The sequence below is a fragment of the Kribbella sindirgiensis genome, assembly GCF_004331435.1.
In the GTDB taxonomy this organism is placed as follows: Bacteria; Actinomycetota; Actinomycetes; order Propionibacteriales; family Kribbellaceae; genus Kribbella; species Kribbella sindirgiensis.
Genome location: NZ_SJKA01000008.1, coordinates 280,124 through 335,959, shown reverse-complemented (window position 1 = coordinate 335,959; position 55,836 = coordinate 280,124). Strand labels below are relative to the sequence as shown.

The window sequence follows — 55,836 nt, the reverse complement described above, 5'->3', positions numbered from 1 at the left end:
TCACGCCGGTCAAGCAGCTCAAGGCCCTGTTCGAGGACGCGGCCGGCACCGAGACCCCGAAGGTCGACGCGTCCGGTCCGGAGGGTGTCGTCTTCGAGACCGTCGCCGCGGATTCGCTCAAGGTCGGCAAGCCCCAGGACCGGTCCGCCGCCATCGCCTGGACGCACGCCGGCGAGGCGCTCGCGGTGCGGATCCCGGTCGAGGCCGAGCTGACCGAGCCGGTGCACGTGAACGTGGCAAGCCTCGGCGGCCGCGGCTTCAGCCACCTGATCGTCGAGGCCGGCCGGCACAGCCGCGCGATCGTGATCATCGATCACACCGGCGCGGGGGAGCTGAGCAGCAACGTCGAGGTCGTCGTCGGCGACGGCGCCGAACTCCGCGTGGTCAGCATCCAGCAGGCCGACCACGAGTCGATCCACCTGGCCCAGCACGACGCGCTGGTCGGGCGGGACGCGAAGCTCCACCATGTGGTCGTCACCCTGGGTGGCAAGATCGTCCGGATCGGCACCAACGTCCGGTACGCCGGGCCCGGCGGCGACGCGGAACTCCTCGGGGTCTACTTCGCCGAAGGCGGGCAGCACCACGAGAACCGGCTCTTCGTCGACCACGAGGCCACCAACTGCAAGAGCAACGTGCTCTACAAGGGTGCGCTCGCCGGTGACCACGCCCGCTCGGTGTGGATCGGCGACGTGCTGATCCGGGCCGCGGCCGAGGGCACCAACACGTTCGAGCTGAACCGCAACCTGGTGCTCACTGACGGCGCCCGCGCCGACTCGGTGCCGAACCTGGAGATCGAGACCGGCGAGATCGAGGGCGCCGGCCACGCGTCCGCGACCGGCCGCTTCGACGACGAGCAGCTGTTCTACCTGCAGGCCCGCGGCATCCCCGAGGACGCGGCCCGGCGGCTGGTGGTGTCCGGCTTCTTCAACGACATCATCGGCAAGATCGGCGTACCCGAGGTCACCGAGCACCTGCACGACGTGATCGAGGAGAAGCTGGCGCGGGCCGCGGAGTTGAGCGCATCGGCCAAGGCGGTCGTCGGGCAGTGAGAGTGACACGATGAGCGACACGTTCGAGCGCGCCTGCGCCGCCGCCGACGTCCCCGACGAGGGAGTGATCCCGGTCGAGGTCGGCGGTGTGGAGGTCGCGGTCGTGAAGAGCGAAGGACAGTACTTCGCGGTGCGGGACGAGTGCTCGCACGCGCAGATCCAGCTGTCCGAGGGTGACGTCGGCGAGTGCGAGATCGAGTGCTGGCTGCACGGGTCCCGTTTCGACCTGCGCACCGGCGAGCCGACCAGCCTGCCGGCGTACGACCCGGTGCCGATCTACCCCGTGCGCCTCGACGGCGACGACGTACTCGTCGACGTGAAGAACCCCCTGAACCAGCAATCCTTGTAAACCAGACGGAGATAGAGAAACTCATGGCGACACTCGAGATCCGCGACCTGCACGTGTCGGTCGACACCGAGAACGGCCCCAAGGAGATCCTGCGCGGCGTCGACCTGACCATCGCGGCCGGTCAGACGCACGCGATCATGGGCCCGAACGGCTCCGGCAAGTCGACGCTGGCGTACTCGATCGCCGGGCACCCGAAGTACAACATCACCAGCGGTACGGTGACGCTGGACGGCGAGGACGTGCTCGACATGGCCGTCGACGAGCGCGCCCGGGCCGGCCTGTTCCTGGCGATGCAGTACCCGGTCGAGGTGCCGGGTGTGTCGGTGGCGAACTTCCTGCGGACCGCGAAGACCGCGATCGACGGCGAGGCGCCGAAGCTGCGTACCTGGGTCAAGGACGTGAACAAGGCGCTGTCCGACCTGGACATGGACCCCAGCTTCGGTCAGCGCAACGTCAACGAGGGCTTCTCCGGCGGTGAGAAGAAGCGCCACGAGATCGTCCAGCTGGAGCTGCTGAACCCGAAGATCGCGATCCTCGACGAGACCGACTCCGGCCTCGACATCGACGCGCTGAAGATCGTCTCCGAGGGCGTCAACCGGTTCGCGTCCCAGGGCGACAAGGGTGTCCTGCTGATCACCCACTACACGCGGATCCTGCGCTACATCAAGCCGGACTTCGTGCACGTCTTCGTCGACGGCCGCGTCGCCGAGGAGGGTGGCCCGGAGCTCGCCGAGGAGCTGGAGGCCAACGGCTACGAGCGCTTCCTCAAGGCAGGCGCCAAGTGACCGACGCCCGGACGTTCAGCAGTCCCTTGGACCTGCAGTCGGTCCGGGCGGACTTCCCCATCCTGAGTCGTGAGCTCGCGGGTGGATTTCCCTTGGTCTACCTGGACTCTGCGAACTCTTCGCAGAAGCCGCGCCAGGTGGTCCAGGCGATCGAGGACCACTACCTGATCCACAACGCCAACGTGGCCCGCGCCATGCACCAGCTCGGTGCCGAGGCGACCGCGGCGTACGAGGGCGGCCGGGACAAGGTGGCCGCGTTCATCGGCGCGCCGTCGCGTGACGAGATCGTCTTCACCAAGAACGCCTCCGAGGCGCTCAACCTGGCCGCGCACACACTCGGCGCGTCGCTCAAGCCGGGCGATGTCGTGGTGGTGTCCGAGATGGAGCACCACAGCAACATCGTCCCGTGGCAGCTCGCGTGTGAGCGGACCGGCGCGACGCTGAAGTGGTTCGGCGTCACCGAGGACGGCCGGCTGGACCTCAGCAACATCGAGGAACTGCTGACCGAGAACACCAAGGTCGTCGCGCTGACCTGGGTGTCGAACGCGCTCGGCACGATCAACCCGATCACCGACATCGCCGCCAAGGCGCACGCGGTCGGCGCGACCGTCGTCGTCGACGCCTCGCAGGCCGTTCCGCAGTTCCCGGTCGACGTGTCCACGCTGGGCGCCGACCTGCTGGTCTTCACCGGCCACAAGGTCGTCGGCCCGACCGGCGTCGGCGTCCTCTGGGGCCGGTACGAGCTGCTCGCGTCACTGCCGCCGTTCCTCGGCGGTGGCGAGATGATCGAGGTCGTCCGGATGACCGGTTCGACGTACGCCGCCCCGCCGGCCCGGTTCGAGGCCGGTACGCCGCCGATCGCGCAGGCGGTCGGACTCGGTGCGGCCGTGGACTACCTGTCCGGGATCGGCATGGACAAGATCGCCGCGCACGAGCACGCGATCGTCGAGTACGCGCTCGAGGGGCTGAAGACGGTCCCCGGCCTGAAGCTGCTCGGACCGACCGACGCGACGGACCACGGCGGCGCGATCAGCTTCGCGCTCGAGGGCGTCCACCCGCACGACGTGTCGACCGTGCTGGACACCCGCGGGATCGCGGTGCGCGCCGGGCACCACTGCGCGCGGCCGGTGCACGAGCGGTTCGGAATGCAATCGTCGACCAGAGCGTCTTTCTATCTGTACACGACACCTCAGGAGATCGAGGCACTCGTGGACGGCCTCGGATTCGTGCGCTCGTACTTCAAGCGTGCTTGAATTTAGACCCAGCAAGGTGGACTGACTATGCAGCTCGACAGCCTCTACCAGGAGATCATCCTGGACCACTACCGCACCCCGCACCACGCGGGGCTCGCGGAACCGTACGACGTGGAGGTGCACCACGTGAACCCGTCCTGCGGGGACGAGGTCACGCTCCGGGTCGAACTCGACGGCGACACCGTGAAGGCCGTCACCCACGACAGCGTCGGCTGCTCGATCAGCCAGGCGGCCACGTCGGTGATGTCGGACCTCGTGATCGGCAAGCCGGTGGCCGAGGGGATGGCGACGTACGAGAAGTTCCTCGAACTGATGCAGGGCCGGGGGAATGTCGAACCGGACGAAGAGGTTCTGGAGGACGGCGTCGCGTTCGCGGGCGTCGCGCAGTTCCCGGCCCGGGTGAAGTGTGCACTGCTGGGCTGGTCGGCCTGGCGGGACGCCACCGCACAAGCCCTGGCCGCAAACCAAGGAGTGAGTAATGCCTGACCAGACCGACGAGAAGATCGAGCTGCCCGAGGTCGACCTCGACGCGGCCCAGGCTGCACAGGCGGGAACGACGCCGGCCAAGGTCGAGGACGTCAACGAGGCCCTCAAGGACGTCGTCGACCCCGAGCTCGGTATCAACGTGGTCGACCTGGGCCTGATCTACGGCATCACCGTCGACGACACCAGTACGGCGATCATCGACATGACGCTGACGTCCGCGGCCTGCCCGCTGACCGACGTGATCGAGGACCAGACCCGGATGGCGCTGGACGGCCTCGTCAACGACTTCCGGATCAACTGGGTCTGGATGCCGCCGTGGGGCCCGGAGAAGATCACCGACGACGGCCGCGACCAGCTGCGCGCCCTCGGCTTCAACGTCTGAGGGTTCGACAGTCTGAGTGTTTCCGCAGTGCGAGAGCCCGGGCCAGGTGGCCCGGGCTCTCGCAGCTGTTCAGAACGGTGGCGGTCCGACGATCTGGATGGCGCCGGTCTGCTCGGCCACGTCCCGGATCCGGTCGAAGTCGACCGGGACCGGCAGGCTCCCCTCCGGAGCGGGGTCGCCGGCGAGCCGGAAGAACGCCTCGTCCGTGCCGGGTGTCAGGAGCGTCAGGAGTCTGGCTGCCGGGGAGACGACCGCGAAGGCGTGCGGTACGCCGCGGGGAATCACCGCGACCCCACCGGCCGAGAGGCCGCGCTTCTTTCCGTCGAGGTCGAGCAGGATCTCTCCGTCGAGCAGGTAGAACGTCTCGTCCGACGCCGGGTGGATGTGCAGCGGCGTCACCTTGCCCTGCTCGCCGGCGAACTCGAACAGCAGGAACGCGCCTCCGGTCTCCGCCGCGGTCGCCAGCCAGGTCAGCAGACCGCCGCCGCTGAACCACTGCCGTTCGCCCTCGCCGTGATCGCGGACCGTCGCAGCCAGTGTGGTCATGTCGCATACCCCTCCGATTCGTGGGACTCGAGTCCCATTACGAAAGTAAGGTACCGTGTATGCCATGTCAACGGCGTACGAGCAGTCCGGCCGGACCCGGCAGAAGCAGCGCACGCGTAATGACCTGATCGCCGCCGCTCGCGAGCTGATCACCCAGGGCGGGTCGGCCCCGACGGTCGAGGAGGCTGCCGCGGCCGCCTCGATCTCGCGGACAACGGCGTACCGGTACTTCCGCAGTCAGGCCGAGCTGCTCGCCGCCGCGCACCCGGAGGTCGAGCTCACCTCCTTGCTGCCGGCCGGCAGCGGCGACGACCCCGAGACTCGGCTGCTGGCGGTCGTGGGAGCGTTCATCGAGATGCTGCTGAAGTTCGAGCCGCAGCAGCGCACGATGCTCCGGCTGTCGCTCGAGCCGTCCTCGCAGCCGGATCAGCTGCCGCTTCGGCAGGGACGCGGTATCGGCTGGTTCGAGGACGCGCTCGCGCCGGCCCGGGACAGGTTGTCCGAGGCCGCCGTCCACCGGCTCGCCATCGCCGTGCGCAGTGCTGTCGGTATCGAGGCGCTGGTCTGGCTCGTCGACGTGGCGGGATTGAGCCGCGACGATGCCGCGGACGTGATGCTGTCGTCTGCGCGCGCGATCGTGCGCGCGGCACTGTCCGAGGGCGATGACGCATGACGCGCACCGTTCACGTTGCGCCGGAGCGGTTGGACAGGTGGCTGACCGGCTTCGGCGAACGGCACGGTGAGGTCGTGTACGACGTGACGCCGACGAGCGTCACGCTGACGGCCGAGGACGGCGAGTCCGCCGTCGTCACCGTGCCTTTCGAGCCCCTCGCGGAGTTGTCCCGCGCGGGGCTCGTGGCGCATGTGCTCACCGAGCGGCGCCTCGGTGTCCTGCTTGTCCGGCGCGGCGGCTACGGCGCGGGAGTGTTTGCCGGCGGCAAGCTTCTCGACTCGAAGGTCGGGTCGCGGCACGTGCAGGGGACGACCAAGGCGGGCGGCTGGTCGCAGCAGCGGTACGCGCGCCGGCGGGACAACCAGGCGCGCGAGGCGTTCGCGGCGGCCACCGAGGTCGCGGTGCGGATCCTGGCGCCGGCGAAGCTCGACGTACTGGTGTGCGGGGGAGACCGGCGGGCCGTCGACACGGTGCTCGACGATCCCCGCCTGAAGGAGCTGGCCGGGTTGGTGCGGCCGCCGTTCCTCGGCGTACCGGACCCGAAACAGAAGGTGCTCGAGCAGGCCGGCGCCGACGCTCGGGCGATCCGGATCGACCTGTCTCAGTCCGAGTAGCTGTCCCTGACGACGAGCAGCCGGTCCAACCGGAAGCGCCCGGGGTCGCGTTCCCGCTCGGCCCGTCCGGCGTCCGTCCAGAACGCTTCGTCGGGCACGGCATCGCCGGCCGGCGGGATGAACTTCAAGACCTCCTGCACGGCCTGGCGGGCATAGGCCATCACGGCACGGGCCGCCGCGGACCGGTCGCCGGCCGGTACCTGGCCGGCGATCCAGTCGGCGACCGCCAGCCACTGCCCGGCGTCGACCAGCTCCGACGGTTCCGGTCCGCCGAAGGTCGCACTGTCGTCGAGAAGTCCTTGGTACGGCGGTGAGAACAGGTACTCCCGCTCGGAGCCGCAGCGCGCGCACGCGCCGACGTACCGCAGCGCTCCGTCGTGGAGATCGTGCTGCCACTCGGCTTCGTCCGAGCCGCAGTCCGGGCAGGCAGTGAGGTCGAGGTAGAGCATCACCTCGGTCGTCGTCCGCGCGATCGCGTACGGCGGGTCGTAGTCGCTCAATCGATCGCCATCCCGGTCGCGGGGTTGGCGGTGTGGCCCCGGCGCATCGGCGCGCTCGTGGTCCGGGTGCGACTCATCCGCGAGTCGGTTTCGGCGAGTGCGGCCGCCGGGATGCCGCGCTGTTGCAGTGCCTCGACGACAGCGCTGGTGAACCGCCGCTCTGGAGCGTCCGGTGTGTGCAGGGCCCTGAGATCGACGCGGCCCTCGGCGAGGAGCGCGAGCCGCGGATGCAACGTGGCGAACGCCGCCGCGAAACCACGATCGCCCCGGCCGGTCATGGTGCCGTCCGGATGGGCAACGTAGACGGTTCGCCGGCCGTTCGCCTCACGGACCGCCAGCCGGACGTTGACGTCCTCGCGCCGGGCCTGGTCGAGGGCGTCGACCAGCGGCTGGTACGGGTGCTGCTCATCGGCGTTGACGTTCACCTGGACGGTCCGGACCCGGGCGCTCTCGGTACCGGCGGTCTGACCGGACTCCATCCTGGCCCGCATCGCGTCGTACTCGTGCCGGTACATCGTCAGGTAGGCCTCGCCGGACGCCGCCCGCCGCAATGTGTCGGCGCGCTCGACCTTCGGCTGCTTGCGCCGGCCGAGGCGGAGCCGCTCGAAGTCCAGGTGGTAGTCCACCCGCACCTTGACCGTGACGACCTGCCCGGACTGGTACACCCCGGTTTCATGGCGAGCACCGACGGTCCCGGTGTCCTGATCGCTGACCCTCCGGCTGCTCGTCGCGCTGACGCTGAGCTCGCCGCCCGGCGTACCGGTTCCGATCGTCCGGGAACCGGGCAGCAGCCGGTTGCTGCGTGCGGTCAGTTGGCTGACTCGGAGCGCGCGGGAGTTCTCACCGAGCTGGGTGGTCGACTCCTCGTCCGGATCCGAGACCAGCTCCAGACCCGAGACCTCGGCGCGGACCCTGATCGCGACCACCCGCGCGCTGTCCCCGGGAACGGCGAGCGGGACGAGCTCGTACCCCGACGCGCCGGCCATCTCCTGGAACGCGACCATCCGGTTCGCGCCGCCGAGCCGCGACTCCAGCGTCGTGGCATGCATCCGGACCCCTTCGGGCCTGAGCAGATCCAACTCACCGAGACGAGCACAGGCAGCCTCGAACAAGGTGTTGTCCTCGGCAGCACCGCTCAGGTACGGCTGGGTGCCCTCAGGGAGGTAGTGCTCGGGCAGGACAACAGGCCGGTGATCTGAGACCTTGAGGTCGTGCTGCGGGGGAGCTGAGTCGAGCACCGACTCCGGAACGGCCAGACTCATGCGCCCGCTGGCCTGCCGGCGCGTCGTGGATGCGGACTTCCCACCGGGTTCCGCCGAGTCCTCGACCTCGATGAACAGCTCGTAGTCCCGTTCGACCCGAGCCGTCGCGATCGCCAGCCCGGTCCTGATCTCGGTGGTGGAGTCGCTGCTCGCCGCGGTCGTGGAGGTGCTGAGCTCCGCGCCGACTCCCGCCGTCGCCGGGATCGCATCGGAACCCGAGAGGTCGAGCGTGCCGCCGTACGACGTGCCCTCGGTCCGGCTGCGGCTGCGGTCGCGCAGGTTCCACAGCTGGACAAGGCCGAACCCGTTCCCGCTCTGGGCCTTCGTCCCACCGGCCTCGGTACTCGGTTCGCCGACGAACCTCAACCGCACCCGGACCCGGAGATTGCGGGTGTTCGAACCGACGCGGACCGGGAACTCGCGGACGAAGCCCCGCGGATCGAGCATGTCGTCCAGCTGGTTCCGCCAGCGGGTGCCGGCGAGATCGCCGCGCAGTGCATTGACCAGGACGGGATCGTCCAGCGCCTGCGGGGAGTGCTCCGCGACGGCTGCGCAGACCTCCCGGAAGGTGTCGGTGTCGTTGCCGTCCCGGTCCTGCAGCGACGCGCGGTCGACCTGCGCGGCGCCCATCATCCGGTCGTAGTGGCGGGGGAGTTGCGGCACGATCCGCTGCCGGGCGAGGTCTTCGGCCCGGATCAGCACGGCGGCGAGCCGCTCGTCGGGGTGCGCCGGAAGCCCGACCGCTTTCCGAACCGTGTCGACCAGCACTTCGTCGGTGTGGCCGGCCGCGAGACCCTCGGTCGCGCCCCGCCGGTCGATCCGGTAGCGCCGCAGCAGCGCGGTCGTCGTACGGCGTGGGAGAACGAGGTTGCCGTTGATCACTCGCTCGACCGCGTCGGAGACCTGCGACAGCGGGAGGTCCAGGTCGCGTCGTCCGTACGACTGCAACGCGTCGCGCTCGGGAAGTGTCAGGAGTACGGCGCCATTCTCGAGCGGGATCTGCCGCGGCGCGGCACCGCCCGACCGGAGCTGCGCTTCCAGGACGAGATCGCCCCAGAACTGGTAGTGCTGTCCGTCCCGCATCAGCGTCCGCTCGACGCCGGTGGTGGCCGACTCGGCGGCGCTCGACGAGACGGTGGTCGTACGGGTCAGCCCGATCGAGCCACCGAGCGACTGCCCGTCGGCAGCCACCGTGCCGGTGCCTCCATTGATCCCCGCGGTCGCGGCGGCTGACACGCCGGCGGTACTGCCGGTGGTCGCGAGGGTGACGTTGAGTTCGGCGACGATCGGCTGCCCGCTGCCGACGTACCTGAGGTTCTCGACCCGGGTGGTGAGGCTCAGGGCGGACGGGCGCGGCGTGAGACCGCGTTGCCGGATCGCCTCGAGTGCGTCGGACGGTACCGAACCGACGGCCAGGCCGGTGCGGTACTCGGAGGTGAGGAGCTCGGGCCGGGCGATGAGGTTTCGTGGGGCCAGGAACCCGCTGAGGTGGTGCAGAGCGGAGCTGTTCTCGCGGCCGAGGCTGGGTACGGCGGCGGTCAGCCGGGCGATCGGGTCCCGGGCGTCGAGATGGTGGATGGTTGCCGTCTGCAACAGATTGGGTTCGACGCGGCCGGGTACGGCGAGCGTGGTGTGCTCGGCTCCGCGGCAGAACTCGCTGTCGAGCCAGACGCGGGCACTGCCCTCGGAGGAGGCCACCGCCACCGCCGTACCGGTCGAGGTGATCTCGCTGACCGTGATCGTGTGCGGGACGTCGAACACCGCCACCTGCGAACCCGATTCGGCCACCGTCATCCGGTACGAGCCTCGGCTGGACGACCAGCCGAGCGAACGGCCTCGTGACGTGCGGCCGACCGATGCGCTCACCTTCGGTGTGGCCCCGGCCTCCCCAGGAGCCGGTGCGTTGCTCAGACCCAGCTGTGCCGACCACGGCAGACTCTGCGCCCGGCTGCCGGTACGTCCCGACGTACTGACGCCGATGTCGACGTTGACGACCATGTCGTTGTCCGCGACACCGATCGGCGTCACGCGGTCGAAATGCTGCTCGAGGGCGATCTGGTACGACCGGACCCGCGGCGGCTGGCCGGTGCGGTGCTCGGTGAGCTGGAATTTCAGCCGGTCCTGCGCCGCGTGGTCGTAGCCGGTCTCCAGCCGGTGTTTGGCGATCTGCTGGCACGCGCGTTCCCAGTTCTCTGCCTGGCTGAGGACGACGGCGGGGTCCTGACCTGCGAGGGCCGTCGGCAGCGGGCGACCGTGGTCGTCGAGCGGCGGGATCATGCCCTGCCGCGACAGGTGCTTGAGGAAGTCGTGCAGAGCGTCGTCCGCGCCGGTCAGTTCCCGGATCATCGCCGGTCCGGCACCGCGGAGCTGCCCCGGGCCGTTGCCGAGCCACGTCGGGAGTTGCAGGGGAGCGTCGGTCGGCTGCGGGTCCCCGCGCAGGAGGAGCTTGCCGTCCGTACCACGTCGTACATTGCCGTCCGGGTCCCGGAGCAGAGCCGCGGCGGGGACCGGGAGTCCGTAGCGGAACGCGTCGCGCTCCGCCATCCGCAGACAGGCCTCGCCGGCGCCCTCGGTCGTGAACGATTCGCCGCCGTCGAGGCGGTGGATCGTGACCTTGTGCCGCAGCTGCAGCTTCACACCGACGGTCGGTGCCACCCGCTGGGTGCTCCAGCGGCTGCCCAGGTCGGCGGTCGACGCGGTGTCGTCGTGGCTGGTGTTCCGGCCCGCGTGCGCTGCCGGACCGAGATCCGCGGTCGTCGAGCCCAGGTCGAAGATCGGCATACTCGCCGTGACGCCGTTGGTGCGCGACGAGCTGACCGATTGGCTACCGGACGCGCCTGAGTTGCCGACGCGCCAGAGTTCGAGTTTGTGGTCCGGCGAGCTGTCGCTGGTCAGCTCGGCGGACTCCAGGTCGGCGACCGTCTCCAGCTGGGCCCAGGCAACCGGTCGACCGCCCTCGGTGATCAGGCGCCAGACACCGCCCGGGCGGGTGGTCTCGTCCAGCCGGGTCATCCCGTCCTCGACGATCAGACCGCGGATCCGGTCGTGTCCGACCCGATCGAGGGAGCCGAGCCGCTCCCGCAGCTCCACCATGGTCCGGTCGCAGAGGTCGTTGAGGCCGTCGACCCGGGTCGCCATGTGCTCAGGCATCGCGGTACGGCGTTCCGCGGCCAGCCCGAGTGTCTCCAGGTCGGTTGTCTCGGTCGGCGGCGGAACTGTGTAGGTGTGGATGTACCCGAGGTCGAGGGTCGTCGCGTCGCGGTCCTTGCCGGCGTCGACGACGTTGGGCGGTGACCAGTCGGCGGTGGCCGACTCGCGGATCCGCCAGATCCAGCGGGGCCGGTCCGAGCGGTACCGCAGGAACTCACCGCGGAGCGCCTCGACCGCACCCGTCTGGGCGAACTCGGTCGCCCCGCCGCTGACCGTCCGGCCGCGGCCGCGACTCAGCTCGACGCCGGGCGCTACAAGCGTGGCGGCCGCCTTCAGCTTGCTGGTGTCCGGCAGCATTTCCGTCACGGTTCGGAGGTTCGCGGTGGCCGTCGCGCCGGAGTTCTGGGCCGCGGCGGTCGCGACGCTGAAGCCACCCTGGACCACCTGCCCCACCTGGGCCTCGTCGATGGTCAGCGGGCTGTCCAGCACCTCGTGAAGCTCGCCGGGATCCAGCTGGAGGTGGATCTGCAGCAGGTCGTCCGCGTCCGCGCGCGACTCGTTCTCGATCGTCAGCACGAAGCCGTCGGGCGAGAGGATCCGGCGACTCTCACCCCGCAGCGTCCGGTGCAGGACGTCCGGCGTGAACACATACCGCCCCGCCACCGCCTCGTTCAGCTCCCGGCACAGCGCACTCAGATGCGGAAGCCGCCCAACCGGAAGCCCGTTGTGCTGCACGCCCTTCGCCGGAAGAGTGGCCGCACTCGCCACCTCATACGCCCGCACGGCCGCCTCCGGATCGCCTCCTGCGGACAGCGTGCGGTACGCCTCGGCGGCGGTGCGGGCTTGAGCTGCTGCGGTTGTGCAGAGGGTTGCGATCTGGGTGTGGCGGTCGGCTACTCGTAGGCGGGCGACGGCTCGGACTCGGAGGCGGCGGGCTCGTTCGTTCGAGGACGCGTCCTGGGCCTCGGACTCGTCGTCCGCCGCGGCGAACAGCTCGGCTGCCTGGTCGCGGGCGGCTGCCGCACTTACGGTGCGTACGTCGGCGCGCTTGGCGTGATCCGCTGCCGCGGACTCGAGGTCCGCGATCTGCCGCCGCACGCGTGCTTGGAAGCGTTCCTGCGGAGTGGTCGGCGGCGTCTGCTGCGTGTCAGGTGCGACGACCTGTACGCCGGCCCACGGCACGCTGGGTGCGGGGTGACCGCCGTGCCGGATGGCTCCGGACAGGTTGGTCAGGTCGGTCTCGACCTCGCCGAGCGGGCGGACCCCCAGACCGGCCCGCGTGTCCCGCCATTCCACGCTCAGCCGACGAAACTCCTCGTACTGCGCCTCCGCCCGACGATCCCGCAGTACCCGATGCGCCCGGCCCTTCGCCCGGACCTCGTCCACGAGCCGCCGAATCGGCCCGAAGAACCCACCACCCACCGCACGCCCGGCGCCACCACTCGATTCGTGCCGCCCGCCCACCGAACGCCGCACCCGCCCGACCGGCTGGGGTGAGGGCATGCGGTTGGCGTCGTGGGACAGGGCGCGGGCGTTGGCCACCAGGTCTGCGGCGAACGGCCGGTTCGAGCTCTCGGAGCGGGCGCGGGCGCTGGTCAGCCGTCGGAGGTCGGTCTCGGTCTCGAGGCGGTTGCCGTCGAGCAGGTCATGCAGCAAGGCCTGCGCCTCGCGCTGTTGCGCCGCAGGCAGTCCCGGCAGATCGAGCAGCGCATCGAGCCCTCCAGTCGCACCGTCCGCCGCACGCCCACCACGCACCAGCTCCAGCTCGGCCCCGGCGAACGCCACCGCCTCGGCAACCAGCCGATCATCGCCGACCGCAGCCGCTCGCCGCGTGAGCCGACGCTCGAGCCGATTGAGCGCCTTCCGAGCCAGCCGTTCACGAGAGTGCCGCAACCGCAGCGTGCCGTCGCGCAGTGCGAGCGCCTCGGGCGCCACCACGCCGACCGCGAGCCCGAGCGCCTGACGCGCGCGAACCCGTGGGTCGGCCTCCGTGCTCGCAGCAGACGTCAACGAAAATCTCCCCGTTCGGATCACCGGACGGGGAGATTAGCAACCAGTTGTTCGTTTTCTCGCCACAAATCCCACCAGAAGGATTAACAATCACCGGTGGGGTTTGTCACATCATGAATCGCTGTACAACGCCCGAAAGTCCGCCAGCGTGCCGGCGTAGTACTCGAGGTCGTCTTCCAGCCTCGCGCGGCTGACCAGATACGGGTCACGCGCCTTCGCGTCGGCGCCGAAGCTGGTCCAGATCTCCGAGTCAGGCACCGCGTCGCCGCCGTTGGTACCTTCCGGCAGCGACTTCATCGCCTCCCGGATCGCCTCGGCGGCAAGCTCCCAGCCGAGCTCGACGTGATAGCGCGCCTGGCCGGGCTGACCGTCGTACGCCATATCGGCCGCGATCGTGCGATCGGCGTACAAGTGCCCGACAACCGCCCACTCCGCCGCGTCGACCAGCTGCGACCGGCCCAGTCCCCAGTGCGCCCCGAGCCGCGTGGACGAGTGCTGTGACGAGTACGGGATGGTGATCTCGCCGATCGGCGACCGGTAGGTCCAGGCGTCCGGGCCCTCGACGAGGTTGTCGCCCAGCTCGAAATCGGGGGCGGGCGCCAGCACCTCACCCGGTTGCGGTCCGGCCTGTGCGGTCTCCAGCGCGACGTAGATCTGGGCCTCCCACAGGGTCCGTGCGATCGGCATCGGTTATCTCGCTCCTGTCTGGCTGATCTCTCTACCCAGCTCGGCATACGCGTCCCGCGTCACCAGCAACCGGTCGAGCCGGAAGCGCCCCGGCTCCGCGGCACGCACCGCCTGACCTTCCGGCGTCCAGAACTCGTCGTCCGGTACGGCGTCCGCGCCGGCCGGAACGAACTTGATCACCTCGGCGACGGCGGCCTGCGCGATGGCCAGCACCCTACCGGCCTCGACGGGATCCGTGGGGACGGCCGCCGCGGCGGTGTCGGCGACGTCCAGCCACTGGCCCGCATCGAGGATCTCGGACGGCTCCGGACCGCCGAACGTCGGCCAGCCGCGCACCGGTGTCTCGTGCGCGGGCACCCCGAACAGGTACTCGCGTTCGGCCGAACACACCGGGCAGATCGCGGCGTAACGGGACGCCAGGTCACCGTCGACCTGGACCAGGGCCTGCTCCCACGGCGCGTCCGCCGTTCCGCAGTCCGGGCACGGATGCAGCTCCAGGTACAGCTGCGCCTCGTCCCAGGTGCGTGCCACCGCGAATGCCATCAAGCCCCTCTCGTCCACCAGATTCCGGCCTCACCATGATCGGCTCACGGCCCGGACAGCGACGGCCCGTGGCCGGTTTGTGCAATGGTCCGTCCGGCCGCGCCACCCTGCGACGTCCGCGAGCCTTGGTTGGACGCCTCCGGCAGCGTCCGCGCGGCCGTCGTGTAGTCGAGGGCTTTGAGCATGTCCCGCGGCACGCCGGTCTTCTCCAGTGCGGCGGTCACCTTCGCGCTGAAGCTGCCGTCCGGTGCCGACGTGTTGTAGAGCTCCCGCAGGTCGACCCGGCCCTGGGCGATCAGCGCCAGGTTCGGGTTCAGGCTCGTGAACGCCGCCGCGAAACCGCCGTCGCGGTCGCCGACGAGGCGCGCCGGGATGTTCCGTTCGCGGTCGGCGGGAAGGGCCATGTACTTCCGCTCGGTGCCGTCGGCCTGCTGGACCAGCAGCACCACGGGCTTGCCTCCGGTCCTGGCCCGGTCGAGGGCGTCGAGCAGCGGGCGGTACGGCTGGTAGACGGCGCCGTCCTTGCCCTGCGTGTACTCGGTCGCGACGATGTCCGGCGGCCCGAACTCAGCCGGCATCGCCTCCAGTCGCGCGTTCGCCAGTACGGCGTCGAGCGACGTGCCGGTCTCCATCTGCCGGAGTCCCTCGAGGTACTGGTGCCGGAGCATCCGGACGAACACCTCGCCGCGGGCCACGTCCGGCAGGTTGGTGGACTTCTTCACGACCGGCTCGCCCCGGCCGTTGTCGGTGGTGGTCCGGACCGTGGCGTCGTACACCACCGGGATCCGGACCGTGACCATCTGACCCTCGAGGAACCGGCTGCCCTCGAGCCGGGTGCCGCTGGCATCCGACGACTGCTCCTTGACCTGTTCGCCGATCGAGCCGCTGACCGAGACGAGTCCGCCGTCGACGCCGCCGGACGCGGTGAGCGGGGTCAGCCGGTTGCTGCTGCTGGACGAGCGGTACACCTCTTGCCGCCGCCAGACCCGGCCCGCCTGACCCTCGAGCGACGGTCCGTGCAACTCCCAGCCGACCGCGGTCGCGTTGATCTTGACGCTGACCATCGTCCGCCCGTTGCCCGGCTGCGCCATCGGCTGCAGCGCGATGCCGTCGCCGAGCAGCCGTCCGGCCTTCGCCTTCAGCGCGCTCGGCTTGAGGTTCGACCGGATCAGATGCCGGTACTCCGCGGTGCCGCGCCGGCCGAGGACGCCGGGCTGCTCGAGATAGGCGGTCAGGTTCTCGGCCAGTTCGTTGCGTCGGCCGGCGCCCTTCGCGTGCAGCGCCACCCGCATCGGGACGGCGCCTTCCGGCAGCCGGATCGGGCGGTGCTCGACGCGATCCTCGAGTTCCGGCCCGGTCTCGATCCGCGGGCCGTCCATCAGGTCGCCGCGGGGGACCCACTGGACCAGGTCCGCGCGGAGCTCACGAGGTTCGGAGACGCTGGTGACGTCGGCCGGGTCGATCCGGCCGAGCTTCCAGCGGGCACTGGCCATCGCGGCCGCGCCGGCATTGCGGACCCTGACGACCCTGGTCGTGAACACGACCGTCTGATGCGTCTTGACCGGGTCGAAATGGCCCAACCGGTCGATCCCGGCGTTCTGCACGCCGTCGCCGCCCGTGTGGGACGTGGTCTGGTCCGTCGAGACCCCGCCGGAGCCGTCGCCGAGGGCGGTAGGAGTCTTGCCGTCGACACCGGCGGAGACCGTCACGGTGTGGGCGGCCGACCGGTCGAGTTGCTCGTAGTCGTAGTTCTGGTCGACGCTGCCGGCCTCCTCCTTCGGGATGTCGGGGGTCCCGTCCGGCTTGTCCGGAACGTTCTCGATGGTGCGCTCGCCCTCGGTCCGGAGCTCCACCTGGACGAAGAAGACGTCCGGCCGTTCCTGCCCCTGGATCGGCACCTCGATCGGGACCTCGAAGCCGTCCGCGCCGAACATGTCCTCGAGGTGGCCGTGGAAGTTCCCCGGCTTCAGGTCGATGTCCAGGGCGCTCTGGAGCAGCCGGCTGGCGTTCCGCAGCCCGGGAGCGAGGGCGTCGAACTGCGGCTCGACCAGGGTCCGCAGGTCGACCCGCTGGTCGGTGCCTTCGACGGTGAGCGACTCGATCTTGGCCGCTCCCTGGCTGTCCTCGTACGCCTGGGAGGTGCTCATGACACGGCGGACGCGCGCCTTTTCTTCGACACTCTTGGCGGTCGCTTCCAGTTCCGCGTCGGCGGTCGAGGCCCCCACGGCCGGGGACCGGGTGTTCTCCCGCAGCTTCGCGGTCAGACGCTCGACCGGGTGCTCGGCGGCCAGGCCGGTGGTCACGCCGGCCTTCTCCTGCTGGTAACGGCGCAGGAAGCCGCCCGCGACGCGGTGACTGATCGGCAGCCTGTCGTTCAGGTACCGCTCAGCGGCGTCGGACGCCACCCAGAGCGGCAGATCGAGCTTGCGGGCGGCGTACAGATCCAGCGCTCGCCGCTCGGCCATCGCCTTCTGCGCCAGCGCGTCCGGCAACGGGACCGACTTGATCACCTGACCGTTGTGCACGATGTCGGCGGTCATCCTGTAGCGCTCGATGAACTCGTGGTGCGTGCCCGGATTGATGAGCAGCCGCTCGTCGCCGGAGGTCTCGCTGGTCGTGGTGGACTGCGACCGGCCGCCGGTGCGTCCGGCCGACAGGTTCCCGGAGGTGGCGGCGCCGCCGGCCTCCACCAGTCCGCCCCCGACGTCGCCGCTGACGCCGCCCGAGGCCGACGTACCCGATGTGGAGCCGACGTCTGTCATCGTGAAGTTGATGTCGACCGAGTTCTCTTGGCTCATCGCGACGTGGGTCTGGCTGACCGCCTCGCCGCGGATCACGATCTCGTACTCCTGCGGCAGGATCGTCCCGTCCGCCATCACATGTGCCGGGCTGCCCGGGGCCCGGACCACCACGAACGGCAGCCGGTAGCTGCCGTTCATCCACTCGCGGTTCGCGACCAGGCTGGTCGGTGACAGCGCCGCGTGCAGCGCGGGCAGCGCGGTGGAGTCGGACCGGATCGCGGGGATCGCCTTGCACAGCTCGTCGGCCGCGTTACCGGCGTCCACCGCGACCGGGAACCCCTGCTCGACCGCCAGGTGGTGCGGCCGCTTCGGGTTCTTCTCGTACACCGGGGTGTCGGCGCGGGTCATCGAGCTGTCGTACGCGACCTCCATGGTGCCGCGGACGTCGGCGATCGGCTTGGCGTCGCCCTTGTCGGTGATCTCGGCGAACGTGATCCGGATGCCCTGCTCGAGCCGGTCGAGCGGTTCGGTGCTCTCGCTCAGCGTGACGTTGTTGACGCGCCGTCCCGCGGTCCAGCTCAGCGTGCGGCCGAGCGCGTTCCGGCTGAACTTCACGCCGATCTTGCCCATCCAGCCGCGGACGCCTTCGGCCGGCGGGTTGGAGGCGCCGACCCCGGCGGACAGCGGCACGCCCCGGGACCGGCTCGACGTCCGGCCGGTGGCCGCAGAGCTGATGCCGAGGATTACGACGTTCTCGTTCGTGCTGGTCCCGGCGCCTTTGGCCTCGAACTCCTTGGTCGCCTCGTCGTAGTCCTGCGTGACCTGCAGCCGGAACGGCCGCCAGCGCGGCGTCCCCGCGAAGCCGGTGTCCTCGAGCATCACGATCAGGCCGCCCTGACAGGCCTGGTTGATACCGGCCTCGAGTCGCGGTGCGCTGATCTGCTGCCTGATCCGCTCGCGGTTGGCCAGCTGCTGTGCGGTGGCAGGCTGTCCCGGCCGCGCAACCAGGCCCATCTTGGCCAGCTGGTCCAACGCCTGGCGCTGCGCTCGCTCGGCGCCCTTGAGGTTCTGCGGCAGGGCCTTGCCGACACCGCGCAGCTGGTTCTCGCCGCGGCCCATCCACGGCGGCATCTTCTGCGGCTCGGTCGACGGCACGGCATCGCCGCGCAACAGCACGTGCCCGTGCTTGTCCATCTTGACGGTGCCGTCGGCTTCCCGCAGTACGGCGTCCTTGTCCGCCCGGCCGCCCGCGCGCAGCAGGTCGTTCTCGGCGACCCGCAGCAGGCCGCGGCACTCGCCGGTCTCGATGATCGGCGCGGCCGTGGAATCGCCGACCTTGCGCAACGTGGCGCGCACCTGGAGGCCTACCAGCACGCCCTGCGTCGGGCCCTGGTTGCGGTGCACGGCCGGAGTGATCGTGGTCATGCTGACGCTCTGGCCACCGGACCGGGACACGTTGCGCCCGGCCGACGCGTTCGGTCCCACGTTCACGCCGGAACCGCCGACGTTGTTGAGCGCGGCTGCCGCGGCCACCGGGCTCACGTCGGACGGCTTGCCCGGGAACCCGACCGACCCGGTACCGGTGACCGACGCCGTGTAGGTCTGGCTCGCGTTCAGGCCGGCGAAGTCGACGAGGACCTCTTCCTGCCACATCTCCGAGCTGGACTCACCGACGAGCTGGGCGTCGGCCCAGACCGGTACGACCTCCCACGTCAGGTCGTACGCCGTGTCGCCGCGGCCGGGGATCCGCCGGGTGACACCGCCGGGCTGACTGAACTCGCGGAGCAGGCGGTACGAGTCGTTGACCATCAGGCCGGCGATGTGGTTGTACGAGGCCCGGTCCAGGTCGCCGTACTCGTGCTGCGCCCTGCGGACCAGGCGATCGGTCACGTCGTGCAGTCCGGTGATGCTCGTGACCGCGTGCCGCGGGAACTCGCCCGTGACCTCCTGCCCGTGGCCGATCTCCGCCAGCGTGACGGTCTCGGTCGGCGGCTTCACCGTGTACGCGCTGGAGACCCACGTCTGCTGGCGCCCGGCGTCGACCGTTTCGACCGCCGACCAGGGCTCGGTGGGGGAGGCCCGGACCTCGATCTGCCACTTGCCGGACCACTCGTAGAGGATCGACTCACCGCGGTTGTCGTCGACCCAGCCGGACTGGTGGTGGGCCGTGGCCCCGCTGCTCTCGGCGAGCGAGCGGCCGCGCGCCACCTCGACCTTCGGCGAGACGAGCTGCGCGGCGGCGTGGACCGGCGTACCGGGTGCGGCGAGCGCGAGGATCGGCCCGATGTTGACGCCGATGTTGACGTTCGTCGAGTGGGTGTCGGTCGTGCCGACACTCGTACCGCCCTCGCCGAGCGAGCCCGACATCTGCTCGGCCATCGTGAAGTCGATGTCGTCGCGCTCGGTGAGGTCGTCCGGGATCAGCCGCAGCCGCACCTGGCGCACCGCGGAGACGTCCGCGGTGCCGCCCTCGTCGTCGACGTTGAACACCATTCCGTCGCGGGACAGCAGTCGCCGGTACTGCGCGGCGGGATCCGGGAGCGGGCCGCGGGTCGGCAGCTGCTCGTTGAACTTGGCTCGCAGCATCCGGTTGATGTCGGCGACCGGCAGCTTGAGCTGGTCGCCTTCCGGCATACCGGTCATCAGGAGTTCCTTGGCCGGCATCGCCTGGCCGAGGCTGCGCTCGTACACCGCTACCTGTCGCTGGGCGGCAGCGGCCAGATCGGCGATCCGGTGCTGCGAACCGTCCGCGTCGATCTCGGTGAGGAGCGTCTGATAGCCGTCCAGGGCCTGCCGTGCGTCGGCGGCCGCCTGCTCGTAGGCACCGGCGATCTCGGAGTGCCGGCCGGCCTTGTTGCGGGCGGTCTGGGCCGTGACGCGCAGCTTGCGCGCCCGCTCGGGTGCGCCGCGGTCGCGTTGCTGGTCTTCCTCGCCGGCGTCCTCGTCGGCCTTGTCGGCCTCCTTGGTCGCGTCGCGGGAGGTGTCCCGCTTCTTCGTCGCCTTCTTGTCGAGGTCCGTGACCGCGGCCTGCAGCGCCTCGATCTGGGTGACGACCTGGCCGCGGAGGTGAGCGGGCGTGTTCCGGGCGGGCTTCGCTGCGGCGTCCGCGCGCGCGGCAGCCCGGCCCGCGGCGGTCGCGTCGGGGGTTGCGACCGCTCCGGCGGTCCAGGGGAGTGCGGGCTCGGAACCGCCGTGCCGCCGAATGGTCCGGGCCAGACCTTCCAGGTCGCGCTCGAGCTCGGCGAGGCTGCGCGGCCCGCTCGGACGCCCGGTGGCGAGCGTCTCGGCGCGGGCCTCGTGCCAGTCTCTGAGCAGGCTCTGGAACGCGGCGTGGTCCGCGTGCAGCCGCCGATCGCGGCGCTCATGGCCGAAGACGGACTTCAACCGGCCGAAGACGCCGCGGGACCGGCCTGCCTCGGCGGCGGCGATCTCCTGCGACATCAGCGTCAGCTGGTGCGTCCAGACGTAGCGGACCTGTTCGTCGCTGAGTCCGGCCGGAATCCGCAGTACGTGCGGGTCGTTCGCCGTGCCGGCGCGGATGATGCCCTGCCCCAGCGCGCCCAGCGTGGTGTCGCCGATCTCGACCCGCAGTTGCTGCGGTACGGCGGAGCCCGTCATCTCCAGGACGGTCTGACGCGCGTCCGGGTCGACGTCCGGACGGTCGGTCACCGCGGCCGCCAGGGCCTGGCGATCCATCCCGGCGAGCAGGTTCAGCGCGTGCAGGTCGGTCAGCTGCCCCTGCGCGCTCGGACGCGTGCCGACGGTCAGTCCGGTGCCGCGGATCTGCGACGTCCAGACCCGGCGTCCTTCCGCGCTCCGATGCCTGCTGCCGACCCGTGCACGGTGGCGTCCGCGCCGCGGTTCGGGCGGCGTACCCAAGCCCAAGAGCTCCGCGTCGCGGTTGATCGCCGCCGAGGCGGACACGAGCGAGGACGTCGCCAGCGCGTTCCGCGGCGCTGTCAGCCGGTTGAGCCGGGACGCTGACTCGGGGTCGTCCGGCGCCGCGCCGCTGAGGGCGACCCGGAGCATCGCGTCGGCCTCGGTACGACGGGACTCGTCCAGCCCCGGCACCCGGAGGTACCGGTCGAGGGCGTCGACCGCACCGCGCGCGGGCAGCTCACCACGGGCCCGGGCGACTTCGGAGCCGATCACGCTGACGGACTCCGCCAGCAGCCGGTCGTCGCTGATCCGGTCCGCAGCCCGGCGGGCGAGCAACTCCTCGATCGCGCGCATCACGCGCGCCGCCAGTACGTCGTCGCGCGTGGTCAGCCGGACCCGGCCGTCACGCAGCGGCACCGACGAGGGGTGCAGGATCCCCAGAGCGTTCCCGATCGCCCAGCGAGCGCGAGCCGTCGGCTCCGTGGCGGACAACGTCGTTGTAGTCAGCCGAACCACCCCTCCCGTTAAGTGCCCGGGTGATCACCAGTTGTCACCCGGACCCTCTGGTCCGGAATTTAGCAAACAATCGGTTACTTGCCAGCAACTCAATTCACCCGAACCGTTAACGATTTACGCCCACCGGCCCGCCTAGGATCAAGACCATGTGGGAGAAGTTCGGTGACTCGGAGTGGAACATCCCCCAAGCACGCAGCTCAGTGGCCCAGTTGCGGCACCACGCCGGGGACGGCCGGGAGTACGACGGCATCGAACTGTTCCTGGCGCTCTGCGAGTACCTCGACCGGCTGCACGGCGAACACGGGTTCGACTACTTCTTCACCGGCTCGGAGCAGGCAGCGCTGGCGGCCGTGGTCCAGGAGGTCCGCGGCCCGGAGATCGAACCGGACCCCGAGACCGACCGGCTGGTGCAGCCGGTGAACGCCGCCGTCACGCTGGTCGAGGGGCGGGAGCTCGTCATCTGGCTGGAGGGACAGCCCGACTGGCAGCGTCAGATCGGCCTGTGCCTGCGCGCGATGTATGCCTATCTAGACCAGTTGTACGGCGGACCGGGCACCTTCAACCAGCTGCTCAAGCCGGCCGAACTGAAGCGGGTCGCAGCGCGGTAACGGCAGTGGCCTCCTGGCACGAATGGCACCTCGCTGCCATTACGGTATGCGGGTGAGTCTCTCGTCCTCCACGCGTAGCTCTTCCCAAGGCGCCCGGGCAGCGGGCCGATCGACGGGCGGCGGTTCGACCCGTCTCCCGAGCGGCCGGGAACGGCGTCCTGCCCTGGCCGCGCTCGCGGTCATCCTGATCCTGCTCGGCGCCGCCGGATCGGCGCTGATCGCGCTGAACAGCGGCAACCGCTCCGGCTTCGTGGCGATCTCCGCCGATGCGCTGGCGCCGGGCCACAAGCTCGAGGAGAAGGACCTCGCGCGGGGAGACCTGGCCGGTGCGACCCGTGGCCTGATTCCGTGGTCCGAAGCGCAGAAGTACATCGGCCGCTACACGAAGACGTGGCTGTACGAGGACCAGTACCTGACACCGGAGAACCTGACCGGGAAGGACGAGCAGCCGATCCCGGCCGGTGGCGCCCTGGTCGGCGTCAGCCTGGAGGCCGGGCGCGCGCCGTCGGACGGGCTCCTGGTCGGCGACATCGTCAAGGTCATCCGGGTCCCCTCGGCCAACGCGGAGGGCGCCGCGGTGCCGTTGGTCAGCGCGGCCGAGGTCACTTCTACGGCCGGCGCGATCACCGACAGCAAGACGAATTCGAACAGCTCGCTCAACGTGACGATCCTGATCCCGGCCGACGACATCACCACGGTCGCGGCAGCGGCCGCGGCCAAGACCCTCGTGCTGGTGAAGCTGGCGCCGGGCACCAAGCCGGACGTCGCGCGCAACGGGGCCAACTGATGGCGCTGGTGGCGCTCGCGAGCGCGAAGGGCTCGCCCGGCGTGACCACGGCCAGCCTGGTCTTCGGTGCGCTCTGGCCGCGGCAGGTGCTGCTTGCGGAGTGCGACCCGGCCGGCAGCGATGTGGCGATCCGTATGACCGGACCGGGTGGTGCCGGACTCAACTCCGATCGCGGCCTGGTCAGCCTCGCCGCCGCGAGCCGGAAAGGGCTGGGGGACGAGGTCATCCTCGCGCACAGCCAGCAGCTCGACGGCGGTCTCGACGTACTGCTCGGTGTGCGCTCGCCGGAGCAGGTCGGCGGTATGGGCGGTCTGTGGCATCCGCTCGGCATCTCGTTCAACCAGATGCAGAACGGCGACGTACTGGCCGACTGCGGGCGGATCGGCGCGTCGTCGCCGCAGTTGCCGGTCATCCAGTCCGCGCGTCTCGTCGTACTGGTGTGTACGGCGACCGGCTCGTCGGTGGCGCACCTGCGGGAGCGGCTGTCCACGCTGGTGCACCATGTCGACGCACAACTCGGCGTGGTCGTCGTGGCCGACCCGAAGCAGCGGGACGGCGTGAAGCAGGTGTGGTCCGTGCTGGACGCCATGTCGCTGCCGGTGCGGCACCGCTGGCACCTGGCGTACGACCCGGTCGGTGCGGCGTTCTTCGACGGGCGTGGTCACGGCCGGCTCGACAAGACCCAGCTGATCCGGTCCGCGAGCGCCATCACCGCGGAGATGGCCGCCCTGGTCTCGGCTCCGCCGCCGCAGGACTTCGACATGGCGAACGCGGCGTTCCCGCCGGGTGATTACCGGTGAGCGCTGATCAGGAGCTGGTGCGCAAGCTGCGGGTGCAGGTTGCGGAGCGGCTGAACGAGCAGCGCCGGCGTGACCAGGTGAACGGCGTACCTCCGATGAGTGCGGAGGACGAGCGGGAGTACGCGCGGTCCCTGATCGTGCAGGTGCTCGAGGACCACGCGCGGTACGAGCTGGCCGAGGGCCGGACGCCGCCGACGCCGGACGACGACGCGCAGATCGCCGGCGCGATCCACTCCGCACTGTTCGGGGTCGGCCGGCTGCAGCCGCTGATCGACGACCCCGAGGTCGAGAACATCGACATCAACGGCTGCGACCAGGTCTTCGTGCAGTACGGCGACGGTCGCGAGGAGACCCCGGGACCGGTCGCCGAGAGCGACGAGGAGCTGGTCGAGCTGATCCAGGTACTGGCGGCGCACGCCGGTCTGACCAGCCGGCCGTTCGACTCGGCGAACCCGCAGCTGGACCTCCGGCTGCCGGACGGGTCCCGGCTGTCGGCGGTGATGGGCGTGACGTCCCGTCCCGCGGTGTCGATCCGGCGCGCCCGGCTCGGCAAGGTGTTCCTCAAGGACCTGGTGGGCAACGGAACCATCTCCGACGACGTCGGCTCGTTCCTGCGGGCCGCGGTCGCGGCGCGCAAGAACATCATGATCGCCGGCGCCACGAACTCGGGGAAGACGACCCTGCTGCGGGCGCTGGCCAACGAGATCCAGCCGCACGAGCGGCTGATCACCGTCGAGCGCTCGCTCGAACTCGGTCTGGGCGAGTTCAAGGACCTGCATCCGAACGTGGTCGCGTTCGAGGAGCGGCTGCCGAACTCCGAAGGCGTCGGCGAGGTCAGCATGGCCGACCTGGTCCGGCGTTCGCTGCGGATGAACCCGAGCCGGGTGATCGTCGGTGAGGTGCTCGGCGACGAGATCGTGACGATGCTGAACGCGATGAGCCAGGGCAACGACGGCTCGCTGTCGACGATCCACTCGAACAGCTCGATGGAGGTGTTCAACCGGATCAGCACGTACGCGATCCAGGCCCGCGAGCGGCTGCCGATGGACGCCACCCAGATGCTGATCGCCGGCGCGCTCGACTTCGTCGTCTTCGTCCGCAAGCACAACGACTACTCCCGCGGCGGCGGCCTCAGCCGGTACGTCGAGAGCATCCGGGAGGTCACCGGATGGGACGGCCGGGTGCTGTCCGGCGAGGTGTTCGCACCGGGACCGGACGGCCACGCCGCGGCGCACGCCCCGATCGCGTGCATGGACGAACTCGAGCACTTCGGGTACCAGCCGCTCGTGCACGGAACGTGGGCGTGACGCGATGACCGACAGGACACTGGGAGCGCTGCTGTGCGGCGCGTTGGTCGGCGGCGCCGTGATGCTGCTGATCGTCGCGATCCGCGGGACCCAGCCGAAGGACGAGACCCCCTCGCTCTTCCGCAACCGGAGCATCGAGGGCCGCAAGAACATGGTCCGGATGGGCGCCGGCGTCGCCATCGGCCTGCTCGTGCTGGTGGTGACCCGCTGGCTGGTGCTCGCGGTCGCCCTCGGCCTGCTCGCCGCGATGGCCGACCGCTTCTTCGGCGGCACCGGTGAGGAACGCCGGGCGATCGACCGCCTGGACGCGCTGGCCACCTGGACCGAGGCGCTGCGCGACACGATCGCCGGCGCGGTCGGCCTGGAGCAGGCGATCCCGGCCACGGCCGTGAACGCGGCGCCCGCGATCAAACCCAGCCTGAACCTGCTGGTCGACCGGCTGCGGATCCGCGAACCGTTGCCGTCGGCCCTGATGCGGTTCGCCGACGACCTGGACGACCCGTCCGCGGACCTGATCGTCGCCGCCCTGGTGCTGAACGCCCGGCTGCGCGGTCCCGGTCTGCGCGAGGTGCTGAGCGCCCTGGCCGACTCGGCCCGCGAGGAACTCGACGTACGCCGGAAGGTCGCGGCGGAACGTCGTTCGACCCGGCGCAGCGTGCAGGTCGTGGTGGCGATCACGCTCCTGATGGCGGCCGGTCTGGTGCTGTTCAACTCGGCGTACATGGCGCCGTACACGAGCTTCGTCGGGCAGGTCGTGCTGGCCGTCGTGATCGGGCTCTACGCGGTCGGACTGCTGTGGCTGCGGCGGCTGGCCAAGATCGAGGTACCGGACCGGTTCCTGATCGGCATGACCGATGACCAGCGGCACAACCGGTCGGGCGACGACCGGATGGAGGTGGTGAGCGGATGACGTGGGCCTTCATCACCGGCGGGATCGCCGGACTCGGCGTGTACGTGCTGGTCAGGATGTTCATCAAGCCGCGGGCCAACGTGCTCTCGACCATCGCGCGGATCGACGCGGGCCGCGGCGGTTACACCAGCGGCGCCACCACCAGCGCCGCCGGCGAGCGGGTGCTGGGCGGCGTCGACCGGGCCCGGCAGACCCTCGGCCGCCGGCTCGAGCTGGAGGCGAACGCGCGCGGCTGGGCGTTCGGCAAGTTGCGCCGCGACCTCGCGGTGATGAACCAGCCGTTCGCCGCGATGCTCGCGACCAAGGTCCTGTTCGCGCTCGGCGCGATGATCTTCATCCCGATCGTGCTCTTCCTGGCCGCCGAGATCGGGATCAGCGCGCCCGGCGTGGCCCCGGCGATCGTCACGCTCGCCTTCATGGCGCTGGCGTTCTTCCTGCCCGACCTGACGCTCCGGCAGCAGGCGGAGGCGCGGCGGCGCGACTTCCGGCACGTGGTCGGCAGCTTCCTGGACCTGGTCGCGATGAACCTGGCGGGCGGCCGCGGTCTGCCCGAGGCGCTGATGACGGCCTCGACGATCGGCGAGCACTGGGCGATGGCCCGGATCCGGCAGGCGCTCGCGAACGCGCGGCTGATCGGCATCACGCCGTGGGACGCGATGGCGCGGCTCGGTGAGGACCTCGGCGTCGAGGAACTGCGGGACCTGGCCTCGGCGCTCGCGCTGGCCGGTGACGAGGGCGCGAAGATCCGGTCGTCGCTGCTCGCCCGGGCCGCGTCGCTGCGGCGCAAGGAACTGGCCGACGTGGAAGGCAAGGCGGGTGAGCGGTCGCAGTCGATGCTGGTCGCGCAGCTGGTGATGATCTCGGCGTTCTTCCTGTTCCTGGCCTTCCCGGCCGGCGTGGCGATCCTCGGAAGTTAGTCCGGACAGTGATTGGACAAAGGGATGAGGGCAAGGGATCCGTTGGACGGAATGGTCCGTCGAACACGGCATACTGAGGCCTGCTTCGGCCTCACGAACTGGAAGGCATGCGGATGACCTCGGAGTTGATGTTCTGGCGGGCCATGGCCGGCTACGCGGTGGCACGGGCGCAGGCCCAGCGGGCCCGCGCGAAGCAGGGGAACACCGAACTGGGCGCCTCCGCACTCGAGTGGGCGATCATCTCGGGCATCCTGGTCGTCGCCGCGCTCGCGATCGGCGTCGTCGTGAAGCGCGTCATCGCCAAGCACACCGCGGATATCGAGAAGGAATGACGAGGGCGCGGAGACGGTCCGAGCGGGGCGTCAGCACCCTCGAGCTGTCCATCCTCGCGCCGGCGATCATCGCGCTGATCTTCGTCTCCATCCAGACCGCTCTGTGGCTGTACGGGCGTTCCGTCGCGCTGAACGCCGCGGAGGAAGGCGTGTCGCGGCTGCGGCTGGTGCAGCCGCTGGTCTACACCCCGGCGGTGGGGGAGAAGGTGCGCGCGGACGTCCAGTCCTACGCCCAGCAGCTCGGCGGTACGACGCTGCAGAACGCCACCGTCCCGTTCCCGGCGTACAACGACCCTGAAGGTGTGGTCTCGTTCACGGTGACCGGCAAGACCGTGTCGCTGGTGCCCGGCCTGGAGCTGAAGGTGACCCGGACCGCCACCGGACGGATCGAACAGTTCGAAGCCGACAAGTGAGCGAGCAGATGACGAGCAGACCGTGGTCCCGCGGGCGGCACCGCCGCACTGGCGAGCGCGGCACGATGGCGCTGGAGATGGTGATCCTGGCACCCGTGCTGCTGGCCCTGTTCATGTTCCTGCTGGCCTGCGGACGGTACTTCCAGACGTCCTCGCTGCTGGAGAGCGCGGCCCGTGACGCTGCCCGGGGCGCCAGCCAGGCGCGGTCGCTGCAGGATGCGCAGGCCCGCGTCGACAACGCCGTCAGTACGACGATGAGCCAGGCGGTGGCCTCCTGCAAGGAGTCCGCGGCGGGCTCGATCACCACCGGGTTCGCGGCCGGCTCGCCGTTGTCGGTCGAGGTCTCGTGCACGATCAACTACCGCGACCTCGGACTGCTCGGCCTGGGCGGCGACACCAAGATCACCAAGCGGTTCACGTCCTCGATCGATCCGTACCGGGGGGTGCGCGGCAATGGCTCCTAGGAACGGCGCTGGCAACGCCCCTGGGAACGGCCCTGAGCGCTCTCGCTCGCGGGTCGTCGAGTTCTTCCGGATCGATGCGCAGCGCAACCATCGGCTGTTCGCGCGCGGCGCGCTGAGCCCCGCCGTCGCGATCCTCGCGGTGATGATCTTCACCCTGGCCGGTCTCGTGATCGACGGCGGCCGGCAGCTGGGCGCCCGGTCCCGTGCGGTCGGCTACGCGCAGGAAGCCGCGCGCGTCGGCGCCGCGGCCATCCAGCTGAACGTCGCCGAGGCGAAGATCGACACCGCCAAGGCGGCGGCCGCGATCACCGAGTTCTGCGGGCAGGTGCGGTCCAACGACCCGGCGGTCACCGCCTGCGGGCCGACCACGCTGACCGACAAAGAGGTCGACATCCAGGTCGACATCGCCAACAAGACGACGTTCCTCGGCCTGATCGGCAAGACCTCTCTGAAGGCCAGCGGCACCGGACAGGCGCACGCCGAACAGGGCGTCGAGAAGGCGGACGACAGCCCGACCATCCCGCCGATCGTCGTGAACTCGACCACCGACGGCCCCGGCGGCCCGATCGACACCCCGCGGCCGCCGACCATCGACCTGCCCTGCCCGACCTGGACCCTCGGATCGCCGACCCCGATCTGGACCCTGTCGCCGTTCCCGTTCCCGGCCTCCTGCTCGCCGAACGTGACGCCGACGCCGACCCCGTCCGACACCCCGCCGACCGGCGAACCGTCAGGCCCCACCAGCAGCGCGCCGTCGAGCGGGCGCTAGACACCGGAGGAATCAGTCCGTGCGTAGGTTTGCCCTCCCGGCCGTTGCCGTCGCCGGTGTCCTGCTGCTGAGCGCCTGCAGCAAGGACACGAACGACGGCGGCCGTCCTGTCCCGGTCGGCGGCGAGTCCGGTACGACGACGTCCAGCACACCGTCCACCGCACCGTCCTCGGAACCACCCGCGACCACCGCGCCGGCCACCACGGCCAAGCCGACCGCACCGACCGCGAAACAAGTCATCGTCCAACCAGGGAACTTCGCGTCCAACCCCGCCGTCCAAGGCCTCGTGACCAGCTACCCGCTCTACTTCCAGGCCCTGGTCACCAAGGACGACACGATCCTGAAGAAGCAGTTCCCGTCGTTCTTCTACGCCGACGTGTCGCAGGGCATCCAAGATGCCAAGCGCAACGGCTGGGTGATGAGGCCACCGGGCAGCGTGGTCGTGGTCGGTGCCAAGAGCACGCCGGACAACACCGTCGCGGTGCAGACCTGCCGCTCGCAGACCACGCAGTACTGGGACCCGAAGACGCGGAACTGGACCGTGGTGACGCCCAAGGGCTCACCCGAGGTCATCGAGATGATCAAGACGGGGATCGGCTGGATGCCGTACCGCCTGGCCACCAGCAAGGGCGTGAACTGCGGATCCGTACGCTATCCGGCCTAGGCCAGAACAGCGATTTCGAGGTTGCGAAGAGGTGACGGGGTACTGGGTACCGGGCATGATGCCCCTGGTCGAAGATAATCTGCCGGAAGACGAGTCTGGGGAGTGAGGATGCACAACCGGGTAGGCCGCACACTGCTCGCCTTAGGTGCTGTACTCGCACTGCTCACAGCAGTTCCCGCCTCCACGGCGTCGGCGGACACCATCCAGACCGGCAACAAGGTCTGCAGCATGTATGTGAACTCGGTCGGCTTCGGTGCGTACTGCAGCTCCGGCATGGCCTACACGGGCGGCGAGCCGCCTCCGACGTGGCGCGAGCGACTGCGCGGCCGGCCGTTCGTTCCCTGCCGCGACTTCGAGATCCCGAAGGGGATCAGGCTGCCGCAGGCGCCGGACGGCAAGACGTGGGTCATGCGGATCACGATCGCCGACTACACGCTCGACAGCTACAACGGCGGCCCTGAGGCCCACCTGGAGAGGGCGTACGTCGCGGTCAACGACCAGGAGCGCGCCCAGTGCCCGTTCCCGGACTACATGAGCCAGTTCTGGTGGCCTTTCAAGAGCACGTACCCCGCGCCGGCGCTACAGATCATGCCGACCTACACGCCGCGCGTGAACATCCCCGCCTACTTCACCCTGACCCCCGACAGTTCGATGGCGGTCAAGAGCGACACGGGGACGTACACGCCGGAGGAGATGACCAGCGGGTACTTCGACCAGACGCACAACCTGACGATGCGCGGCATGGTCGTGGAACTGACGATCGACCCCGGTGACGGCACGCCCCCGTTCAAGTGCCCCGCGGGTGTGACGCCGGTGGACGACCCGGACGGGTACGACCAGTCGAAGGATCCGAACGATCAGGTCAACCCGTGCAAGCACATCTACAAGAAGTCCAGTGCGAGTCAGCCGGACGGTATGTACACGGTGAAGCTGACGATCACGTGGGAGGTCTCGTACTGGATCGGCAGGGCCACGGGATGGCAGCCGATCGGTAAGGCGAACGTGACGGCCGTGCAGCGTCTGCCGGTGCAGGAAGTTCAGGCCATTGGTGGCTGATGGTGGGGGTATGGAGGAGCGATGGTAAGGACGAATGAGCCGGCGCAGGCGGCGCGGTTGCCGCAGCGGCGGTCGGGGAGTCCGGGCGCGGACCGGCTGAAGGGCTTCGTCGCGCTGCTCGCGATCCTGGCGATCGTCGGCGGTGTGCCGTACGTGCTGCTGCGGTTCTTCGGTACGCCGTGGCCGGACACGATGCCCACCAAGAGCATGCTGTTCAGCGAGCTGAGCATCGAGACGGTGCTCGGCATCATCGCGTTCTTCATCTGGCTCGCCTGGCTGCACTTCGTCGTCTGCCTGATCGCGGAGGCGGTCGCCGAGGTCCGCGGTCACGGGCTATCCCCACGCGTCCCGCTCGGCGGCGGCTCCCAGGCCCTGGCGCGCCGGCTGATCGGCACCGTCGTACTGATCGCCGCGGGTGCGGGTGTCAGCCTGCCGGTCGCGAGCGCGGTCACGACGGGCGGCCCGGCCGCTCCGACCTCGGTGAGCGTGCAGCACGAGTCCTCGACGTCGTCGTTCCGACAGACCGAAAAAGCCAGCACGGTGCTCAGCGGCAGCCACCAGCAGTCGAAGACGAGTGTCGGCGTACGGACGAACAACGACCACAAGGGTCAGGTCGTCAAGTACACGGAGGTGCGTCCGCCGTCGGGCCGGAACTACGACTGCCTGTGGGACATCGCGGAGCGGTACCTCGGTGAGGGTCGCCGGTACAAGGAGATCTACGACCTCAACAAGAACAAGCTGCAGCCCGACGGCCGCCGGCTGACCAACCCGGACCTGATCCTGCCGGGCTGGCAGGTGCGGCTGCCTGCCGACGCGAAGGGCCCGGGTGTGCACACGGTCCGGGTGAGCATCGGCGACCCCACGACTACGAAGAAGACCACCGCCAAGCCGGTCAGCACGAAGACGCTTCCGGCCAAGCCGAAGACCCAGGTCGAGAACAAGACCGAGACCCGGACGACGCCCGAGCAGAAGCCGGTCGGCCCGGGGCGTTACTCCGAGCAGGGCATCGAGAAGCCTTCGTCGGTCGGGATCGGTACCACGAAGAGCGACCCGGGCGCGAAGAACGTCAAGCCGGGGCAGCCGAACGTCACCGTCGAGCCGCACGAGCCGGGGACCGGTCGCGAGCACGGCGAGCCGGCCGGCGGCGGTACCCAGGTGCCGGAGGTGACTCCGGTCGCGGCCGACGACGGCGGGATCAGCCTGAAGGACGCCGGGATCTTCGGCTTCGGTGCGACGCTGCTCGCGGCCGGTCTGGCGTTGGCGCTGAAGCGGCGCCGCGGCTGGGCGCAGGGCCCGGGCCCGAAGGCGGCCGGCCACCGGCAGACCGAGATCGGTTTGCGGCTGGCGTCGGACGTTCCGACCGCGCAGTTCGTGGACAACTCGCTGCGCAAGCTGGGCGCCGACATGACGCAACTGCAGCGGCCGATGCCAAAGGTCGTCGCAGCCCTGGTGACCGACCGGTCGCTCACGCTGGTTCTCGACCCGTACGGCGTGCAGCCCGAGCCTCCCGGTCCGTGGCAGGCGATTGCCGAGGGCACCCGGTGGACGCTGCGCCGCGGGTATGGCCCGAGCAGTGAGGTCAACGCGCCGGCGCCGTACCCGACGCTGGTGACGGTCGGCCAGAACGCCGACGGTGCAACGGTGCTGATCGACCTCGACACCGCGAACGGGATCGTCGCGTTCGGCGGCGTGAACAACGCGTCCCGCGACGTGGTGGGTTCGCTCGCGGTCGAGCTGGCGACGAACCTGTGGTCCGAGGGCGCGCACATCAGCATGGTCGGGTTCGGCGACGACCTGTCGTCGCTCGCGCCGGCGCGGCTGAGCTACTGGATCCGCCTCGACGACGCGATCGCCGGGGTCGAACACCGGACCGAGGCGCAGCTGCAGGGCTGCCAGCGGCGGAACGCCGGCTCCGTGGCGGAGGCCCGGATGACGCATCCCGACGCGGCGCTGTGGGGTCCGGAGATCATCTTCGTGTCCGCGCCGCCGTCGCCGGAGGAGCAGGACCAGCTGAACCGGCTGGCCGCGGACACCAAGCGCAGCATCTCGGTGGTCGTGGTCGGCGACGTCATGAACTCGCCGTGGCGCTTCGTCGTGGACGAGAAGCGCCAGGCCGTCTGCCGGCTGCTCGGCCTCGAGGTGGACGCGCACAGCGTCAACCCGGAGCAGTTCGCCGACCTGGTCGCGCTGTTCGACGCGGCCGAGACGGACGCCCGCGACAAGCGCCGGTCGGAGCAGGACATGCCGGCGTACGAGTTCTCCACCACCGACCTGAGCCGGCCCGCGCCGGTGGAGGTCGACCTGCTCGGCCCGGTCGAGGTGGACGCCCGCGGGGTCATCGACGACGGCCGGGTCACGCTGTCGACGGAGATCATCGCGTTCCTGGCCAGCCAGGACTACGGCGTACACCCGAACGTGCTCGCCGGGGCGATCTGGCCGCGCGGCATCAGCGAGGAGCTGCGCGACGCCGCGCTGGAGCACACCCGCCGCTGGGTCGGCGTGGACGCCATGTACGCCGACGAGTCGGGCCGCTGGATGCTGAACCGCAGCGTCGTGCGGGTCGACTGGGACGTGTTCCGCACGCTGGCGAAGCAGGCGACGATGATCGATGACCCGCGGGTCCCGCTGTCGACGGCGCTGAGCCTGGTCCACGGCCCGGCCTGGTCGAACCTGCCCGGCGGCCGCTACTCGTGGCTCGCCGCGTCCGGGATCGAGCGCCGGATGGCGGAGGCCGTCGTCGACGCCGCACTGCGGCTCGCCGAGGCGTCCCTCAGCCACAACGACGGCAACCTGGCCCGCACCGCCCTCCAGACCGGCCTCAGCTTCTCGCCGGCCTCGGAGGAACTGTGGCGCGCCACCCTCCGCCTGGCCGCCCACTTCGGCACCACCGCGGACGTCACCAACGTGGCCGGCCAGATGTACGCCGCCCTCACCAAACACGGCGCCCCCCGCGGCCCCGAACCCGAAACCGACGCCCTCGTCGACGAACTCCTCCCCGGCTACCACCGCCCCGCCCAGGTCGCCTGACGCCCTTCCCCGACAACCCTCCAACTCAGTGGGCAGCCCCCGAGTTGGAGGGTTGCCCATTGAGAATCTGAGGGGGCAACCCTCCAGCTGAGAGGGCAGGCCGTCAGAGGGTTTGGGCGGACCAGGTGTCGCAGGTGGTCATGTCGCCGGAGTCCATGCCCTTGGTGAACCAGCGCATGCGTTGTTCGGCGGTGCCGTGGCTGAAGCTTTCGGGGGTGACCTGGCCCTGGGTCTTCGACTGGATGCGGTCGTCGCCGACCGAGGCGGCGGCGTCCAGGCCGCGGGCGATGTCGTCCTCGCTGAGCTCGGTGATGAGCGGCTGGCCGCTCGAGTTCGGGACCGTGGTCGCGTGGTTGGTCCAGATCCCGGCCAGGCAGTCGGCCTGGAGTTCGGAGCGGACCGAGTCCGACGCCGGACCGCTGCGGGTCTTGATCCGGTCGAGGATGCCGTACAGGTTCTGGATGTGGTGGCCGTACTCGTGCGCCACGACGTACGCCTCGGCGAACTCGCCGCCGCGGGCGCCCAGGTCGTTCTGCAGCGTCCGGAAGAACCCGATGTCCAGGTACACCCGCTTGTCCGGCGGGCAGTAGAACGGGCCGACCGCGCTGGTCGCCGGGCCGCAGCCGGTGTTCACCGAGCCTTCGAACACCCGCATCGGCGCCCGGGTGTACTTCTTGCCGCGCCGGGGGAGCTCCGCGGCCCAGAAGCTCTCGATCGAGTTCTGGTAGAACACGAACCGGCAGTCCGAGTTCGACTGCAGGTCGGTGCCCTTCTTGCAGGAGTCGAGATTGCCCGCCGCCGTGTTCCGCACCGCCGGTTCCTCGCTGCCACCTCCGCCTGGCAGGCCACCGGTCAGCAGCAGGATCACGACGAGCAGGATGATGCCGCCGATGCCGCCGCCGACCGGGATCATCCCGCCGGGGAGGCCACCGCCGCGTCCGCCACCACTACCGCGGGTGTCCTCGACACCGCTGGTGTCGAGATCCGCATCCGGATTGAATTTCACGCCACCTACACTAGTCCTGAGAGCGGGGGATTTCGGCGTGCCGCGACACTGCCGCGACGCCGCCACGACACTGCCCTGCCCGCCCGGAGCTCAGCCCCGTATCCCAGCGTAAGGACGCCTGCGACCCCCGATGATCACCGTTTCCAATCTCGAGGTGCGCGTCGGTGCCCGTCAGCTGCTCGCGCCCGCCTCGTTCCGGGTCGGCCCCGGCGACAAGGTCGGGCTGGTCGGCCGCAACGGCGCCGGCAAGACGACGCTGACCAAGATCCTCGCCGGTGAGGGGCTGCCGGCCAGCGGTTCCGTGACGTCCTCGGGCGAGATCGGCTACCTGCCGCAGGACCCGCGCACGGGCGATCTCGACGTACTGGCCCGGGACCGGATCCTGTCCGCGCGCGGCCTGGACGACGTCGTACGCCGGTTGCGCTCCGCCGAGAAGTCGATGGCCAGTGCGGACGAGAAGACCCGCGCGAAGGGCATGCGCCGCTACGAGCGGGCCGAGGCGGAGTTGCACGCCGCCGGTGGGTACGCCGCCGAGTCCGAGGCGGCCCGCATCGCCGCGAACCTGGGTCTCCCGGACCGTGTCCTCGGCCAGCCGCTGTCGACGCTGTCCGGTGGTCAGCGCCGCCGGGTCGAGCTGGCCCGGATCCTGTTCGCACAGGCCGAGACGCTGCTGCTCGACGAGCCGACGAACCACCTGGACGCCGACTCGATCATCTGGCTGCGCGACTTCCTGAAGTCGTACGCCGGTGGCGTGATCATGATCAGCCACGACGTGAACCTGCTGCAGGACACTGTCACCCGGGTCTTCCACCTGGATGCGAACCGGGCCGAGATCGACGTCTACAACGTCGGCTGGAAGGCGTACCTGCTGCAGCGGGAGACCGACGAACGCCGCCGCAAGCGCGAGCGGGCGAACGCGGAGAAGAAGGCGACCCAGCTGGTCGACCAGGCGAACAAGATGCGCGCCAAGGCGACCAAGGCGGCCGCGGCGCAGCAGATGCTGCGGCGGGCCGAGCGGTTGATGTCGTCGCTCGAGGACGAGCGCAAGCAGGACCGCGTCGCGAAGATCTCCTTCCCGACGCCGGCGGCCTGCGGGAAGACGCCGCTGATGGCGCGGGAGCTGTCGAAGTCGTACGGCTCGCTGGAGATCTTCACCGACGTCGACCTGGCGATCGACAAGGGCTCGCGGGTCGTCGTACTCGGCCTGAACGGCGCCGGGAAGACCACACTGCTGCGGATCCTCGGCGGGATCGAGAAGGCCGACACGGGTGAAGTGGTCGACGGCCACGGCCTCAAGCTCGGGTACTACGCCCAGGAGCACGAGACCCTGGACGTGAACCGGACGGTCCTGGAGAACATGAAGACCGCCGCCCCGGACCTGAACGAGACGCAGGCGCGCAGCGTGCTCGGCTCGTTCCTGTTCACCGGCGACGACGCGGACAAGCCGGCCAAGGTGCTGTCCGGCGGCGAGAAGACCCGCCTCGCGCTGGCGACGCTGGTCGTGTCGGCGGCGAACGTCCTGCTCCTCGACGAGCCGACCAACAACCTGGACCCCGCGTCCCGCGCCGAGGTGCTGAACGCGATCCGCTCGTACACCGGCGCGATCGTCCTGGTCACCCACGACGAGGGCGCCGTCGAAGCCCTCGAGCCCGAACGCGTCGTCCTGCTCCCCGACGGCGTCGAAGACCTCTGGACCAACGAGTACGCCGACCTCATCTCGCTCGCCTGATTACTTCCGGGTAATATCCGCGCCATGACAGGTCTGCGGTTGACGGTGGACGGGCCGGTGGCCCGGGTTGTGCTGGATCGTCCCGAGGTGCGCAACGCGCAGACTCCGGCGATGTGGAGTGCGCTGGCCGAGTTCGGTACGGCGCTGCCGTCCGACGTCCGCGTGGTGGTCGTGTCGGGGGAGGGGCCGTCGTTCTCGGCCGGCCTGGACCGGCGGTTGATGGTCGGCGATCCCGTCGACGGTCAGGAGCCGTTGCTGACGCTGGGCGCCAAGCCGGAGCCGGAACTGCTGGAGCTGATCGCCGCGTTCCAGTCCGGGTTCTCCTGGCTGCGGCGTCCGGAGATCATCAGCATCGCGGCTGTCCAGGGGCACGCTGTCGGCGCCGGGTTCCAGTTGGCGCTCGCCTGTGATCTGCGGGTCGTGACCCCGGACGCCCGCTTCAGCATGCGCGAGCCGGCCCTCGGTCTGGTGCCCGACCTCGGTGGCACCCAGCCGCTGGTGCAGCTGGTCGGCTATTCGCGGGCGCTCGAGCTGTGTACGACGACCCGGTGGGTGGAGGCGGCCGAGGCGAAGGAGATCGGGCTGGCCAACATCGTCGTACCCGCCGAGGAACTGGCGGCGACGGTGAAGGACCTGACCGACGCCGTCCTGGGCCCGCTCCCGGGTGCGATCCGCGAGACCAAGGCCTTGCTGCTCGGCGCCGCGGACCGCACCTACGAGGATCAGTTGACGGCCGAGCGTGAGGCTCAGTCCCGCCGCCTGAAGGAACTCATCGCCGCGCTGGGTTAGGGGCAACGCCGCTCGGTGAAGCGAGGGCAGACCGGCAAGGCAGCCGGGTGTTTGGTGGGGGTGGGCGTTTGGTGGGTGGGCGTCTGAGATGGTGGGTCTGTGCCTGGTATCTGGGTTGCCAACCCGGCATCTCGGACGTCCACCCATCAAATGAGGCTCCTGTACAACCGAGACTGCGACGGCCAGCCGGTTAGTGCCAGTTGCTCACCAGTACGTCGTGTGGCGCGGGCTCGCCCTTGCCGGTTTCGACGTACTGCTTGAGGCTCATCAGGAACGTGGCCCACTTGGTGCTGCAGTGGTACATGAACTCGACCGGCTCCCGCCAGCCTGCCTGCTTGAACAGGACGATCGTGTACTCGTCGGTCTGGGACAGCTCGAAGGTGACGTGGGTGCCGATCCACTCGTCCGGGCCGCCGACGACCTCCCAGTGGACCAGTTCGCCGGGCTTGGTCTCGACGACCTTCATGTCGAACCCGTCGCCACCAGCCGTCGCGAACCGGAACTGGATCACCCCGTCCGGGTCGCCGACGGTGTCCTCGGTCCACCACCCGGCCAGGCCGTCGATCGTGGTGAGTGCGGCGTACACATCCTTCGGGGACGCGATGACGCCGACCCGGTGCAAGATATCGCTCATGGCTGTTGCCTCTTTCGTTGTTCGATTGCCTCGGAGATGCGCTTGATGCGCTGCAGCCGCCGGTCCCAGGCGTCGGTGACGTCGGTCAGCTGATTGATGGCGTGGGCGAGGCGGTTCTCGTCCACGGTGTAGCGGCGTTCCCGTCCGGACGGCGTGGAGTGCACCAGGCCGGCCCGGTCGAGGACGCCGAGATGCTTCGCGACCGCCTGCCGCGTGACGGGCAGCTGGTCGCTGAGACCGGTCGCCGTGCCGCCGCCGTCCGCGAGCAGCAGGTCGAGCATCCGCCGCCGGGTCGGGTCGCCGATCGCCGACCAGAGCTCGTCGTCGATCACGGCCGCTGCGCCAGCTTCCCGGCGTACGGCGGGATGCGGGGAAGGAAGTAGTCCCAGCCGGTGGTGTGGTCGGCGAGCATCTCGTCGGGCTTCGACGCCGCGTCGTACCCGGTCTCGGCGAAGCGCAGGAGCGTGCCGCCGTCGGCCGGGATGACGTCGAACGTGACCAGCAGCGAGTTCTCCGGCGTGGCGGTGTCGCCGGTGTAGCCCCAGCGGAAGGAGAAGCGCCGCGGCGGGTCGGCCTCGACGACCGTCACCGGCTCGACCTTGTCCCCTTCCGGCCGCCGGAAGGTGATCCGCCCGCTCGCGCCGGGCACCGGGTCGAGGTCCACCTCTTCCGGCCACCACTCGCGCAGGTGCTCGGGCGAGCTGATCACCTCGTAGACCACCTCGGGGCTGGCCTGCACCCGGATCTCCCGCTCGATGCTCCTGGTCATCGCTTCCGTCCTTTCGCAACCTTTGGTTGCATGTGACTCTAGATCAGCTCGCGCTGATGCGCAACCAAAAGTTGCGGGAAGCGTCGCCGGGCTCCGGATGTTGAGAAGATGCAGGTAAGAGGGAGGGAGCCGGATGTCGGGAATGATGCGCCCAGGGATGGGCGCGATGGGCTGGCGGCGCCAGGACTCGTCGGTCCTCGAGCAGAAGCTCGCCAAGGGCACGCTGCGGCGGATCGTCCGGTTCGCCAGGCCGTTCCGCTGGCACATCACGGCGTTCCTGCTGCTGGTGATCGTTTCGGCGGTGCTGGTGATCGCGTCGCCGCTGCTGTTCAAGAAGATCGTCGACGACGGGATCTCCAAGGGGAACGCCGGCCTGGTGACCGCGCTCGCCCTGGTGGTCGCGTTGCTCGCGGTCGTGGAGGCGGCGCTGGGGCTGGTGCAGCGCTGGTTCTCGGCGCGGATCGGTGAAGGGCTGATCTTCGACCTGCGGACGAAGGTGTTCGCGCACGTCCAGCGGATGCCGGTCGCGTTCTTCACCCGGACCCAGACCGGCGCGCTGGTCTCCCGGCTCAACAACGACGTGATCGGTGCCCAGCAGGCCTTCACCTCGACCCTGTCCGGCGTCGTCTCGAACGTCATCAGCCTGATCCTGGTCATCGGCGCGATGCTCGTGCTGAGCTGGCAGCTGACGGTGGTCGCGATCCTGATGCTGCCGATCTTCCTGATCCCCGCGCGGGTCCTCGGCCGCCGGCTGGCCGCGATGACGCGCGAACAGATGAACCTCAACGCCGAGATGTCCACGTCGATGACCGAGCGCTTCAGCGTCGGTGGGGCGCTGCTGGTCACCCTGTTCGGCCAGCCCCGCCTCGAGAACGCGGACTTCGGCGAGCGCGCCGGGCGGGTCCGCGACCTGGGCATCCGGATCGCGATGCTCGGCCGCGTGTTCTTCACCGCGCTGACGTTGGTGGCGGCGCTGGCCACGGCCCTGGTGTACGGCGTGGGCGGCAACCTGGCCGTCCGCGAGACGTTGACCATCGGCACGCTGCTCGCGCTCGTCGCGCTGCTCGGCAGGCTGTACGGTCCGCTGACCGCGCTGTCCAACGTCCGCGTCGACGTGATGACCGCGCTGGTGTCGTTCGAGCGGGTCTTCGAGGTGCTCGACCTCGAACCGATGATCACGGACGCCCCGGACGCGACGGATCTGCCGGCCGACGCGGCGAGTGTCGAGTTCGAGCACGTCGCGTTCGCGTACCCGACGGCCGAGCAGGTCTCGCTGGCCAGCCTCGAGTCGGTCGCCGTCCTGGACAAGCGGGTCTCGGCCCAGGTGCTGGAGGACGTGAGTTTCGTCGTACGGCCCGGCCAGATGGTCGCGCTGGTCGGCCCGTCCGGAGCCGGCAAGACGACCATCACGAACCTGGTCGCCCGGCTGTACGACGTGAGCGGGGGAGCGGTGCGGATCGGCGGTCAGGATGTTCGCGACGTCACCTTGCAGTCCCTGCACGACACGATCGGGTACGTCACACAGGACGCGCACATGTTCCACGACACGATCCGCGCCAACCTCGCCTACGCGAAACCCGGCGCGGCCGAGGAGGAGCTGGTCGCGGCGCTCCGGGCCGCGCAGATCTGGGAGCTGGTGTCAGCGTTGCCGGACGGCCTGGACACCGTGGTCGGCGATCGCGGTCACCGGCTGTCCGGTGGCGAGCGGCAACGACTCGCCATCGCCCGGTTGTTGCTGAAGGCTCCGAAGGTCGTCGTCCTCGACGAGGCGACCGCGCACCTGGACTCCGAGTCCGAGGTCGCCGTTCAGCGGGCGCTGGACACCGCACTCGAAGGCCGTACGTCGCTGGTGATCGCGCACCGGCTGTCGACGGTGCGGAACGCGGACCAGATCCTGGTGGTTGACCACGGCAACATCGTGGAGCGCGGCACACACGAGCAGCTACTGGCCGCCGGCGGCGAGTACGCTGATCTGTACCACACGCAGTTCAACGAATCCGGCACAGCGGCAGGTGTCTGATGATCAAACTGGGCCTCGTCCTGGCAGCCGGGTACGCCGGCTTCAAGGTCGCGTACCACTCCGAGGACGGCCGCCACTACGGCCGCACCGGCGACCGCGCGATCCGCACCACCCTCTCCCTCCTGATAGCCAGTCTCGCCGGCGGCATCACCTACGCGGCCCTACTCCCGCACTGAGAGACCCGATTCTGGTTACTTGGTCGCGGCCGGGCGTGAGTCGTGTTCCAGGAGGTGGAGGACCGGTACGCCGAGGTGTCGGCGGGCCGAGTTGGTCCAGTCGAGGTGGAAGAACTCCGCGACGATGTGCGGCCGCGTCAGGATGATGACCTCCTGGCCGTGGACGTGCTGCACGGTCGCGACCAGGGCGTCGATCGGACGGTCGTGCGAGATCCCGCCCTCGGCGGTCTGCCCGAGGTCGCGCAGCCGCTGCACGCTCCGGCCGCTGCAGCCCTTGGCCTCGGTGTCGATCGCCTTCTGCGCCTCAGCTAGGTCCTGGCGCTGACCGGCCAGGCCCGGCCCGTAGAGGTCCGCGGTCCCGAGGGCGCTGATCGACGCCTCGACGCCCGCCTCCGCGTTGTGGCAGGGCACCAGTACGTGGTACCTGACCGGATCGGGCATGTCCTGATGGAGTTCGACGACGCGTTTCGCGTCGGGCTCGGACAGTTCCTGTTCGACGAGCAGTACGACGTCGTACATCGTGCCACCTCCGTGCTTACCAGTCGGTATACCTCCATAGTGCCCCCTCAGCGGGCGGAAGTATTCAACTGGATCGTTCCAGTCTCCGGCGTCCGTACGTTCGGAGCGCGCGGAGCAGGTCCACCTCGCGGAATGCGGGCCAGTAGAGGTCGCAGAACTCGATTTCCGAGCCGGTCGCCTGCCACAGCAGGAAGTCCGACATCCGCAGTTCGCCGCTGGTCCGGATCACCAGTTCCGGGTCCGGCAGGCCCGGAACGTACAGGTGCCGACTGATGTCGTCCTCGCTCAACGCGTCCGCGACCTCCTCGATCGACCGCCCGTCCGCGGCCGCCTCGTCGAGCACCGACCGAACTGCGTCCAGCACCTCGAGCCGGCCGCTGTAGGCGATCGCGATGGTCAGATCGCCTGCGTCCGGACGGTCGCGCGTCTCCTCCACGGCCTCCTTCAGCGCACGAGCTGTTGAATCCGGCAACAGATCCAGCTGGCCGGCGACGTGCAGCCGCCAGCGATTGTCGCGCCGGACGTGCTCCGCGAGCACGGTCTCGGTGAGGTTCATCAGGTAGTCGACCTGGTCCGCGTCGCGCTTGCGCAGGTTGCTCGGCGACGCGACCCAGGCCGTGACACACGGGATCCCGGCGTCGGCGCACCACTGCAGGAACAGCTCCAGGTGCTCGGCGCCGAAGCGATGGCCGATGCGTACGTCGTCGTACCCGGCGCGCTTCGCCCAGCGCCGGTTGCCGTCCATCGCGATCGCGACGTGCTGCGGCTTCGGCAGGCCGACGAGCTGGCGCCTGAGACGGCGCGTGTAGAGGCTGTAGAGCATCAGCGTTGGGCGCTCGACAAGACGTCGGCCAGGTCGAACTTGATCGGCTCCTCCAACTGCTCGTACGTGCACGACTCGGGGGTGCGATCCGGGCGCCAGCGGACGAACTGCGCAGTGTGCCGGAAGCGGATGCCTTCCATGTGGTCGTAGCGAACCTCGACGACCCGCTCCGGGCGCAGCGGGACGAAGGACAGGTCCTTGCCCGCCTGCCACCGGCTGCCCTCCGCGTTGCGCGGCGTACGGACGCCTTCCTCCTGCTTCGCCCACGCCCACGGGTGCTCGTCGAACGTCGTGACGAGCGGCTGCATCTCCTCGAACAGCTCCTTGCGTCGCTCCATCGGGAAGGCGCCGATCACGCCGACACTCGCGAGCGTGCCGTCGTCGTTGTACAGCCCGAGCAGCAGCGAGCCGATCCGGTCCGGGCCGCTCTTGTGCAGGCGGTAGCCCGCCACCACGCAGTCCGCCGTACGCTCCGGCTTGATCTTGAACATCACCCGCTTGTCCGGTTGGTATGTCCCGTCCAGCGGCTTGGCGATCAGCCCGTCCAGGCCGGCGCCCTCGAACTGCTCGAACCACTGCGCGGCTATGTCGTGATCGGCGGTCGCGGGGGTGACGTGGATCGGCTCTTTCACGTTTGCGAGCGCGTCGATCAGCGCCGTACGGCGTTCGCTGAACGGGCGCTCGGTGTAGTCGTCGTCACCGAGCGCCAGCAGGTCGAATGCGACGAACCGCGCCGGCGTCTTCTCGGACAGCATGTTCACGCGGCTCGCGGCCGGGTGGATCCGCTGCTGCAGCACCTCGAAGTCGAGCCGGTCGCCGGACTCGCCGATCACGATGATCTCGCCGTCGATCGCGCAGCGCTCCGGGAGATTCGCCTTCACCGCCTCGACCAGCTCGGGGAAGTACCGGGTCATCGGCTTCTCGTTCCGGCTGCCGATCTCCACCTCGTCGCCGTCGCGGAAGATGATCGACCGGAAGCCGTCCCACTTCGGCTCGTAGGACAGCGCCCCGCACGGGATCTCCTTGACCGGCTTGGCGAGCATCGGCTTGACCGGCGGCATCACAGGCAGTCGCATCCCGTCATTCTGTCCCACGGCGCGGACAGTCACCAGGAACGTACCGTCACAGTCTCGTGGTGGACAGTGAGCCGGACTGCCCCGGACAATGCCCTCATGAGTACGGTCGGGGTGCAGTGGGGGCGTCCGTCGGACGCCGAACGCGACCGTGCGCTCGCCGTACTTCGCGACGGCGCCGGCTCGGGCCGCCTGTCGCACGACACCTTCATCCGCCGGATGAACTTCGTCCTCCGCGCTCAAAGCCGCGGCGAGCTGGCCGACGTACTCCGCGATCTGCCGCGAACCGAACCGCGTCGTGCCGGTTGGCTGCATCACCTGCGCGCCAGACTCCCACGCCTCGCGAGAGGCAGGACCAGCTCGTCGCGGGCGAGTAGGCCGCGTCTCTCGCCCGCGCCGTCCCCTACGCCGGCGTTGGCGCTCCCGGCGCCGGGTTCTCCGACTGTCCGGATCGGGCGCTTCCCGGGTGCGACGCTCCGACTCGGGGACGTCACCGTGTCGCGCTTCCACGCCGAGCTCCGGCACCTCGGCGACGGCTGGATGCTCCGCGACCTGGGCTCGATGAACGGCACCTGCGTCAACGACCTCCGCATCACCACCACGGTCCGGGTCCGTCCCGGCGACCGGGTGAGCTTCGGCGCGGTCACCTTCACACTGACCTCCCACGGCCAGTAGTTGCATCCGGTACGCCGGTACAGGTTTACCGTCGGACCATGGACGAGACCTGGGCCCCGGAAGCCTGCACCCTGCCCACCGCGGAGCGGCCGTTCCGCGTCGCCGAGTTCGACGACCTGTTCGCCACGCATCTGCGCCGCTCCGAGCGCGTGGACCCGCAGACCCTCGACCTCACCCTGAACCCGGAATCCCGGGCGACGGTCGAGGACCTCACCGCCCGCGAGACCGAGTGCTGCTCCTTCTTCACCTTCACCCTGACCGGCACGACCGAACTCCACCTGCGCATCACAGTCCCACCGACCCAAACCGCCGTACTCGACGGCCTGCTCGCGTGAGCGTGCTGAAATCGGTCGTGCTCTTCCTGCTGGCGGCACTCGCCGAGATCGGGGGAGCGTGGCTGATCTGGCAAGGCTGGCGCGAGCATCGCGGCCTGTTGTGGATCGCCGGCGGAATAGTTGCCCTAGGCGCCTACGGCTTCGTCGCCACCTTCCAGCCCGACCCCAACTTCGGCCGCATCCTCGCCGCGTACGGCGGTGTCTTCGTCGCCGGCTCCCTCGCCTGGGGCATGCTCGTGGACCGCTTCAAACCCGACCGCTACGACCTCATCGGCGCCACCATCTGCCTGTTCGGTGTCCTGGTCATCATGTACGCGCCCCGCAGCAGCTGAGCCCTCACGGAATGAGGACGACCTTGCCGGTGGTGTTGCGGGTTTCGAGGGCTTGGTGGGCGGAGGCGGCGTCGGACAGGGGGAACGTTGTGGTCAGCGCCTGCCAGCGGCCCGACGTGACTTCTTCCAGGGCGGCGGATTCCAGGGCTCGGAGGTGGCGGGCGAGTTTGGCGCCGATGGCCCAGCCGGCGGTCAGGCCGCGGGACATCAGGTCTTCGTGGGTGAACTCGATGGGGCCGCCGCCTGACCAGCCGAACATGAGGGCGCGGCCGCCGGTGGCCAGGAGGTCGAAGGCCTGCTGGCCGTTGGTGCCGCCGACGCCGTCGAAGAGCACTGTGATGTCGCGGTCGCCCAGCTCGGCCCTCAGGCGCGTTGTCCAGTCGGGGTCGCGGTAGTCGATCGCGTACTGAGCTCCGAGCGAGCGCACCAGTTCGACCTTCTCCGGACCGCCTGCCAGGCCGATCGCCACCGCGCCGATGTTCTGCGCCGCCTGGATCAGGTAGCTGCCGATCCCGCCCGCGGCCGCCGTCACCAGGACGACGTCGTCCGCGGTGAGGTGTGCCTGCCCGAGGATCCCCGCGGTCGTCCGGCCGGTGCCGATCGCGGCGACCGCCTGCGCCGCGTCGACGTGATCGGCCAACTCGTACAGCGACTCGACCTTCGCCACCGCGCGTTCGGCGTACCCGCCTGGCACCATGCCCAGATGGACCACGACCCGCTTGCCGATCCACGTCGGATCGACGTCGGGGCCGACCGCGCTGACCCGGCCCGCGACTTCGCGCCCGGGGATCGTCGGCAGTTCCGGGACCGGGATCGGGCTGCCGCCGGAGGTACCCGCGCGGATCATCGTGTCGACGAGGTGGACGCCGGCGGCCTCGACCTCGACCAGCACCGTGCCGCTGCCGGGAGTGGGGTCCGGCACGTCCTCGTACACCAGGTTTCCGGCCGGACCGAACGTGTGCAATCTGATCGCTTTCACACCCGAGACGCTAGAACCTCAACAATGATTGAGGTCAACCCCTGCCACTTCCTTACGTTGTGTACTAAAGTGCGCTCCGAGGGAGGGCTGACGTGGCGAAGATGCTGAGAGGTGCGACCGCGCAGGAGACGCACAGCGCGATCCTCGACCTGATCCGTTCCAGCGGCACGGTGACCCGCGTCGACCTCGCCGACCGCTCCGGCCTGACCGGTGCGTCGATCTCCCGGGTGGTCAAACGCCTGCTCGCCGACGGCCTGATCATCGAGACCGGGTACGGCGACCCGACCGGCGGGAAACGCGCCACGCTGCTGCAGTTCAACCCGCGCGCCCGGCACGCGGTCGGGATCGCGGTCGACACCCCGAGTACGACGTACGTCGTCACCGACATGAGCGGCCGGGTGATCGAGCAGCTGTCGTCGCGGGGGATCGGGAAGGATGCTCCGGCGACCGCGGTACGGCGGATCACGGCCGAGCTCGAGGACCTGATCGTGAAGGCGGGGATCGAGCCGTCCACGCTGGTCGGGGTCGGCGTCGCGCTGGCCGGCCGGCAGGGCCGGGGCGGGACGCGGCTGCTGCGGACGGACTCCGAGAAGTACGCGTGGGAGCCGTTCGCGGTGCGGGACACGCTGAAGGCGGCGATCGACCACCCGATCGTGGTGGAGAACGACTCGACCTGCGCGGCGATCGGCGAGTTCTGGGCCGGGAAGATCCCGTCGGTGAACGACTTCGCGACCGTGTACCTGGCGGCCGGTTTCGGGCTCGGCCTGATGACGAACGGCGATGTGTACCGCGGCTCGTCGTCGAACGTCGGCGAGATCGGCCACATGGTGCTCGACGTGAACGGCCCGATGTGCTGGTGCGGCGGGCAGGGCTGCCTGGAAAGCCTGGCCGCCCCGGCCGCAGTGGTCGCCCGCGCCGAGCAGGACGCGGCGCTCGCCGACAAGCTCGGTCTGCGCGGTCGTCAGACGTCGGTACGGGCGGACTTCGCGAAGATCGCCCGCCTCGCGGCCGGCGGTGATCCGCGGTGCGTGCAGCTGATCGAGGAGTCGGCGACGTACCTGGCGAAGGCGCTGCTCTCGATCACGAACCTGCTCGACCTCGACCAGATCATCCTCGCCGGCCCCGGGTTCAGCGAGACCGGCGACATCTATGTGCGGCTCGCGACGCAGGAGCTCAACCGCCTGTCCTTCGTCCGCGCCATGCACCCGACCCGCGTCGAGCTCTCGAAACTCGGCCCGAGTGCGGCGGCTCTGGGTGCCGCCTCACTCGTCCTTCACAGCCAGCTCACTCCCCACCAGAACCGCTCGTGAGGTAGTTCTTCAGCCAGGCGCCGCTCTTCTTCACGATGCGGGCCTGTGTCGCGTAGTCGACGTACACGATGCCGAAGCGGCGGCTGTAGCCCCAGGCCCACTCGAAGTTGTCGAGCAGCGACCAGGCGAAGTACCCCTTCAGCGGGAAGCCCTCGGTGACCAGCTCCTGGCAGACGGCGACGTGCTGCTGCAGATAGTCGAGTCGCTCGTCGTCCTCGACCGTCCCGTCCGCGGTCACGAAGTCCGGGTACGCCGAACCGTTCTCGGTCACGTACAACGGCAACTCGGGCGCGAGCTTGTTGATCGTGACCAGGATGTCGCGCAGGCCGGTCGCCTGGATCGGCCACCCCATCTGGGTCCGCGGGAGGCCGGTGTCGACGGCGACGACGTTCTCGCTGCCCGGCTGGGTGGAAGCGACCGGCGACGAGATCGGCCCGTCGGGCGCCGCCACCGTGGTCGGGCAGTAGTAGTTGACGCCGATGAAGTCGAGCGGCGCCCCGATCAGCGGGAGGTCGGCCTCCTGCGCCGCGAACCACTCCGACATCCCGGTGTCCTCGAGGACGTCCGCCGGGTACTGCCCGGACAGCAACGGCTCCAGGAACAGCCGGTTCCGCAGGCCGTCGATCCGGCGGGCGGCGTCGCGGTCGGCGGGGGAGTCGGACGCGGCGTGGATCGGCGCCGGGTTGAGCGCGATCCCGTACGTACCGCTCTCGGACCGGATCGCGTCGAGCGCCAGACCGTGGCCGAGCAGCAGGTGGTGCACCGCCTTCAAGGCGTCGGCGCCTTCGGTCCGGCCCGGTGCGTGCTCACCGTTGCCGTACCCGAGGAACGCCGAGCACCACGGCTCGTTCAGCGTCATCCAGTGCTTGATCACGTCCGACAAGGCGTCGTGCGTGACGGCGGCGTAGTCGCGAAAACGCTCGGCGGTGTCGCGCACCAGCCAGCCGCCGGCGTCCTCGAGCGGCTGCGGCAGGTCCCAGTGATACAGCGTCGCGTACGGCGTGACACCGTTCTCCAGGCACGTCTCGGCGAGCCGCCGGTAGAAGTCGAGCCCAGCAGGAACGACGGTGTTGGCTGGGCCCGCGGGCATGATCCGCGGCCAGGCGATCGAGAACCGGTACGCGTTCAGCCCGAGGTCCGCGAGCAGCCGGACGTCGTCGGCGAACCGGACGTAGTGTTCGTCGGCCACGTCGCCGGTGGTGCCGTCCGCGATCCGGCCCGGGGTGTGGGCGAACGTGTCCCAGATACTCGGGCCGCGACCGTCCGCGGAGACCGCACCCTCGACCTGGTACGACGCGGTCGCCGCGCCCCAGGTGAACCCGCTCGGGAAGCCGTTCGTCACGTCGTCTCCTTCTCGACCCAGTACTGCCTGTCCGGCAGCAGGCTACCTAACCGGTTAAGCAGTTCGTCGGGCAGGTCCGCATCCTGGGCAGCGAGCAGCGCGTCGACACGGGCCGGCTTGCTGATGCCGACGACGGTGCCGGCGATGCCCGGGTCGTCGATCGAGTGCCGGAGCGCGGCCGTCGCGAGGTCGGTGCCGTACTCCTGGCACGCCTTGTCCATCTCCGCCACGGCCTGCAGGACCGCGGCCGGCGCCTCGCGGTAGGCGTACTTCGTCGCGCCGGCCGGGTTCGCGAGGATCCCGCCGCCGTAGACCGCCGCGTTCACCACCGCGATGCCCTCCGCGCGGGCCCGCTGGAAGATGCCGCCGGCCGAGTGGTCGACCAGGCTCCAGCGGTTGTGCACGAGCAGTACTTCGAACCCGCCGAGATCCAGGTACCGGGACAGCTCCCGCGTGTCGCCGCCGGCCAGGCCGACGTGCCCGATCTCCCCGTCGGCGCGCAGTTGCATCAGCGTATCGACGGCGTCGCGCATCGACTCGAAGTCGTGGGCCTCGGGGTCGTGCAGGTGGACCAGCGGCAGTTCGTCCAGCCCGAGCCGTTCCTTGCTCTCGGCCACGCTCGCACGGACGCGCGCGCCGGAGTAGTCGCCGTCCTTCGCGTCGACCTTCGTCACCACCAGGAATCCCTCGGGGAGTCCGCCGTACTCGCGGATCGCCTGCCCGATCCGGGTCTCGCTGGAGCCGTCGCCGTACCCGTTGGAGGTGTCGATCCAAGTCAGGGGGCTGTCGAACACGCGCAGGACCAGGTCGACCGCCTCCTGGGCCGTGACGTCGTACCCGAAGACGGCGGGCATGCCGGCGATCCCGCTGCCGCCGGCGCCGACGGCGGAGACGGTGAGACCGGTCGAACCCAGCGGACGGAGCCAGTTGCCCTGTGTGTCGTCTGTCATGCGCCGGAGCCTACGGCGTACGTGAACCCGTCGGGGTCGACGTAGACCTTCGTCCCGTCCGGCGAGATCGCGACCGGCAGGCCGAGCAGGTCAGCCGGGTCGCCCGCGAGTTCGGCGTACGCGAACCCCGCGACGTCGAGTTGCGGGTCCCGCGAGGTCTTGGGGACGTCGTAGGTGAAGACCTCGAGAACGGTGTCGCCGCCCTTGAGGTAGCCGATGTGGAAACCGCGGACGTCGTGCGGCTGCTCGATGGTTCCGATGAAGTCGAAGCCGTGGCGCTCGTGGTAGTGCGCGGCGGTGGCGTCGCGGTCCTCGATCGTGACGGCCACGTGGTCGAACCGCGGGCGGGCCGGTACGCCGAGCGCGCGTTCCCGCGCCACCCCGTCCGCGTCCAGGATCTCGGCGTACTGCAGGTCGCCCTGGATCATCTCGAGCAGCGTCCCGTCCGGGTCGTAGAAGAAGCAGATCCGGACGTTGCCCTCGGCATCGAGCGGGTCGAGCTTGAACTCCACCCCGGCGTCCTTGAGGACACCGGCCCGCTCGTCGATCCGGTCCACCTTGAAGCCGATGTGCCGGAAACCCTTCTGCAGATCGTCCGGTGACCAGGTGCTCTGCTCGCGGCCGTTGCCGACGGCCCGCAGTTCGACGGTCGCGGTCACCGCGTCCAGGACGGCTCGCTCGGCGGTCGGTTCGCCGACCGGGCGGAGTTCGAGGAAGGTGGTGTAGAACTCGACGGAGCGCTGCACGTCGGTGCAGTTGACCACGACGTTCTTGATCGGCATCCAAGCTCCTAATTCTTGACGGCGCCGAGCATCATCCCGGCGACGAACTGCCGCTGCATCCGGACGTAGACGATCACGACCGGTACGACGGACAACGTGAGGCCGGCGGTGAGCGCCGGCCAGTTCGTGGAGTACTGGCCCATCAGCGTGAACAGCACCGGCTGCAGCGGCAGCGAGTCGGTGTTCCGCAGGACCGTGTTGGCGATCAGGAACTCGTTCCAGGTGGACAGGAACTGGAAGATCACCACGGTCGCGATGCCGGGCCTGGTGAGCGGCAGGATCACCCGCCGGAAGATCGTCAGCTCGCTGCCGCCGTCGACCCGGGCCGCCTCGATCAGCTCGTCGGGCAGCGTCTGGAAGAACGCCCGCATCAGGAACATCGCGAACGGCGCCGATCCGGAGATGTACAGCACCAGTAGACCGGCCTGACTGTCGAGCAGACCGAACGACTTGAGCTCGAGGTAGAGCGGGATGATCAGCGCCGTCGACGGCATCATCAGCGTCGTCAGCAGGAGGACGAAAAGCGTGTTCCGGAACGGGAAGTCCAGCTTCGCGAACGCGTACCCGCTGAGCGTGGCGAAGACGAGTACGCCGATCACCGTCACCGACGTGATCCACACGCTGTTCCAGAAATGCAGCGGGAACTCGATCGACGTCCAGGCGTCCCGGTACGCCGTACCGGTGAGCTTCCGCGGGATGATCGGGCCGTTGAAGATCGTGTTCTGCTCCCGCAGCGACGTCAGCAGCATCCAGCCGAACGGAAACGCCATCAGGACACAGAACGGAAACAGTACGAAAGTCGCGAAGGATTTTCCGGCCCACGGTTTCCTCATCGGTCCGCCCTCCGGGTCAGCCAGAGCTGCGCGATCACCGCGAGCGTGCAGAGCACCATCGTCACCACGCTGAACGCGCTGGCGTACCCCAGTTGCGGGATCGAGCCGGACGTCGTACCGAAGGCCAGCGAGTAGAGATAGGTGCCGAGTACTTCGCTGGCGTGGTTCGGCCCGCCGCCGGTCATCACGAAGATCACGTCGAACGCCTTGAACCCGTTGAGCAGCCCGAGGCTGACGATCAGGCCGGTCACGATCCGCAGACTCGGGACCGTGATGTGGCGGAACTGCTGGACCGTGTTGGCCCCGTCCATGGCCGCGGCCTCGTACAGGTTCGGATCGATGCTCTGCAGCCCGGCGAAGTAGATCAGCATGGTGAAGCCGAGTCCGCCCCAGACCGTCACCACGACGATCGCGGGCAGCACGGTCTTGTGGTCGGCCAGCCACGGGTGCTGCAGGCCGTCCAGACCGATTGCCCCGAGCAACCGGTTCAGTGTGCCGATGTTCGGGTCGTAGATCAGCTTCCAGAGCACCGCCGACACCACGAACGACACGATCCCGGGAATGAACAGGATGGTCCGGACGACGACACCGACCTTCGGCCAGATCACGTTCACCAGCACCGCCGTGACCAGGCCGAGGAAGGTCAGGACCGCCGTCGTCACGCCGGTCAGCACCAGGGTGACGAGCAGCGCCCGGCGGGCCACCGGATCGTGCAGCATCCGGCTGTAGTTGTCGAACTGCACGAACCGCGGCGCCCCGAACCCGCCCCACGAGGTCAGGCTCAGGTACGCCGTGTAGAGGATCGGCCACAGCACGAACGCCAGGAACAGCACGAACGTCGGCAGGATGAAGGCGTAACCCGCGATCCGCTGTGATTTTCTGAGGGGTGTTCCGAGGAGGTGACCGGCGCGCATCCAGTCAGCCGCCCTTGGCGTTCTGCACCGCCTGCTGCATCGCCTTGGCGACCGCCGCCGGCTCGCCGCTGCCGTCGAAGATCTTCGCCAGCGGATCGCCGGCCGCCACCGACCCGGGACCGAACGGGATGTGCGGGCAGCCGTCGCCGTCGAGCAGCCACGACGTCATCTGCTTCATGATCGGCAACTCGATCCGCTGCGCGGCGCTCTTGGTGGCCGGCATCGAGTTCGACTCGTTCATCGTGGGGGAGTACTGCTCGGCCGAGTACATGAACTTCAGGAACTCCAGCGCGGCGTCCTTGTTCTTGCTGGTCGCCGACACCGCCCACCCGGCGCCCGCCTGGTTCGCCGTCCAGTGCCGCATGCCGGGCGCGATCGCCGGCGTCTTCATCACCTTGTACAACTTGTTGAACGCCGGTGTCGCGTCCTTGGTCAGCCCCTGCGGCGTCCAGCTGCCGTTGAACAGCATCGCGGACTTCCCGGTGTAGAAGATCTGCGGCGCCTGGTCGCCGCTGGTGCCGGTGGTACCCGGCTGGAACACACCGGCCTTGACGATCTTCTGCTGCAGCTCGATCGCCTGGACCACCTTCGGGTCCTCGTACGTCGCGCCGTCCTTGAGCTGGTCGAGCTTCAGGTAGTACGTCGGGTCGTCGGCGACCTGGGTGATCAGCGGCAGGAAGAAGTCCAGCGAGCTGGTGGTGGGATTGCAGCTGAGCGCCACCGGGAACCTGCCGGTCGCCTTGATCTTCGCGGCCGCCGCGATCAGGTCGTCCCAGGTCTCGATACCGTCCTCCGCGACGCCGGCGTTCCTGAGCAGGTCCGGGTTGTAGAACAGCCCGAACGTCTGCGCCATCCAGCCGACGGCGTACTGCTTGCCGTCCAGCGTGTACTCCTGGTTGGCCGAGTCGAAGAAGTCCTTCAGGAAGTCGTCGCCGAGCTCCTGCTTCAGGTCGGCCGACACCCCGCCGGTGCCGTAGGTCAGCGCCCGCGTGTGCGGCGCGAAGATCTCCGGTACGTCGCCGCCCGCGACCGCCGCCTGCAACGCGGGCAGGTACTGGTCCGGGGTGCCGAAGATCCGGTTCTCGATCTTGATGTTGCCGTGCGCGGCCTCGAACGCGCTGATCAGCTTCGGGAACTGGTCCTCCTGGTCGTTGTACCAGGACCACATCCGGACCACGGCCTTCCCGCCGCTCGTGGTGCCGCCCCCGCTGTCACTGCCCCCACAAGCGGCCAGCGCAGCCCCGAGCCCAACCGCTCCCACCGCGCCTTTCAGAACCGTCCGCCGCCGCACGTGCTGTTCGCTCATCGGAGACTCCTCACGATCGCCTACTCAACTTCCTAACTGAAAGTAAGAAAGTGGTCAAGGCCACAGCAGCATCTTTGTGCCCGCACCAACCATTTCGGCGGCTGATTCTTGGTTGGTGGGTGCTCAAAGTGGAGTGGTTAGGGTTGGGCGCATGGTGGTGCGGTTGAGTGAGGTGTGGCCGGTGGTGGGGGCGGATCGGCTGTTGTCCGAGTGCGTGCCGCCGCCGCGGTTCGCCGACGTCCGGTTCGGCACGTACCGCCCGGATCCGGACGAGCCCTCGCAGGCGGAGGCGCTCGCGGTGCTGGTGGCGCGCGCCGAGAAGCTGGCCGGGCCGCGGCCGGCGCCGTCGCTGTGGTCACGGTTGCGCGGACGCAGCGAGTCCCCGGACAAGCCGGGCGTCTATCTCGACGGCGGATTCGGTGTTGGCAAGACCCACCTGCTCGCTTCGCTCTGGCACGAGGCGGCCGGCCCAAAGATGTACTGCACGTTCGTCGAGCTCACCAACCTGGTCGGTGCTCTCGGGCTGCGCACCGCGGTCGAGGCGCTGTCGTCGTACCGGCTGATCTGCGTCGACGAGTTCGAGCTGGACGATCCCGGCGACACGATGCTGATCTCGCGGCTGCTGGGCCAGCTCGTCGAGGCCGGCGTCGAGTTCGCGGCGACCTCGAACACGCTGCCCGACAAGCTCGGCGAGGGCCGGTTCCAGGCGGTCGACTTCCTCCGCGAGATCCAGGGGCTCTCCGCGCGGTTCGACGTACGGCGGGTGGACGGGCCCGACTACCGCCATCGCGGGCTCCCGGTGGCGCCGGATCCGTGGCCCGACGAGAAGGTCGAGCAGGAGGCCGCGGTCCGCGCGAACGCGTCCTGCGACCACTTCGTCGACCTGCACCGGCATCTGGCTGAGCTGCATCCGAGCAAGTACGGCGCTCTGCTCGACGGGATCGAGACGGTGGCGATCACCGACGTACGGCCGCTGACCGACGAGAACGTGGCGTTGCGGATGGTGGTGCTCGCGGACCGCCTGTACGACCGCAACCTGCCGCTCCTCGCGGGCGGCGTACCTCTCGACCAGCTGTTCTCCGCGGACATGCTCAAAGGCGGCTACCGCAAGAAGTACCTCCGCGCTCTGTCGAGACTCATCGCGTTGGCCCGTACCGCGTGATTTCCTGAGGGTATGAGTCTGCACGGACAGCGACGTACGGGCGTCTCGCTGGTGCTGCTCGCCTTGGGACTCGGCTTCCTGTTCGCGGGGAGGTTCGTGCAGTTCGACGACACGTCCGGGGTCGGCGGCGGGGAGTGGATCCTGCCGCTCGGCCTGCTGGCGATCGTCGCGGCGGTGGCTTCGATCGTGGTCGCCTGGCCCGAGCCGAAGGCCCGGCTCCGGACCGGGATCGCGCTGGTCGTTCTGTTCGCCGGTGTGCTCTGGCAACTCGTCGGCGACGACGGCTTCCGATTCGTCTGGCATCGGGACGAGGGTGGCCTCGTGCTGTTCGAGTTCGTGCTCGGGCTGACCGGCTTTGGGCTGATCGCCACCGGCGCGCAGCCTGCTGAGCCCGATGGGCCCGGCCCGATGGCCGAGGAGTTGCGGGCAGCGGACGCCGAGCGGCAGAAGTACCGGGTGCATCAGGAGCGACGGTGGATGGTCCGTGCCTGGCTGTACCTGTGTGGGACGGCAGTGCTGACGCTGCTGGCCTTCGCGATCGGCATCTCGGTCTATGAATCCACCGAGTGCGACGACGGCAGCAACCAATGCGATCTGGCCGTGGTGGGCGGGATGGCGTGGGCGGTGACCGCGTTCGTCGCCGGCGTGGTCGCGATCACCATCGCCGAGTGCGTTCGCGCAATCCGGCGCGATCGTGCGCGCCGGACCTCCGGGGAACCCGGTGACGAATAGGGCAGGATGACCTTATGGCGAAGCAGAAGAAGGGCGAGAAGTCAGCCGGTGGGGGACTGCGGGAGCAGCTGCGGGTGCCGGCCGGCGAGGTCGACCTGACGAAGTACGACACCCGCGCGACGGCGGGTTTCAGCGGGACCAAGGACGACGGCAAGCTCGCCCTCGACGCCCTCGGCGCCGAGGTCTCGGACTGGCAGGAGCGGCTGTTCGCCGAGGGCCGGACCGGTGGCGAGCGGAGCATTCTGCTGGTGCTGCAGGGGATGGACACCTCCGGTAAGGGCGGGGTGATCCGGCACGGTGCGGGACTGATGGACCCGCAGGGGCTGAAGATCACGTCGTTCAAGGCGCCGACGCCGTCCGAGAAGCGCCGCGGGTTCCTGTGGCGGATCCGGCAGGCCGTGCCGGGGCACGGGATGATCGGGGTCTTCGACCGGTCGCACTACGAGGACGTGCTGATCGCCCGGGTGCGCGAACTGGTCACGCCGAACGTGTGGACCCGTCGGTACGACCAGATCAACGAGTTCGAGGCCGAGCTGACCGCGAGCGGCGTGACGATCGTGAAGTGCTACCTGCACATCTCGCCCGAGGAGCAGCGCGCCCGGCTCGAGGCGCGGCTCGACGACCCGACCAAGCACTGGAAGTACAACCCGGGAGACGTCGACGAACGGCAGCTGTGGCCGGACTACATGGAGGCGTACCACGCCGCGATCGAGCGCTGCAACACGCCTGACGCGCCCTGGTACGTGATCCCGAGCGACCGCAAGTGGTACCGCAACTGGGCCGTCACCACGATCCTCTTGGAGACGCTCAAGGAGCTGAACCCGCAGTGGCCCACGGCCGACTTCGACGTGGAGAAGGAGAAGAAGCGCCTGGCGGCGACGTGAGCCTCAGCTGTCCGGGTCGATGTCGTGGCGGCGGAGGAGGTCGCGGAGTTTCGCGACCTGCTCGTGCAGGCGCTCGTTCTCCTCGAGGACGGCATTGAGTTCGGCGAGCAGGTGATGCCGGCGGCCGTACGTCGTCCACGTGTTGGCGGGGTCCTCGGCCAGCATGCCCGTGACGAGATCCTCCGACCGCCGGCGCCAGTTCAGCCGCTTCTCGAGCTTGCGGCGTACCTCGTCGGTGCTCTCGGCGAGCTTGGTGATGATCTGACCGCCGACCCCGTCGCCG

General features: G+C 69.6%; 53 protein-coding genes (2 of these 53 only partly in view). 32 read left to right on the top strand and 21 right to left on the bottom strand.

Annotated elements, in window-relative coordinates:
* The 6 genes in view from sufD to E0H50_RS24920 are tightly spaced (at most 27 nt apart) and all read left to right on the top strand, a layout consistent with a single transcriptional unit that may run on beyond the window.
* Positions 1-1,049, top strand: the 3' portion of a protein-coding gene (gene sufD / locus E0H50_RS24945) for a Fe-S cluster assembly protein SufD (protein ID WP_131292672.1). The gene continues 154 nt to the left of window position 1, outside the view; only the last 1,049 of its 1,203 coding nucleotides appear in the window; the start codon falls outside the window, past its left edge; it ends in the stop codon at positions 1,047-1,049.
* 10 nt (positions 1,050-1,059) lie between these two features.
* On the top strand, positions 1,060-1,398 hold the full coding sequence (locus tag E0H50_RS24940) for a non-heme iron oxygenase ferredoxin subunit (protein WP_131292671.1): 339 nt from the start codon (positions 1,060-1,062) through the stop codon (positions 1,396-1,398).
* A 23-nt stretch (positions 1,399-1,421) separates the two neighbouring features.
* The gene (gene sufC, locus E0H50_RS24935; protein ID WP_131292670.1) at positions 1,422-2,183 is read left to right on the top strand and encodes a Fe-S cluster assembly ATPase SufC; all 762 of its coding nucleotides are present in this window, start codon (positions 1,422-1,424) and stop codon (positions 2,181-2,183) included.
* Positions 2,180-3,436, top strand: a complete 1,257-nt coding sequence (locus tag E0H50_RS24930; RefSeq protein WP_131292669.1) for a cysteine desulfurase — start codon at positions 2,180-2,182, stop codon at positions 3,434-3,436. The genes sufC and E0H50_RS24930 overlap by 4 nt, the downstream gene beginning before the upstream one ends.
* 27 nt (positions 3,437-3,463) lie before the next feature.
* Positions 3,464-3,922, top strand: coding sequence for a Fe-S cluster assembly sulfur transfer protein SufU (sufU, locus tag E0H50_RS24925; protein ID WP_131292668.1), 459 nt, complete (start codon positions 3,464-3,466; stop codon positions 3,920-3,922).
* Entirely contained in the window at positions 3,915-4,304 is a 390-nt protein-coding gene (locus E0H50_RS24920; protein ID WP_131292667.1) for a metal-sulfur cluster assembly factor, read from the top strand. Before sufU ends, E0H50_RS24920 begins: the two co-directional genes overlap by 8 nt.
* A gap of 69 nt (positions 4,305-4,373) precedes the next feature.
* On the opposite strand, the gene E0H50_RS24915 is transcribed toward E0H50_RS24920, so the two are convergent.
* The gene (locus E0H50_RS24915) at positions 4,374-4,850 is read right to left on the bottom strand and encodes a quercetin 2,3-dioxygenase (RefSeq protein ID WP_131292666.1); all 477 of its coding nucleotides are present in this window, start codon (positions 4,848-4,850) and stop codon (positions 4,374-4,376) included.
* Positions 4,851-4,914: 64 nt separating this feature from the next.
* On the opposite strand from E0H50_RS24915, the gene E0H50_RS24910 reads away from it, so the two are divergent.
* Both E0H50_RS24910 and E0H50_RS24905 read left to right on the top strand, forming a co-directional pair.
* Positions 4,915-5,523, top strand: a complete 609-nt coding sequence (locus E0H50_RS24910) for a TetR/AcrR family transcriptional regulator (RefSeq protein ID WP_131292665.1) — start codon at positions 4,915-4,917, stop codon at positions 5,521-5,523.
* Positions 5,520-6,137, top strand: a complete 618-nt coding sequence (locus tag E0H50_RS24905) for an acVLRF1 family peptidyl-tRNA hydrolase (protein WP_131292664.1) — start codon at positions 5,520-5,522, stop codon at positions 6,135-6,137. The genes E0H50_RS24910 and E0H50_RS24905 overlap by 4 nt, the downstream gene beginning before the upstream one ends.
* Here E0H50_RS24905 and E0H50_RS24900 read toward each other — a convergent pair.
* The 5 genes from E0H50_RS24900 to E0H50_RS24880 form a co-directional block, all read right to left on the bottom strand.
* Positions 6,125-6,637 carry a hypothetical protein gene (locus E0H50_RS24900; protein WP_131292663.1) on the bottom strand — a complete coding sequence of 171 codons (513 nt, stop codon included), beginning with the start codon at positions 6,635-6,637 and terminating at the stop codon, positions 6,125-6,127. The two genes, E0H50_RS24905 and E0H50_RS24900, sit on opposite strands and share 13 nt — an antisense overlap.
* On the bottom strand, positions 6,634-13,059 hold the full coding sequence (locus E0H50_RS24895; RefSeq protein ID WP_131292661.1) for a hypothetical protein: 6,426 nt from the start codon (positions 13,057-13,059) through the stop codon (positions 6,634-6,636). The genes E0H50_RS24900 and E0H50_RS24895 overlap by 4 nt, the downstream gene beginning before the upstream one ends.
* Before the next feature lie 111 nt (positions 13,060-13,170).
* A complete protein-coding gene (locus tag E0H50_RS24890; protein WP_131292659.1) occupies positions 13,171-13,746 on the bottom strand; it encodes a hypothetical protein in 576 nt (191 codons plus the stop codon).
* A 3-nt stretch (positions 13,747-13,749) separates the two neighbouring features.
* Positions 13,750-14,289: a hypothetical protein gene (locus E0H50_RS24885; protein WP_131292657.1), complete on the bottom strand. Its 540-nt coding sequence runs from the start codon at positions 14,287-14,289 to the stop codon at positions 13,750-13,752.
* A gap of 44 nt (positions 14,290-14,333) precedes the next feature.
* The gene (locus E0H50_RS24880; RefSeq protein ID WP_131292655.1) at positions 14,334-21,425 is read right to left on the bottom strand and encodes a hypothetical protein; all 7,092 of its coding nucleotides are present in this window, start codon (positions 21,423-21,425) and stop codon (positions 14,334-14,336) included.
* Positions 21,426-21,571: 146 nt separating this feature from the next.
* Here E0H50_RS24880 and E0H50_RS24875 point away from each other — a divergent pair, with 146 nt between their 5' ends.
* From E0H50_RS24875 to E0H50_RS24815, 13 genes are all read left to right on the top strand, one after another.
* Positions 21,572-22,033, top strand: coding sequence for a hypothetical protein (locus tag E0H50_RS24875; RefSeq protein ID WP_131292653.1), 462 nt, complete (start codon positions 21,572-21,574; stop codon positions 22,031-22,033).
* 52 nt (positions 22,034-22,085) lie between these two features.
* A complete protein-coding gene (locus E0H50_RS24870) occupies positions 22,086-22,820 on the top strand; it encodes a hypothetical protein (RefSeq protein ID WP_131292651.1) in 735 nt (244 codons plus the stop codon).
* Entirely contained in the window at positions 22,820-23,620 is an 801-nt protein-coding gene (locus E0H50_RS24865; protein WP_131292649.1) for a CpaE/TadZ family protein, read from the top strand. Before E0H50_RS24870 ends, E0H50_RS24865 begins: the two co-directional genes overlap by 1 nt.
* Positions 23,617-24,927 (top strand): TadA family conjugal transfer-associated ATPase, encoded by a 1,311-nt coding sequence (locus E0H50_RS24860; protein WP_131292647.1) that lies wholly within the window; start codon positions 23,617-23,619, stop codon positions 24,925-24,927. The genes E0H50_RS24865 and E0H50_RS24860 overlap by 4 nt, the downstream gene beginning before the upstream one ends.
* Positions 24,928-24,931: 4 nt before the next feature.
* On the top strand, positions 24,932-25,837 hold the full coding sequence (locus E0H50_RS24855; RefSeq protein ID WP_131292646.1) for a type II secretion system F family protein: 906 nt from the start codon (positions 24,932-24,934) through the stop codon (positions 25,835-25,837).
* Complete coding sequence (locus E0H50_RS24850) at positions 25,834-26,754, top strand: type II secretion system F family protein (protein ID WP_131292645.1); 921 nt, start codon at positions 25,834-25,836, stop codon at positions 26,752-26,754. The genes E0H50_RS24855 and E0H50_RS24850 overlap by 4 nt, the downstream gene beginning before the upstream one ends.
* Positions 26,755-26,867: 113 nt before the next feature.
* Positions 26,868-27,086: a hypothetical protein gene (locus tag E0H50_RS24845; protein WP_131292644.1), complete on the top strand. Its 219-nt coding sequence runs from the start codon at positions 26,868-26,870 to the stop codon at positions 27,084-27,086.
* Positions 27,083-27,499 carry a TadE/TadG family type IV pilus assembly protein gene (locus tag E0H50_RS24840; protein ID WP_131292643.1) on the top strand — a complete coding sequence of 139 codons (417 nt, stop codon included), beginning with the start codon at positions 27,083-27,085 and terminating at the stop codon, positions 27,497-27,499. The genes E0H50_RS24845 and E0H50_RS24840 overlap by 4 nt, the downstream gene beginning before the upstream one ends.
* An 8-nt stretch (positions 27,500-27,507) precedes the next feature.
* Entirely contained in the window at positions 27,508-27,963 is a 456-nt protein-coding gene (locus E0H50_RS24835) for a TadE/TadG family type IV pilus assembly protein (RefSeq protein WP_131292642.1), read from the top strand.
* Positions 27,953-28,732, top strand: coding sequence for a TadE/TadG family type IV pilus assembly protein (locus E0H50_RS24830; protein WP_202868312.1), 780 nt, complete (start codon positions 27,953-27,955; stop codon positions 28,730-28,732). The genes E0H50_RS24835 and E0H50_RS24830 overlap by 11 nt, the downstream gene beginning before the upstream one ends.
* A 19-nt stretch (positions 28,733-28,751) precedes the next feature.
* Positions 28,752-29,396, top strand: coding sequence for a hypothetical protein (locus E0H50_RS24825; RefSeq protein WP_238151185.1), 645 nt, complete (start codon positions 28,752-28,754; stop codon positions 29,394-29,396).
* Between the two features lie 108 nt (positions 29,397-29,504).
* A complete protein-coding gene (locus tag E0H50_RS24820; RefSeq protein WP_131292641.1) occupies positions 29,505-30,452 on the top strand; it encodes a hypothetical protein in 948 nt (315 codons plus the stop codon).
* A gap of 21 nt (positions 30,453-30,473) precedes the next feature.
* Positions 30,474-33,479 (top strand): AfsR/SARP family transcriptional regulator, encoded by a 3,006-nt coding sequence (locus tag E0H50_RS24815; RefSeq protein ID WP_131292640.1) that lies wholly within the window; start codon positions 30,474-30,476, stop codon positions 33,477-33,479.
* Between the two features lie 103 nt (positions 33,480-33,582).
* Here the strand turns inward: E0H50_RS24815 and ypfJ are convergent, their stop codons facing one another.
* On the bottom strand, positions 33,583-34,485 hold the full coding sequence (gene ypfJ, locus E0H50_RS24810; RefSeq protein WP_131292639.1) for a KPN_02809 family neutral zinc metallopeptidase: 903 nt from the start codon (positions 34,483-34,485) through the stop codon (positions 33,583-33,585).
* A 130-nt stretch (positions 34,486-34,615) separates the two neighbouring features.
* On the opposite strand from ypfJ, the gene abc-f reads away from it, so the two are divergent.
* Together abc-f and E0H50_RS24800 are read left to right on the top strand one after the other, a co-directional pair.
* On the top strand, positions 34,616-36,214 hold the full coding sequence (gene abc-f / locus E0H50_RS24805; RefSeq protein ID WP_131292638.1) for a ribosomal protection-like ABC-F family protein: 1,599 nt from the start codon (positions 34,616-34,618) through the stop codon (positions 36,212-36,214).
* A gap of 24 nt (positions 36,215-36,238) precedes the next feature.
* Positions 36,239-37,003 carry an enoyl-CoA hydratase/isomerase family protein gene (locus E0H50_RS24800; protein ID WP_131292637.1) on the top strand — a complete coding sequence of 255 codons (765 nt, stop codon included), beginning with the start codon at positions 36,239-36,241 and terminating at the stop codon, positions 37,001-37,003.
* A gap of 190 nt (positions 37,004-37,193) precedes the next feature.
* Here E0H50_RS24800 and E0H50_RS24795 read toward each other — a convergent pair whose 3' ends face one another.
* From E0H50_RS24795 to E0H50_RS24785, 3 genes are read right to left on the bottom strand one after another with little or no spacing between them, the layout of a single operon-like run.
* Entirely contained in the window at positions 37,194-37,637 is a 444-nt protein-coding gene (locus E0H50_RS24795) for an SRPBCC family protein (RefSeq protein ID WP_131292636.1), read from the bottom strand.
* A complete protein-coding gene (locus E0H50_RS24790) occupies positions 37,634-37,969 on the bottom strand; it encodes an ArsR/SmtB family transcription factor (protein WP_238151184.1) in 336 nt (111 codons plus the stop codon). The genes E0H50_RS24795 and E0H50_RS24790 overlap by 4 nt, the downstream gene beginning before the upstream one ends.
* Complete coding sequence (locus E0H50_RS24785; RefSeq protein WP_131292635.1) at positions 37,966-38,406, bottom strand: SRPBCC domain-containing protein; 441 nt, start codon at positions 38,404-38,406, stop codon at positions 37,966-37,968. Before E0H50_RS24785 ends, E0H50_RS24790 begins: the two co-directional genes overlap by 4 nt.
* Before the next feature lie 133 nt (positions 38,407-38,539).
* Between E0H50_RS24785 and E0H50_RS24780 the strand changes: the two genes are divergently transcribed.
* A complete protein-coding gene (locus tag E0H50_RS24780; RefSeq protein ID WP_202868311.1) occupies positions 38,540-40,426 on the top strand; it encodes an ABC transporter ATP-binding protein in 1,887 nt (628 codons plus the stop codon).
* On the top strand, positions 40,426-40,602 hold the full coding sequence (locus E0H50_RS43100; RefSeq protein ID WP_165547285.1) for a hypothetical protein: 177 nt from the start codon (positions 40,426-40,428) through the stop codon (positions 40,600-40,602). The genes E0H50_RS24780 and E0H50_RS43100 overlap by 1 nt, the downstream gene beginning before the upstream one ends.
* Before the next feature lie 15 nt (positions 40,603-40,617).
* On the opposite strand, the gene E0H50_RS24775 is transcribed toward E0H50_RS43100, so the two are convergent.
* The 3 genes from E0H50_RS24775 to E0H50_RS24765 form a co-directional block, all read right to left on the bottom strand.
* Positions 40,618-41,121: a hypothetical protein gene (locus tag E0H50_RS24775; RefSeq protein ID WP_131292634.1), complete on the bottom strand. Its 504-nt coding sequence runs from the start codon at positions 41,119-41,121 to the stop codon at positions 40,618-40,620.
* A gap of 64 nt (positions 41,122-41,185) precedes the next feature.
* On the bottom strand, positions 41,186-41,944 hold the full coding sequence (uppS, locus tag E0H50_RS24770; protein WP_131292633.1) for a polyprenyl diphosphate synthase: 759 nt from the start codon (positions 41,942-41,944) through the stop codon (positions 41,186-41,188).
* Positions 41,944-43,020: an ATP-dependent DNA ligase gene (locus E0H50_RS24765; RefSeq protein ID WP_131292632.1), complete on the bottom strand. Its 1,077-nt coding sequence runs from the start codon at positions 43,018-43,020 to the stop codon at positions 41,944-41,946. The genes uppS and E0H50_RS24765 overlap by 1 nt, the downstream gene beginning before the upstream one ends.
* Before the next feature lie 96 nt (positions 43,021-43,116).
* Here E0H50_RS24765 and E0H50_RS24760 point away from each other — a divergent pair, with 96 nt between their 5' ends.
* The 3 genes from E0H50_RS24760 to E0H50_RS24750 are packed head-to-tail and all read left to right on the top strand — an operon-like array spanning position 43,117 to position 44,359.
* The gene (locus E0H50_RS24760) at positions 43,117-43,692 is read left to right on the top strand and encodes a DUF1707 and FHA domain-containing protein (protein ID WP_131292631.1); all 576 of its coding nucleotides are present in this window, start codon (positions 43,117-43,119) and stop codon (positions 43,690-43,692) included.
* Positions 43,693-43,730: 38 nt separating this feature from the next.
* On the top strand, positions 43,731-44,027 hold the full coding sequence (locus E0H50_RS24755) for a hypothetical protein (protein WP_131292630.1): 297 nt from the start codon (positions 43,731-43,733) through the stop codon (positions 44,025-44,027).
* Positions 44,024-44,359, top strand: coding sequence for a YnfA family protein (locus E0H50_RS24750; RefSeq protein ID WP_131292629.1), 336 nt, complete (start codon positions 44,024-44,026; stop codon positions 44,357-44,359). Before E0H50_RS24755 ends, E0H50_RS24750 begins: the two co-directional genes overlap by 4 nt.
* 4 nt (positions 44,360-44,363) lie before the next feature.
* Here E0H50_RS24750 and E0H50_RS24745 read toward each other — a convergent pair whose 3' ends face one another.
* Positions 44,364-45,338: a zinc-binding dehydrogenase gene (locus E0H50_RS24745; protein ID WP_131292628.1), complete on the bottom strand. Its 975-nt coding sequence runs from the start codon at positions 45,336-45,338 to the stop codon at positions 44,364-44,366.
* 101 nt (positions 45,339-45,439) lie between these two features.
* On the opposite strand from E0H50_RS24745, the gene E0H50_RS24740 reads away from it, so the two are divergent.
* On the top strand, positions 45,440-46,648 hold the full coding sequence (locus E0H50_RS24740) for an ROK family transcriptional regulator (protein WP_131292719.1): 1,209 nt from the start codon (positions 45,440-45,442) through the stop codon (positions 46,646-46,648).
* Here the strand turns inward: E0H50_RS24740 and E0H50_RS24735 are convergent.
* Genes E0H50_RS24735 through E0H50_RS24710 form a run of 6 tightly spaced genes read right to left on the bottom strand, consistent with a single transcriptional unit; the run spans position 46,623 to position 52,775 of the window.
* Positions 46,623-47,990 (bottom strand): GH1 family beta-glucosidase, encoded by a 1,368-nt coding sequence (locus tag E0H50_RS24735; protein WP_131292627.1) that lies wholly within the window; start codon positions 47,988-47,990, stop codon positions 46,623-46,625. The two genes, E0H50_RS24740 and E0H50_RS24735, sit on opposite strands and share 26 nt — an antisense overlap.
* A complete protein-coding gene (locus tag E0H50_RS24730) occupies positions 47,987-48,940 on the bottom strand; it encodes an aldo/keto reductase (RefSeq protein ID WP_131292625.1) in 954 nt (317 codons plus the stop codon). Before E0H50_RS24730 ends, E0H50_RS24735 begins: the two co-directional genes overlap by 4 nt.
* The gene (locus E0H50_RS24725; protein ID WP_131292623.1) at positions 48,937-49,722 is read right to left on the bottom strand and encodes a VOC family protein; all 786 of its coding nucleotides are present in this window, start codon (positions 49,720-49,722) and stop codon (positions 48,937-48,939) included. Before E0H50_RS24725 ends, E0H50_RS24730 begins: the two co-directional genes overlap by 4 nt.
* Positions 49,723-49,730: 8 nt before the next feature.
* The gene (locus E0H50_RS24720) at positions 49,731-50,492 is read right to left on the bottom strand and encodes a carbohydrate ABC transporter permease (protein WP_165547284.1); all 762 of its coding nucleotides are present in this window, start codon (positions 50,490-50,492) and stop codon (positions 49,731-49,733) included.
* Between the two features lie 59 nt (positions 50,493-50,551).
* Complete coding sequence (locus E0H50_RS24715; RefSeq protein WP_131292619.1) at positions 50,552-51,469, bottom strand: carbohydrate ABC transporter permease; 918 nt, start codon at positions 51,467-51,469, stop codon at positions 50,552-50,554.
* Between the two features lie 4 nt (positions 51,470-51,473).
* Positions 51,474-52,775, bottom strand: a complete 1,302-nt coding sequence (locus E0H50_RS24710) for an ABC transporter substrate-binding protein (RefSeq protein ID WP_131292617.1) — start codon at positions 52,773-52,775, stop codon at positions 51,474-51,476.
* A 151-nt stretch (positions 52,776-52,926) separates the two neighbouring features.
* Here E0H50_RS24710 and zapE point away from each other — a divergent pair, with 151 nt between their 5' ends.
* From zapE to E0H50_RS24695, 3 genes are read left to right on the top strand one after another with little or no spacing between them, the layout of a single operon-like run.
* On the top strand, positions 52,927-53,937 hold the full coding sequence (gene zapE / locus E0H50_RS24705) for a cell division protein ZapE (protein WP_131292615.1): 1,011 nt from the start codon (positions 52,927-52,929) through the stop codon (positions 53,935-53,937).
* Between the two features lie 12 nt (positions 53,938-53,949).
* Entirely contained in the window at positions 53,950-54,669 is a 720-nt protein-coding gene (locus E0H50_RS24700) for a hypothetical protein (protein ID WP_131292613.1), read from the top strand.
* Positions 54,670-54,683: 14 nt separating this feature from the next.
* Positions 54,684-55,553, top strand: a complete 870-nt coding sequence (locus E0H50_RS24695; protein WP_131292610.1) for a polyphosphate kinase 2 family protein — start codon at positions 54,684-54,686, stop codon at positions 55,551-55,553.
* A 3-nt stretch (positions 55,554-55,556) separates the two neighbouring features.
* On the opposite strand, the gene E0H50_RS24690 is transcribed toward E0H50_RS24695, so the two are convergent.
* On the bottom strand, positions 55,557-55,836 hold the 3' portion of the coding sequence (locus E0H50_RS24690) for a Clp protease N-terminal domain-containing protein (RefSeq protein ID WP_131292607.1). 803 nt of this gene lie beyond the right edge of the window; only the last 280 of its 1,083 coding nucleotides appear in the window; its start codon lies beyond the right edge, outside the window — the gene reads right to left on this strand; the stop codon is at positions 55,557-55,559.

What these genes read in the sequence shown, in the direction of transcription:
- E0H50_RS24850 (WP_131292645.1), top strand. Translation starts at nt 25,834, where the DNA reads ATGACGTGGGCCTTCATCACCGGCGGGATCGCCGGACTCGGCGTGTAC.
- E0H50_RS24920 (WP_131292667.1), top strand. Translation starts at nt 3,915, where the DNA reads ATGCCTGACCAGACCGACGAGAAGATCGAGCTGCCCGAGGTCGACCTC.
- E0H50_RS24795 (WP_131292636.1), bottom strand. Translation starts at nt 37,637, where the DNA reads ATGAGCGATATCTTGCACCGGGTCGGCGTCATCGCGTCCCCGAAGGAT.
- E0H50_RS24940 (WP_131292671.1), top strand. Translation starts at nt 1,060, where the DNA reads ATGAGCGACACGTTCGAGCGCGCCTGCGCCGCCGCCGACGTCCCCGAC.
- E0H50_RS24720 (WP_165547284.1), bottom strand. Translation starts at nt 50,492, where the DNA reads ATGGCGTTTCCGTTCGGCTGGATGCTGCTGACGTCGCTGCGGGAGCAG.
- E0H50_RS24730 (WP_131292625.1), bottom strand. Translation starts at nt 48,940, where the DNA reads ATGACAGACGACACACAGGGCAACTGGCTCCGTCCGCTGGGTTCGACC.
- E0H50_RS24740 (WP_131292719.1), top strand. Translation starts at nt 45,440, where the DNA reads ATGCTGAGAGGTGCGACCGCGCAGGAGACGCACAGCGCGATCCTCGAC.
- E0H50_RS24785 (WP_131292635.1), bottom strand. Translation starts at nt 38,406, where the DNA reads ATGACCAGGAGCATCGAGCGGGAGATCCGGGTGCAGGCCAGCCCCGAG.
- E0H50_RS24855 (WP_131292646.1), top strand. Translation starts at nt 24,932, where the DNA reads ATGACCGACAGGACACTGGGAGCGCTGCTGTGCGGCGCGTTGGTCGGC.
- E0H50_RS24910 (WP_131292665.1), top strand. Translation starts at nt 4,915, where the DNA reads ATGTCAACGGCGTACGAGCAGTCCGGCCGGACCCGGCAGAAGCAGCGC.
- uppS (WP_131292633.1), bottom strand. Translation starts at nt 41,944, where the DNA reads ATGCTCTACAGCCTCTACACGCGCCGTCTCAGGCGCCAGCTCGTCGGC.
- E0H50_RS24905 (WP_131292664.1), top strand. Translation starts at nt 5,520, where the DNA reads ATGACGCGCACCGTTCACGTTGCGCCGGAGCGGTTGGACAGGTGGCTG.
- E0H50_RS43100 (WP_165547285.1), top strand. Translation starts at nt 40,426, where the DNA reads ATGATCAAACTGGGCCTCGTCCTGGCAGCCGGGTACGCCGGCTTCAAG.
- E0H50_RS24845 (WP_131292644.1), top strand. Translation starts at nt 26,868, where the DNA reads ATGACCTCGGAGTTGATGTTCTGGCGGGCCATGGCCGGCTACGCGGTG.
- E0H50_RS24830 (WP_202868312.1), top strand. Translation starts at nt 27,953, where the DNA reads ATGGCTCCTAGGAACGGCGCTGGCAACGCCCCTGGGAACGGCCCTGAG.
- sufU (WP_131292668.1), top strand. Translation starts at nt 3,464, where the DNA reads ATGCAGCTCGACAGCCTCTACCAGGAGATCATCCTGGACCACTACCGC.
- sufC (WP_131292670.1), top strand. Translation starts at nt 1,422, where the DNA reads ATGGCGACACTCGAGATCCGCGACCTGCACGTGTCGGTCGACACCGAG.
- E0H50_RS24835 (WP_131292642.1), top strand. Translation starts at nt 27,508, where the DNA reads ATGACGAGCAGACCGTGGTCCCGCGGGCGGCACCGCCGCACTGGCGAG.
- E0H50_RS24775 (WP_131292634.1), bottom strand. Translation starts at nt 41,121, where the DNA reads ATGTACGACGTCGTACTGCTCGTCGAACAGGAACTGTCCGAGCCCGAC.
- E0H50_RS24875 (WP_131292653.1), top strand. Translation starts at nt 21,572, where the DNA reads ATGTGGGAGAAGTTCGGTGACTCGGAGTGGAACATCCCCCAAGCACGC.
- E0H50_RS24710 (WP_131292617.1), bottom strand. Translation starts at nt 52,775, where the DNA reads ATGAGCGAACAGCACGTGCGGCGGCGGACGGTTCTGAAAGGCGCGGTG.
- E0H50_RS24695 (WP_131292610.1), top strand. Translation starts at nt 54,684, where the DNA reads ATGGCGAAGCAGAAGAAGGGCGAGAAGTCAGCCGGTGGGGGACTGCGG.
- E0H50_RS24815 (WP_131292640.1), top strand. Translation starts at nt 30,474, where the DNA reads ATGGTAAGGACGAATGAGCCGGCGCAGGCGGCGCGGTTGCCGCAGCGG.
- E0H50_RS24840 (WP_131292643.1), top strand. Translation starts at nt 27,083, where the DNA reads ATGACGAGGGCGCGGAGACGGTCCGAGCGGGGCGTCAGCACCCTCGAG.
- E0H50_RS24780 (WP_202868311.1), top strand. Translation starts at nt 38,540, where the DNA reads ATGTCGGGAATGATGCGCCCAGGGATGGGCGCGATGGGCTGGCGGCGC.
- E0H50_RS24915 (WP_131292666.1), bottom strand. Translation starts at nt 4,850, where the DNA reads ATGACCACACTGGCTGCGACGGTCCGCGATCACGGCGAGGGCGAACGG.
- E0H50_RS24800 (WP_131292637.1), top strand. Translation starts at nt 36,239, where the DNA reads ATGACAGGTCTGCGGTTGACGGTGGACGGGCCGGTGGCCCGGGTTGTG.
- E0H50_RS24820 (WP_131292641.1), top strand. Translation starts at nt 29,505, where the DNA reads ATGCACAACCGGGTAGGCCGCACACTGCTCGCCTTAGGTGCTGTACTC.
- E0H50_RS24755 (WP_131292630.1), top strand. Translation starts at nt 43,731, where the DNA reads ATGGACGAGACCTGGGCCCCGGAAGCCTGCACCCTGCCCACCGCGGAG.
- E0H50_RS24715 (WP_131292619.1), bottom strand. Translation starts at nt 51,469, where the DNA reads ATGCGCGCCGGTCACCTCCTCGGAACACCCCTCAGAAAATCACAGCGG.
- E0H50_RS24865 (WP_131292649.1), top strand. Translation starts at nt 22,820, where the DNA reads ATGGCGCTGGTGGCGCTCGCGAGCGCGAAGGGCTCGCCCGGCGTGACC.
- abc-f (WP_131292638.1), top strand. Translation starts at nt 34,616, where the DNA reads ATGATCACCGTTTCCAATCTCGAGGTGCGCGTCGGTGCCCGTCAGCTG.
- E0H50_RS24725 (WP_131292623.1), bottom strand. Translation starts at nt 49,722, where the DNA reads ATGCCGATCAAGAACGTCGTGGTCAACTGCACCGACGTGCAGCGCTCC.
- zapE (WP_131292615.1), top strand. Translation starts at nt 52,927, where the DNA reads ATGGTGGTGCGGTTGAGTGAGGTGTGGCCGGTGGTGGGGGCGGATCGG.
- E0H50_RS24885 (WP_131292657.1), bottom strand. Translation starts at nt 14,289, where the DNA reads ATGGCATTCGCGGTGGCACGCACCTGGGACGAGGCGCAGCTGTACCTG.
- E0H50_RS24890 (WP_131292659.1), bottom strand. Translation starts at nt 13,746, where the DNA reads ATGCCGATCGCACGGACCCTGTGGGAGGCCCAGATCTACGTCGCGCTG.
- E0H50_RS24700 (WP_131292613.1), top strand. Translation starts at nt 53,950, where the DNA reads ATGAGTCTGCACGGACAGCGACGTACGGGCGTCTCGCTGGTGCTGCTC.
- E0H50_RS24765 (WP_131292632.1), bottom strand. Translation starts at nt 43,020, where the DNA reads ATGCGACTGCCTGTGATGCCGCCGGTCAAGCCGATGCTCGCCAAGCCG.
- E0H50_RS24760 (WP_131292631.1), top strand. Translation starts at nt 43,117, where the DNA reads ATGAGTACGGTCGGGGTGCAGTGGGGGCGTCCGTCGGACGCCGAACGC.